This window comes from Peribacillus sedimenti (assembly GCF_046237635.1).
Lineage (GTDB): Bacteria > Bacillota > Bacilli > Bacillales > DSM-1321 > Peribacillus > Peribacillus sedimenti.
In genome coordinates, this window is the sequence record NZ_CP143547.1 from 3,483,014 (window position 1) to 3,540,684 (window position 57,671).

Annotated in this window: 43 protein-coding genes, 1 pseudogene and 1 riboswitch; of the genes and pseudogenes, 15 read left to right on the top strand and 29 right to left on the bottom strand. The window is 41.9% G+C overall.

Going from position 1 to position 57,671, the window contains the following annotated elements:
- Positions 1-56 precede the first annotated feature (56 nt).
- On the bottom strand, positions 57-263 hold the full coding sequence (locus tag V1500_RS17140) for a cold-inducible protein YdjO-related protein (protein ID WP_409301089.1): 207 nt from the start codon (positions 261-263) through the stop codon (positions 57-59).
- A 159-nt stretch (positions 264-422) separates the two neighbouring features.
- Positions 423-2,195 (bottom strand): annotated as a pseudogene (recQ, locus tag V1500_RS17145) (DNA helicase RecQ); the annotation flags it as partial.
- A gap of 411 nt (positions 2,196-2,606) precedes the next feature.
- Here recQ and V1500_RS17150 point away from each other — a divergent pair.
- Positions 2,607-4,766, top strand: a complete 2,160-nt coding sequence (locus tag V1500_RS17150; protein ID WP_409301091.1) for an MMPL family transporter — start codon at positions 2,607-2,609, stop codon at positions 4,764-4,766.
- 191 nt (positions 4,767-4,957) lie between these two features.
- On the opposite strand, the gene V1500_RS17155 is transcribed toward V1500_RS17150, so the two are convergent.
- From V1500_RS17155 to V1500_RS17165, 3 genes are all read right to left on the bottom strand, one after another.
- Positions 4,958-5,749, bottom strand: a complete 792-nt coding sequence (locus V1500_RS17155; RefSeq protein WP_409301092.1) for a LysM peptidoglycan-binding domain-containing protein — start codon at positions 5,747-5,749, stop codon at positions 4,958-4,960.
- 366 nt (positions 5,750-6,115) lie between these two features.
- On the bottom strand, positions 6,116-6,982 hold the full coding sequence (locus V1500_RS17160; RefSeq protein WP_409301093.1) for a S1 RNA-binding domain-containing protein: 867 nt from the start codon (positions 6,980-6,982) through the stop codon (positions 6,116-6,118).
- 434 nt (positions 6,983-7,416) lie between these two features.
- On the bottom strand, positions 7,417-8,499 hold the full coding sequence (locus tag V1500_RS17165; protein WP_409301095.1) for an NAD(P)H-dependent flavin oxidoreductase: 1,083 nt from the start codon (positions 8,497-8,499) through the stop codon (positions 7,417-7,419).
- Positions 8,500-8,627: 128 nt separating this feature from the next.
- Here V1500_RS17165 and V1500_RS17170 point away from each other — a divergent pair, with 128 nt between their 5' ends.
- Positions 8,628-9,824, top strand: a complete 1,197-nt coding sequence (locus V1500_RS17170; RefSeq protein WP_409301097.1) for an alanyl-tRNA editing protein — start codon at positions 8,628-8,630, stop codon at positions 9,822-9,824.
- A 71-nt stretch (positions 9,825-9,895) separates the two neighbouring features.
- Here the strand turns inward: V1500_RS17170 and V1500_RS17175 are convergent, their stop codons facing one another.
- Together V1500_RS17175 and V1500_RS17180 are read right to left on the bottom strand one after the other, a co-directional pair.
- Positions 9,896-10,312, bottom strand: coding sequence for a hypothetical protein (locus tag V1500_RS17175; protein ID WP_409301099.1), 417 nt, complete (start codon positions 10,310-10,312; stop codon positions 9,896-9,898).
- Positions 10,313-10,385: 73 nt separating this feature from the next.
- Complete coding sequence (locus tag V1500_RS17180) at positions 10,386-12,311, bottom strand: endonuclease MutS2 (RefSeq protein ID WP_409301101.1); 1,926 nt, start codon at positions 12,309-12,311, stop codon at positions 10,386-10,388.
- Between the two features lie 702 nt (positions 12,312-13,013).
- Between V1500_RS17180 and V1500_RS17185 the strand changes: the two genes are divergently transcribed.
- Positions 13,014-13,535, top strand: a complete 522-nt coding sequence (locus V1500_RS17185; RefSeq protein ID WP_409301103.1) for a GNAT family N-acetyltransferase — start codon at positions 13,014-13,016, stop codon at positions 13,533-13,535.
- A 104-nt stretch (positions 13,536-13,639) separates the two neighbouring features.
- On the opposite strand, the gene helD is transcribed toward V1500_RS17185, so the two are convergent.
- Both helD and V1500_RS17195 read right to left on the bottom strand, forming a co-directional pair.
- On the bottom strand, positions 13,640-15,889 hold the full coding sequence (gene helD, locus V1500_RS17190; RefSeq protein ID WP_409301105.1) for an RNA polymerase recycling motor HelD: 2,250 nt from the start codon (positions 15,887-15,889) through the stop codon (positions 13,640-13,642).
- Positions 15,890-16,522: 633 nt separating this feature from the next.
- Positions 16,523-17,047 carry a hypothetical protein gene (locus V1500_RS17195; RefSeq protein WP_409301107.1) on the bottom strand — a complete coding sequence of 175 codons (525 nt, stop codon included), beginning with the start codon at positions 17,045-17,047 and terminating at the stop codon, positions 16,523-16,525.
- A gap of 322 nt (positions 17,048-17,369) precedes the next feature.
- Between V1500_RS17195 and V1500_RS17200 the strand changes: the two genes are divergently transcribed.
- The 4 genes from V1500_RS17200 (at position 17,370) to V1500_RS17215 (ending at position 22,281) form a co-directional block, all read left to right on the top strand.
- Positions 17,370-18,893, top strand: a complete 1,524-nt coding sequence (locus V1500_RS17200) for an HD-GYP domain-containing protein (RefSeq protein WP_409301109.1) — start codon at positions 17,370-17,372, stop codon at positions 18,891-18,893.
- Positions 18,894-19,002: 109 nt separating this feature from the next.
- On the top strand, positions 19,003-20,622 hold the full coding sequence (locus V1500_RS17205) for an ABC-F family ATP-binding cassette domain-containing protein (RefSeq protein ID WP_409301111.1): 1,620 nt from the start codon (positions 19,003-19,005) through the stop codon (positions 20,620-20,622).
- A gap of 201 nt (positions 20,623-20,823) precedes the next feature.
- Entirely contained in the window at positions 20,824-21,918 is a 1,095-nt protein-coding gene (locus V1500_RS17210; RefSeq protein ID WP_409301113.1) for an AI-2E family transporter, read from the top strand.
- 135 nt (positions 21,919-22,053) lie between these two features.
- Positions 22,054-22,281, top strand: coding sequence for a hypothetical protein (locus tag V1500_RS17215; RefSeq protein WP_409301115.1), 228 nt, complete (start codon positions 22,054-22,056; stop codon positions 22,279-22,281).
- A 357-nt stretch (positions 22,282-22,638) separates the two neighbouring features.
- Here V1500_RS17215 and V1500_RS17220 read toward each other — a convergent pair whose 3' ends face one another.
- The 3 genes from V1500_RS17220 to V1500_RS17230 form a co-directional block, all read right to left on the bottom strand.
- Complete coding sequence (locus V1500_RS17220) at positions 22,639-22,920, bottom strand: hypothetical protein (protein WP_409301117.1); 282 nt, start codon at positions 22,918-22,920, stop codon at positions 22,639-22,641.
- A 484-nt stretch (positions 22,921-23,404) separates the two neighbouring features.
- Positions 23,405-24,334, bottom strand: coding sequence for a DMT family transporter (locus V1500_RS17225; RefSeq protein ID WP_409301119.1), 930 nt, complete (start codon positions 24,332-24,334; stop codon positions 23,405-23,407).
- Between the two features lie 164 nt (positions 24,335-24,498).
- Positions 24,499-25,488, bottom strand: coding sequence for a phosphotransferase enzyme family protein (locus tag V1500_RS17230; protein WP_409301121.1), 990 nt, complete (start codon positions 25,486-25,488; stop codon positions 24,499-24,501).
- A gap of 705 nt (positions 25,489-26,193) precedes the next feature.
- On the opposite strand from V1500_RS17230, the gene V1500_RS17235 reads away from it, so the two are divergent.
- The gene (locus tag V1500_RS17235) at positions 26,194-26,772 is read left to right on the top strand and encodes a metalloregulator ArsR/SmtB family transcription factor (protein ID WP_409301123.1); all 579 of its coding nucleotides are present in this window, start codon (positions 26,194-26,196) and stop codon (positions 26,770-26,772) included.
- A 93-nt stretch (positions 26,773-26,865) separates the two neighbouring features.
- Here the strand turns inward: V1500_RS17235 and V1500_RS17240 are convergent, their stop codons facing one another.
- From V1500_RS17240 to sucA, 5 genes are all read right to left on the bottom strand, one after another.
- The gene (locus V1500_RS17240; RefSeq protein ID WP_409301125.1) at positions 26,866-27,480 is read right to left on the bottom strand and encodes a GNAT family N-acetyltransferase; all 615 of its coding nucleotides are present in this window, start codon (positions 27,478-27,480) and stop codon (positions 26,866-26,868) included.
- Positions 27,481-27,590: 110 nt separating this feature from the next.
- Entirely contained in the window at positions 27,591-27,992 is a 402-nt protein-coding gene (locus V1500_RS17245) for a secondary thiamine-phosphate synthase enzyme YjbQ (protein ID WP_409301127.1), read from the bottom strand.
- Positions 27,993-28,008: 16 nt separating this feature from the next.
- Positions 28,009-28,908, bottom strand: coding sequence for a VOC family protein (locus tag V1500_RS17250; RefSeq protein ID WP_409301129.1), 900 nt, complete (start codon positions 28,906-28,908; stop codon positions 28,009-28,011).
- 549 nt (positions 28,909-29,457) lie between these two features.
- Positions 29,458-30,717: a 2-oxoglutarate dehydrogenase complex dihydrolipoyllysine-residue succinyltransferase gene (gene odhB / locus V1500_RS17255; RefSeq protein WP_409301131.1), complete on the bottom strand. Its 1,260-nt coding sequence runs from the start codon at positions 30,715-30,717 to the stop codon at positions 29,458-29,460.
- Between the two features lies 1 nt (position 30,718).
- Entirely contained in the window at positions 30,719-33,577 is a 2,859-nt protein-coding gene (gene sucA, locus V1500_RS17260; RefSeq protein ID WP_409301133.1) for a 2-oxoglutarate dehydrogenase E1 component, read from the bottom strand.
- A gap of 795 nt (positions 33,578-34,372) precedes the next feature.
- On the opposite strand from sucA, the gene V1500_RS17265 reads away from it, so the two are divergent.
- Positions 34,373-34,960 carry a GNAT family N-acetyltransferase gene (locus V1500_RS17265; RefSeq protein ID WP_409301135.1) on the top strand — a complete coding sequence of 196 codons (588 nt, stop codon included), beginning with the start codon at positions 34,373-34,375 and terminating at the stop codon, positions 34,958-34,960.
- A 218-nt stretch (positions 34,961-35,178) separates the two neighbouring features.
- Here V1500_RS17265 and mnmH read toward each other — a convergent pair whose 3' ends face one another.
- The 3 genes from mnmH to V1500_RS17280 form a co-directional block, all read right to left on the bottom strand.
- On the bottom strand, positions 35,179-36,255 hold the full coding sequence (gene mnmH, locus V1500_RS17270; protein ID WP_409301137.1) for a tRNA 2-selenouridine(34) synthase MnmH: 1,077 nt from the start codon (positions 36,253-36,255) through the stop codon (positions 35,179-35,181).
- Between the two features lie 343 nt (positions 36,256-36,598).
- Positions 36,599-40,048, bottom strand: coding sequence for a methionine synthase (gene metH, locus V1500_RS17275; protein WP_409301139.1), 3,450 nt, complete (start codon positions 40,046-40,048; stop codon positions 36,599-36,601).
- Positions 40,041-41,900: a bifunctional homocysteine S-methyltransferase/methylenetetrahydrofolate reductase gene (locus V1500_RS17280; protein WP_409306023.1), complete on the bottom strand. Its 1,860-nt coding sequence runs from the start codon at positions 41,898-41,900 to the stop codon at positions 40,041-40,043. The genes metH and V1500_RS17280 overlap by 8 nt, the downstream gene beginning before the upstream one ends.
- A 79-nt stretch (positions 41,901-41,979) precedes the next feature.
- A riboswitch (SAM riboswitch) is annotated at positions 41,980-42,078 on the bottom strand.
- 167 nt (positions 42,079-42,245) lie between these two features.
- On the opposite strand from V1500_RS17280, the gene V1500_RS17285 reads away from it, so the two are divergent.
- The gene (locus V1500_RS17285) at positions 42,246-42,857 is read left to right on the top strand and encodes a class I SAM-dependent methyltransferase (protein WP_409301141.1); all 612 of its coding nucleotides are present in this window, start codon (positions 42,246-42,248) and stop codon (positions 42,855-42,857) included.
- Between the two features lie 38 nt (positions 42,858-42,895).
- On the opposite strand, the gene V1500_RS17290 is transcribed toward V1500_RS17285, so the two are convergent.
- Both V1500_RS17290 and V1500_RS17295 read right to left on the bottom strand, forming a co-directional pair.
- A complete protein-coding gene (locus tag V1500_RS17290) occupies positions 42,896-43,552 on the bottom strand; it encodes an MOSC domain-containing protein (protein ID WP_409301143.1) in 657 nt (218 codons plus the stop codon).
- Positions 43,553-43,912: 360 nt separating this feature from the next.
- Positions 43,913-44,002, bottom strand: a complete 90-nt coding sequence (locus V1500_RS17295) for a putative holin-like toxin (RefSeq protein WP_409301145.1) — start codon at positions 44,000-44,002, stop codon at positions 43,913-43,915.
- 342 nt (positions 44,003-44,344) lie between these two features.
- Between V1500_RS17295 and mscL the strand changes: the two genes are divergently transcribed.
- On the top strand, positions 44,345-44,803 hold the full coding sequence (gene mscL / locus V1500_RS17300) for a large conductance mechanosensitive channel protein MscL (protein WP_409301146.1): 459 nt from the start codon (positions 44,345-44,347) through the stop codon (positions 44,801-44,803).
- A 204-nt stretch (positions 44,804-45,007) separates the two neighbouring features.
- On the opposite strand, the gene V1500_RS17305 is transcribed toward mscL, so the two are convergent.
- Entirely contained in the window at positions 45,008-46,669 is a 1,662-nt protein-coding gene (locus V1500_RS17305) for a glycerol-3-phosphate dehydrogenase/oxidase (RefSeq protein WP_409301147.1), read from the bottom strand.
- Between the two features lie 248 nt (positions 46,670-46,917).
- Positions 46,918-47,781 (bottom strand): Ku protein, encoded by an 864-nt coding sequence (locus V1500_RS17310; protein ID WP_409301149.1) that lies wholly within the window; start codon positions 47,779-47,781, stop codon positions 46,918-46,920.
- A gap of 121 nt (positions 47,782-47,902) precedes the next feature.
- On the opposite strand from V1500_RS17310, the gene ligD reads away from it, so the two are divergent.
- Positions 47,903-49,750, top strand: a complete 1,848-nt coding sequence (ligD, locus tag V1500_RS17315; RefSeq protein ID WP_409301151.1) for a DNA ligase D — start codon at positions 47,903-47,905, stop codon at positions 49,748-49,750.
- A 115-nt stretch (positions 49,751-49,865) separates the two neighbouring features.
- Here ligD and dapF read toward each other — a convergent pair whose 3' ends face one another.
- Complete coding sequence (gene dapF, locus V1500_RS17320) at positions 49,866-50,858, bottom strand: diaminopimelate epimerase (protein WP_409301152.1); 993 nt, start codon at positions 50,856-50,858, stop codon at positions 49,866-49,868.
- A 139-nt stretch (positions 50,859-50,997) separates the two neighbouring features.
- On the opposite strand from dapF, the gene V1500_RS17325 reads away from it, so the two are divergent.
- On the top strand, positions 50,998-51,297 hold the full coding sequence (locus tag V1500_RS17325; RefSeq protein WP_409301154.1) for a hypothetical protein: 300 nt from the start codon (positions 50,998-51,000) through the stop codon (positions 51,295-51,297).
- Positions 51,298-51,429: 132 nt separating this feature from the next.
- Here the strand turns inward: V1500_RS17325 and V1500_RS17330 are convergent, their stop codons facing one another.
- The 4 genes from V1500_RS17330 to V1500_RS17345 form a co-directional block, all read right to left on the bottom strand.
- Entirely contained in the window at positions 51,430-52,731 is a 1,302-nt protein-coding gene (locus V1500_RS17330) for an NCS2 family permease (RefSeq protein WP_409301155.1), read from the bottom strand.
- A gap of 228 nt (positions 52,732-52,959) precedes the next feature.
- Positions 52,960-53,523 carry a beta-class carbonic anhydrase gene (locus tag V1500_RS17335; RefSeq protein ID WP_409301157.1) on the bottom strand — a complete coding sequence of 188 codons (564 nt, stop codon included), beginning with the start codon at positions 53,521-53,523 and terminating at the stop codon, positions 52,960-52,962.
- 260 nt (positions 53,524-53,783) lie between these two features.
- On the bottom strand, positions 53,784-54,584 hold the full coding sequence (locus tag V1500_RS17340; RefSeq protein ID WP_409301159.1) for a hypothetical protein: 801 nt from the start codon (positions 54,582-54,584) through the stop codon (positions 53,784-53,786).
- Between the two features lie 418 nt (positions 54,585-55,002).
- On the bottom strand, positions 55,003-55,323 hold the full coding sequence (locus tag V1500_RS17345; RefSeq protein ID WP_409306024.1) for a DUF4870 domain-containing protein: 321 nt from the start codon (positions 55,321-55,323) through the stop codon (positions 55,003-55,005).
- A gap of 207 nt (positions 55,324-55,530) precedes the next feature.
- On the opposite strand from V1500_RS17345, the gene V1500_RS17350 reads away from it, so the two are divergent.
- Together V1500_RS17350 and V1500_RS17355 are read left to right on the top strand one after the other, a co-directional pair.
- A complete protein-coding gene (locus V1500_RS17350) occupies positions 55,531-56,310 on the top strand; it encodes an undecaprenyl-diphosphate phosphatase (RefSeq protein WP_409306025.1) in 780 nt (259 codons plus the stop codon).
- Between the two features lie 35 nt (positions 56,311-56,345).
- On the top strand, positions 56,346-57,479 hold the full coding sequence (locus tag V1500_RS17355; RefSeq protein WP_409301161.1) for an amidohydrolase: 1,134 nt from the start codon (positions 56,346-56,348) through the stop codon (positions 57,477-57,479).
- Positions 57,480-57,671 lie beyond the last annotated feature (192 nt).

The window sequence follows — 57,671 nt, forward strand, 5'->3', positions numbered from 1 at the left end:
ACAAAATATAAAATAAAAAAAACATCAAGAAGAGCCGTTTCTCGGCTCTTCCCGGGTTACCTATATGAATTATATTCTGTCTGGATTTTTGGAAGCTCCCGAATCTCTTCGACCAGTTTGCCCCCGCACATGGGACATGTTTCATTATCGGCAACAAATTCCTTTCTCATCCATCCATTGCAGGTTTCTGTTTCACAGGCAAATACAATGGTATCCTCGATGATTGTTACCGGTTCCTCTGAATTTTTCTTGCCAAAGTACATTAGGTAACCTCCTTTTCACCCCAAAGAATCTGCCCCTGAGTGTGGGTGAATCCGGGGTGGAATTTCCCTCATATACAGTATATGCAAGGAAACAGACAATTATTTATGGATATTTGCGCTTTTAACCAATGGTTAAACGCCTGCCGCTTTTTCTTTAGTAGGCTCGTCCTTCAAATATTGAATAATTTCATCTATAAATTGGCTCCCATACTTTTCCTGCTTTTGCTTGCCTACTCCTTTCACGTCTAGAAAATCCGCTACAGTTTGTGGCATTCTGGCCGACATATCCCTTAACGCCGCATCTGAGAATACGACGAATGGAGGAACCTTTTCATAGCTTGCAATTTCCCTCCTTAAAGTCCGAAGCCTTTCGAATAATTCATCATCGGCTGCAATCGCCTGGACCTGCATTTGCTCTTTCCTCAGAACTTTTTCATTACCAAGCAATACATTTTTCCCAGATGCCGTGACCTTTAACACAGGATATTGAGATCCAGTCATCTCTATATACTCCCTGGCAGCTAAAAAATCTATGAAATCGGCTATTTCTTTTCCAGAACGATCTTTCATAATCCCGTAGGTGGATAAAGTGTGAAAGCCAAAGGCCTCGATTTTTTTGTTTTTTGAACCTGATAATACCTGGCTGATCATCGTTTTGCCATATCGTTCGCCCATCCTTACCATACAGGACAGGACCTTTTGTGCATCAATAGTTACGTCGGTCGATGACCTTTTATCAAGGCAATTCGAACAATGCCCGCATTCTTTAGCTTCTTCAGTCCCGAAGTATTTTAAAATATATGCCTGAAGACAGCCTTCTGTATGACAATAATCCTTCATGGAAGCCAGTTTTTTCAGCTCCAAGGTCTTCCATTCTTTTGTATAGTGGGATTGATCAATTAGAAAACGCTGCACTTGGAGATCCTGAGGGGAATAAAGCAATATACATTCACTATCCAGACCATCCCTCCCGGCACGTCCAGCCTCCTGGTAGTAACTTTCCATATTTTTAGGCATCTGGTAGTGGATCACAAAGCGGACATTGGATTTATCAATTCCCATGCCAAATGCGGAAGTTGCTACCATTATATTCAATTCATCATTAAGAAACATATCCTGATTTTCTGTTCTGTCCCCCTCACTCATTCCCGCATGATATCTTCCCGCATGGAATCCTGATCTGCGTATTTTTTGATACAATCTGTCCACGTCTTTTCTTGTCGCTGCATAAATGATTCCGGATTCAGAATGATTCTTCTTAAGGTACCTCTCGATAAAGCGATCCCTGTTTTCTTCTTTTGTAACAGTAAAAAATAAATTTTCTCTGGCAAATCCGGTTGTAATTATATTTTCCGTGTCTATACCAAGAGCATTGCAAACATCAGACTGCACCTGAGGAGTTGCAGTTGCAGTCAATGCCAGTATAACTGGTTTGGAAGGCAATGTTTCAAGCAGCGGTTTTATATTTAGGTAGCTTGGCCTGACATCATGGCCCCACTGTGAAATACAGTGGGCCTCATCTATAGCTGCAAGTGAAATATCCATATCCAATAGCTCTTTCATAAAATATTCGTTATCCAATCTTTCAGGTGCAAGGTACAGTAATTTGTATATGCCTGCTTTGGTTTGGTTGATCCTGTTCTGCATTTCTGCATTTGAGATAGTGCTGTTTATATAAGTCGCAGAGATGCCGGCTTGAAGGAGTGTATCAACTTGATCTTTCATAAGCGAAATAAGCGGAGAAATCACAATTGTCACTCCTTGGAACAATAACGCAGGAATTTGATAGCAGATGGATTTACCCCCACCTGTCGGCATGATTCCGGCCGTGTTCTGCCGATTTAATATTTGGCGTATGATCGACTCTTGGCCCTTTCTGAATGAGCCATAACCGAAATATTGTTTTAATAATTCTTCAGCCTGTTCGAACATTTTCCTTCCTCCTGCCTTTCAAACGATTATTCTTCATTTTACCTGCGCAGGCTTGTTTTATCAAAATGTGAATATGTAATAGTGATGTGCTTCTAAGTCCTAAAACTGAATTTCGAATCATGTTGCGCCTCTTTTGATGCAAATACTTTGTACATAAGAAACATATCAGGAATTGTATTATTCAGGATAAAAACAATATGATTAAAGAAACAGAATGTCTACGTATTCCACTTCAGCATTTGTTAGATTCAACGTTCATTTAGCGAGCATAGCCGATAATGGTATGGCTTCAAATATAACGGACAAATTCTTACAATTTCAGGTTAATCGAGCATACTAGGGGAATATAGAAATCATTGAACATATCTTCGAAAATATTGGCACGAGGCCATAAAAGGAGTAGTTGGAAACATGAGTTTTTTTGCAAAACATGTGGTTAAATACTACAAGATTTTTTTGGGGCTATGGCTATTATTCACCATCATCCTTGGCATGTTTGCATTAAAGCTGCCAGACTTATTAGGCGGTGATGGCTTTGAAACGGATGGGGAATTTAAAAAGGTGGAAAAAGAACTAACAGAGACTTTCGGCCGTCCCGAGTCTACTCTATTGGTATTGTTTGAAAAACCAAAAAATCATGATTTATCAGAATTCAATGACAAGATCGAAATGACATTGGATCGTATTAGAGCCTTAGATATGACAACAGCCATTCAGTCACCGCTTCAGCATCAAAACCTGCGCAAAGGTGATATGTCATATGCCATTCTTGCCTTTGATAAAGACATGGAGGATTTAGATAAACAGATTGATGCCGTACGGGATGTCACAGGCAATGACCCTTCGATTAAGCTTACGGGTGTCCCAATCATTAATCAGGATTTTAATACTGCCAGCCAGGAAGATTTAAAGCGTGCCGAACTTATTGGCCTGCCTTTTGCAATTTTGGTTCTGATACTTGCTTTCGGCAGCATGGTGGCATCTTTGGTACCGATTGCAGTGGGTGCCATTACTATCATTGCCTCTTTTGGAATCCTGTCTTTAGCCGGCGGGCAAGTGAACCTGTCTGTTTTCATCCTGAATATTGTCCCGATGATCGGCCTTGCCTTAAGCATTGACTTTTCTCTGTTATTCATCAACCGATACAGGGAGGAAATCCTGCATTCCAGCAATGGGGATGCTATCGTTAAAACGATTCAGACAGCTGGAAGATCCATCATATTCTCTGCTTTTTGTGTATTCATAGGACTGGCAGCCATTATTGTGATTAATGTTGATATTTTTAAAACAATTGCAATTGGCGGCATGGTCGTGGTTGCAATCGCCGTGTTTTCTTCTCTCACCTTGCTGCCATCCATCCTTATGCTGCTTGGCGCTAATATAAATAAATGGAGCATAATCACAGTAAAGGATAAGGATGTTTCCAATTGGAGAAGACTGGCAAAATCCATCATGAGAAGACCGGCAGTTATTTCAGTAGTCTCATTGCTGGTTTTAATCTTTGGCATGCTGCCGGTTAAAAATATGAATCTTGCTATCCCCAAGGCTGATTCATTGCCAAAAGGCTATGAATCCAGGATTGCATTTGAAGCTATACAAGATCGATTTCAAACGGACAAAGAGAGTCAAGTATATGTTGTGGCAGAAAGAAATGGGGATTGGCTTGATACAAATGGACTGGAAGAAATGAAAAGGCTCGAAAATGAATTGCAACAAGATTCCCTTGTATCAGATGTTGAATCATTGTTTGCCGTTACTCAGCTCGAAAATCCTGAAAAGTTTCAAGGTGCCATTTCCAGTCCGGAGATGCAGCGACGTTTGCAGCCTGTCCTCGATCAATATGTAAAAAATAATAAACTGCTCGTGCCTGTCACCATTAAGGCTGAAGATACATCAGAAGCGGCAAAGACCTGGGCCAGGGATTGGAGCAATAAAAAATGGGATTACAAACTTTCCATTGGCGGTCCGGCAAAGTTCAATCAGGAAATATTCGATGAAATCGCAGACAAAATAGGGACAGTCCTTGCTATCATCCTTATTTCCACTTTCATTATATTGACATTTGCTTTCCGTTCAATCGTAATACCGGTCAAAGCCATCTTAATGAACGTTCTTGGTTTAAGCGCGACCTTTGGAATCCTTGTCTGGCTGTTCCAATACGGGCATTTCGGGCTGCCTGAGACAGATATTTCATTAATCATACCTGTATTAGTATTCACTTTGGTCTTTGGCTTGAGTATGGATTATGAAGTATTCTTAATTTCAAGAATCCAGGAAATCTACCTGGAAAGCAGCGATAACGATTACGCAACTGTGGAGGGACTTGCTTCTACCAGTAAAATTATAACCTCAGCGGCCTTGATCATGATCGTTATTACCGGTGCCTTTGCGTTCACTGGAGTAATGCCTGTAAAGCAGATAGGGATCGGGATAGCAATTGCCATTTTTATTGATGCAACCATTATCAGGCTTCTGCTTGTCCCTTCGCTAATGAAACTTTTAGGAGATTGGAACTGGTGGATGCCTTTTTCGAAAAATAAGATAAAAAAACCATACACCGAGTTTAAATAATGAACCTTTAATTGTGCATGCGAATATATCTTGCAACATTCTGAAGCAGCTTCATAAAATTAATTTGCATATAAAGGTTTCAATTGAGCAGCGAACCGGTTTTCTCTATGTCTTATTACAAAAAGCCCAAAAACGCTCTAAAAAGTAAGGCACAGGTGCTTACCTGTGCCTTCTTAGTTGTGATGAATATATCATTTTAATATTTTTACAGTTACTTGTCTTCTGCCCCAGTTAAGAGCATCCTGCTTATCCGCGAAGAATAAATCTATCTTGTTACCTTTGATTGCGCCCCCGGTATCCTGCGCTGTAGCATATCCATAGCCTTCCACATATACTTTAGTGCCTAATGGAATAACCGATGGATCAACTGCAATTACTTTTGCGTCCGGATTGGCTCGTAAATCTACTCCAGTAGCAGTTACTCCGCTGCAACCTTCACAATAAGCAGTATAACCTGTAGCGCTGACAGTCAATTCAGCGTTTGTAACGCCCTTAACCACTTTCTTGGCCGGTTTTGGCGAAGCGGTCACAACAGCAGCTTTCTTTGCAGCAGGTCTAACCTTTGTGACAGCAGCTTTTTTTGCTGCGGCTGGTTTTGCTTTAGCGACAGCCGGAGTGGCTGAACCGCCTGAAGGATGAATGACTAGCTTTTGGCCAGCATGAATTATGTCTGAACGCAGTTGGTTCCATTTCTTCAAATCGCCAACTGCCACATTGAAGCGATCAGCTATGTGCCAAAGAGTATCTCCTTTTTTGATGGTGTAATACTCTTCATTTGAAACTTTAAGTATTTGTTGAGGGTGAATGATATCAGATGATAGATTATTCAATGATTTCATATCATCTACTGATACATTATGTTTTTGAGATAGACCCCATAGAGTATCACCATCTTTTACTTTCACATCTTTAGCAGATGCATGAATTCCAAGACTCCCTGATATTGCAGCAGCTGCTGCGAAAGTCAAGATTGATTTTTTCATAGTAGTTACCTCCCTGTTAGGCTTATGTAAAAGCTAACGAAACCTATATTAGCACAGTTATTTTTCAATAAAAGAACAGGGAGATGAAACTGCCATGACAAACATAACAGAATTGTATCATTATATTAAGAGAGTATAAGGAACTGTAAAATAGTAATATTAAAAATTAGTCTTTTTCTACGAAAGCCTAGTTCGCACCTTACTTTTCGCTGTTGGTAGTCTATTGTAATTTGTAAAAAAATCCTGCTAATATTGCAGAAACATTTCCAAAAATACAGAAATGTCGATTTATACCAAGCACTTTATTATTATGTCGAAAAAGAAAAAACAGCAGAAATCTGCTGCTTTTTGTCAATCCCGGCGTATTTATCTGCGGTCTGAAGAATAGGTCCAGCCTTCTTCCTGATAAATTTTACCCTCTTTCATCAATTTTCCGAGAGCCCTTTTAAAGGCCCCCTTGCTTAAATGGAAATGAAATTCTATATCCTCGGGAGAGCTTTTATCACTATATGGCATGGCTCCGCCTCTGCTGATCAGATAGTTATAAATAACCTCTGAGTCACTTTCCATTTTATCCTGTTTAAAAGGATGAAGAGAAATATTTAAGCTGCCATCATCCTTAATATCAATGACCCTTCCTTCCACAAATTGTCCCAGCCTTGGTTCATTGCTTCGCTCACTTTCATGGATAAAACAACGATAGCCTTCTTCTGAATACATAAAAGAACCCACTAAAAGCAGACGATAGACATTTCCTTTTACCGCGGCATTTCTCATACCCTTTTTCGGGGCTTTCACAGCAATCGATTCAATCACATCCTCTGTCGCCAGTCTGGCAAGCAGCCGGCCGTGCCGGTCTGTCTTTAGGCTTGCAAACAAACGGTCCCCGACAGCTGGCCATAGATGTAGCAGCTTCGGCAGATCATCAAGGGATACAAGGATATCCTTTGAAATGCCGATATTGACAAAAACTCCAAGGTCCCTTTTTACACTTACCACTTCTGCCCAGCCATACTTGCCAATCTGGATGTGCGGAACATTCATCGTTGCAGTCATTCTTCCTTGTTTATCATGGTAAAGAAATACTTCTACTTCCTCTCCAACTTCTACATCTCCCTCTGTTTCATTATGATGCAGTAAAACATCCTCCGTTCCGTTTGTGAGAAAGAAACCAAAATCCGCTTCTCGATCGACCTGAAGTGTAACCGCTGTTCCAGCTTCCATTTGTACCATTTATCTGTATCCTCCTAAAGCTATGCAAAATCTATGTACATAGTTTACCCTTATTAAATTTTTTCCAACATATTCGAATCTATCACTTTTCTTGCCTCATACCAACATTTTTTTGTACAGACTTTAAGATTTCTTTCACGTACGGAAAGAGACAAAAGAGTAATGATGGATTAGGTTGCGAGATCGCTGCACTATCGCTTCAGCGGTAACCGGTCAGAACACGATGCTAGTTTTTGGTTGTACATTCGCCATTTTTTCAAAACGTGTGCACATTATTGTTGTCTGAAATCTCCTGCAAATCCTTCCTATCATCTTTTGCAACCATCACTCGCATGAAGACCCAATCTCCAACGCTTTGTGTGGAAACGGTTCATCACTATTAAGAAGACTAATTTTCAACGTTTTGTGTGGAAATGGCCTTTCTGCCATATCATTTATTGAGAAAGCAATGCATTTGCTTCCTGCATCATCATGCCAATTACCTCTTCTGCTCTCACACCTGCCCTCAGCATCCTCGTTCCCTGGCCTGCCCATAAAGCCATATATTCAGGATTATTCTGTTTCGCCGATTCCTGCCGAATATCCTTCGTTAAATTGTTCTGTAATGGAAACGGAGCAGGATTTATACCTGACCTTTCAAATTCACGGATAAAGGAATTATCGATCCCCCTGGCTGGCCTTCCTGAAAAGACTCTTGTAATTACGGTACTTTCTTCGTTGCTCTCAAGCAATGCGTTCTTATAAGCTGGATGGGCGCCGGATTCCCTGGCAGGAAGGAATGCGGTACCAACCTGGATACCTTGCGCTCCAAGTGCCAGTGCAGCCACAAGCCCTCTTCCGTCCATGATGCCCCCAGCTGCAGCAACCGGAACCCGAACGGCATCGGCAATTTGAGGAACCAATGAAAATGTGCCTATATTGGATCCGTTTGGACTTTGTTCAGTATTGAACGTGCTGCGATGCCCTCCAGCGTCACTGCCCTGGGCAATGATAATATCGCTCCCTGCATTTTCTGCAATCATTGCTTCTTTTACAGTAGTAACCATTGTTGTCACCACACAGTTGTTTCGTTTGGCTTCTTCCATTAGATCGTGCGGCAAAACACCAAATGCTGTACTGATGACAGGAACCCCCTCCTCTATAACTATCTGGAATTGCTGGTGTAATGTATCATCTGTCTGCTTCGGCAATTGATTCACGAAAGGAAGCTGCAGCTGTTCACGGATCACGTTCAACACATTATTCACACCCGTTATATCTCCTGTATCTAGAAATCCATCTTTACTGTTTGGGCTGAACAGATTCACTCCAAACGGCCGGTTTGTCTGCTGCTTAATCTTCCGGATACTTTCTCTTATTTGTTCGGCAGAAAGATAAGCCGCTCCCAATGTACCTAGACCTCCTGCATTCGACACAGCACTCACTAGCTCCGGACCTGCTGGTCCCCCAGCCATCCCAGCCTGGATAATTGGGTATTTAATCTGTAATATTCGACAAAATTCATTATATAACTTCATGGACGTAGCTCCTTCCAGTAACATGATAATGCATACTTATTCAGCAAAAATATTAAATGTCCTTCCCGCTGTGTATAAATCCCCTCATCTTTGCTGTTGATGATATACTGTTAAGTAAAAAAGAGAGGATGAACATCCTGGATAAGCTATATTATACCGACCCCTATCTTAGCAGGTGGGAGACGGACATTAAAGAGATTCTGCATAAAGAAGATCATTATCTAGTTATACTTAAGGAAACTGCCTTTTTCCCAGAAGGCGGCGGACAGCCTGCAGATTCAGGAAGCATCGATGGAATTCCGGTTTTGGACGTATTTGAAGACAATGGCACTATATATCATAAGATAGACTCCCTGCCTGCAGATACAGAACAAATTGCCTGTGAAATTGACTGGAAACGACGTTTTGACCATATGCAGCAACATAGTGGACAGCATTTGCTTTCAGCTGTTTTCAGGGAACTTTATGATGCTGGTACAGTCAGCTTCCATTTAGGGACCGACTACGTTTCGATCGATGTCCAGGCTTCGGACTTAGCGGAGCAGCAATTACATATGGCTGAGCATTTGGCTAATCAATATATTTATGATAATCGCAGAATCATCCCTTATTTTGTCACAGCAGAAGAGTTGAGAGAGATTCCGGTAGTCAAGCAGCCAAAGGTCACTGAACATATCCGGATTGTAGAAATGGAAGGCATTGAATTTAACCCATGCGGAGGAACGCATGTTACTTCAACGGGAAGCATTGGACTGATTAAGCTGTTAAAATCCGAAAAGCAAAAAAACCATACAAGATTTTATTTCCTCTGCGGCTTCCGTGCAATGGCAGACTATCATGAATCACAAGAAATTTTAGCGGTCCTGTCAAAAAAATTCAGTGTCGGAAAATCCGGTATTTTAGACCGGATTTCAAAATGGGAAGAAGAGCAAAAACAACTCGAACGGGAGAGCGAAAGACTGCAGGAAGAGAATTCTTTGCTGCTTGCCAAAACACTAATAAAAGACAGCGATTTTGGAGTGTTATTCAAACAATTTGATCATAAATCCCTTAAGGATCTTCAGAAACTTGCAACTGCCGTCATCAATGATACTGAACTGCTAGTGGTATTTGCTTCATTGCCTGAAAATAAAGTCCTTATCTCTCATAACGGCAAGATAGGTTTTCATTGCGGCCAATTCTTAAAGGAGCACATCAACTCCTACAATGGACGGGGAGGCGGAAGCGAAAAAAGCGCTCAGGCAGGATTCCCGAGCCGCAGCGATCTGTTGTCCTTTTATGATTTTTGCCAGACCAGCATTAGAGAGTATATCAAATCCAAATAGAGAATGATCGATTCCAAGGAAGGAAGATAAAAAGACAGGAGAAGTGTCGATAAAGACTTCTCCTGTCTTTTCTATTCATCAGAAATCTTAAGCTTTGATACTCCATGCTTTTCTAAATGATCGTGGTAAAACTCCTCTAGCTGACTCAAATGTTCCATATGATTAGCCTGGCTTTTTGAAATCCCCTGCTGATAATCCCTCCTGGCAAGATAATACGCCAGTTTATCCCAGAACACTATCTCCTCATAAGTATCAAGGACAGTATTGATCTGGCCAATAAGCTGAGGTCCTGGCTCGTGATAATTTCCTTCGCGATGATGATTTACTCCTGCATATCCATGCTCTGCTGCCTGTGAAAGAATCAGCTGCTCGATTTTACGGAACTCATGATTAGAGTTTTCTGGTTCTGCGGAATCCACCACCCACATTCCATACGATATCAGTTTGACGAGGTTTTCATATTGGTTCGAGGTTAATTTAATATTCATAGGAAGGGCTCCTTTTGTGTTAAGATAATGTAACCATACACTAAAGTGCCCAATGATACAAAATCCTTTAATTTTACTCATGTTCTATTGTGAGGCCTTCTACATGACGTTTATTCATTAACTTTGATTTTTTTCGATTCTCTTTACTATCAAAAATTTGGGCCATATCATAATCCTTGGGATATAGATCGGCCGCCGCAATGTACAGGCTGAGCCTTTTGGTGTTGACCTTCCTCATTTCTCCTTTCACGAGGACTTCATAATTCCCATAATCATCAGGACCTTTAAAAATAATTCCAGTTTCATTATTAGGAGAAAGCTTCACATTATCTCCCTGGGTAAAATGTATCTCACTTTCACCCTTTGCAATTTTCCCTCCTTCCCGACTCATATACCTATTGATCGTGATTTGTTTATCAAGCTTTAGCTTCTGCTGTTGGCCCTCTATTCTGATTGGATACGATCTTTCTTCCTTATAGGTGATCTTATGCGCTTTTTCAATTAAGCCCGGATGCATGCCCAGTTTAAGAGCGATTGAGAAGCCCTGGCTATCGCCCCCCTTGCCAATGATCAATTTGTAGGTAGGCCGTAAAGTTTCCAGATCGAATTCCATTGAGCCGTTCAGAAAGCCTGGTGTTATATCTGCGAAATGTTTAATTTCGCTGTAATGGGTAGTCGCAAGCAATGTTGCCCCCTTTTTATATAACTGCTCCAGAATGACAGTTGCCAGCCCCATCCCCTCTGCAGGGTCTGTGCCCGAACCCAGTTCGTCAAGCAGCACCAGGCTCCGGTCATTGGTTTCCTCAAGTATTGTGATAATATTTTTTATATGCGAGCTGAACGTGCTTAAATTTTGTTCTATACTTTGCCCATCACCTATATCTACCCAAATATTTTGGAATATCGCAATGTGAGTCCCTTCTTCTACCGGGATATGGAAGCCTGATTGTGCCATTAACGTAATGAGCCCAATCGTTTTAATGGCAACGGTCTTTCCGCCTGTATTCGGCCCGGTGATGACCAGGGCATGCTCTCCATTTCCAAGCTCCACGTTCAGCGGCACTGCCCCATTCTCCAGAAGCGGATGTCTCGCACCCTTGATTGAAATGAAATGAGAGGTATTAACTTTGGGAGCTCTTCCGTTTATCGAAATGCTGTATTTCGCTTTAGAAAATAAAACATCATAATGTACCATCGTTTCCACGGCCAGCTTCAACTCCTGCTGGTGTGTTTCCACAAGCCCAGTCAAATAGCTAAGAATTCTTTCCCCTTCCGCCTCTTCCTGCCATGCCAATATATCGATTTCTGCCTGCAGGGCTGCAGACTCTTCCGGCTCCACAAAAATGGTAGAGCCCGATGCTGATGAGTCCAATATTGCCCCCTTTATTTTTCCTTTAAATTCCTTTTTCAAAGGGATGACATATCTTCCACTTCTCTCACTGATAATTGTTTCCTGCAGCATGCTTTTAATTTTCGGGGATTTTATAAGATTTTCCAGTTTTCCCTTCAGCCTTTCTTTATGAATGGCAATTTGTTTTCTAATTTTGCCCAGCTCCCGGCTAGCATTATCATCAATAATACCATTGCGAATACATCTATGGATTTCCGCACTGAGGTCAGGAAGTGAACTGATGCTATGGACATAACTCGTTACCCTGGGAGCAATATATTCCTTGTCTTTCATGTACCGTTTAATTTTTATGCAGCTATCAAGAAACTGATGAAGCCTCATAAAATGTTCCGGTCGGAGTGCAACGCCCTTGTTGAGCAGCTGTAGGATGGATTCAATTCCTTCCAATGCGGAAAGCGGTACGCTCGCACTCTTTTTTAACAGCAGTACAGCTTCATCCAGCTCTGATTGAAGTGCCTGGATCTGCCCGGGGTTTATGCTCGGCTCTATCGCTAAAATTCTTTGCCTTCCAGTTTCAGTTAATGAAAAAGAGCCAATTATTTCTTTGATCTTAGTAAATTGTAATGTGTGTAAAGCCTTTTGATTCATTGTTACTTCCTCCTATATTTGAAGTGATTTGACGCGGCGGCCGGCATATATCTGTCTGGCCGCTGCCAGCGCAGGTCGGCTTTCCAGCTGACAGACCTAGTTCTTCAAAACAAAAAAGCCGCAATGAACAAAATGTCCATTGCGGCAATCATCTCCATTTGTTGCTTGGAATTTGATTATTATCCCTTCAGATAATAAAAAAAACTGTGTAAAAAACACAGCAGCTTCAAATGGAAACTTTTTTATGCCATGATTTTGTTCTTAACTTCATTGCGTGCATCACAAATAAACAGGCCATGTTTTTTCAAAAATAAAAAACATGCTGCGGCACAGCAATGACCGTATGAAATTACGGATTAGTTAAGAACGGCACCTAACATAAAATTTTCCCCTTTATTGGAAAGGATCATAATCAAATTCACTTACTTATAAAATATTCCATATATATGCCAAATGTCAATAACAGCCGGAAAATATTTTTTTTGGCCCTCTCCGTGCCGCTTTATTCCTCCATTTTATTTCACGAAAAACATTTATATACAGTTTTTATAACCATCTTTCAGACAGGCTACATAGAAGGGTCTGCATAGTGAGTAATTCTATAAAGAGTTCCAGTTGGTAATGATTTGTTCAAAGGCTGCGTCGTTTTGAAAAGATGAGGAATTAGGCTAATATTAGGAGTGATTCAAAGGAGGCAGTAATTTGTTAATACGCAGAGCAATGCAGGGAGACGAAGCAGCCATTGCAAAAGTCTATGTGAATTCGTGGAAAACCACCTATCAAAATATCATCCCTGAAACTTACTTGAATGGTTTAGAAGCTGGGTTATATTCGAATATATGGTCATTTATACTTAATGAAGAAAAGACCATTGTGTATGTTGCCGAAAACGCAGAAGGAGAAATCGTCGGTTTTGCGAGCGGCGGAAATGAACAGACGGAGGACCCACATTATACAGGAGAGGTTTATGCGATATACATTTTGCAGAACTATCAGCGAAAAGGAATTGGAAAATCGTTAATCAAACGGTTGCTCAAAGAGCTAAGAAGCCAGGGCTATGTAAATTTGATAATATGGGCCTTAAAAGATAATCATAATCGTTCCTTTTACGAATCTTTTGGTGGTACGATCAAAAAAACTAAACCGTTCCTTGTGAGCGGTGCGAGCCTCACGGAAGTGGGTTATGTCTGGGAAAACATAGACGAGGTCCTGAATGAATTGTAATCTATATGCTTCATGTCGATCATTTTTGTAAAAGAAATTGCCCCTGCTTTCTGCAGGGGCAGTATGCCTTATTGAAAATTTTCCTGAGTTTATCGATGTTACTCCTATAACAAGAAATTTTGTTTTTGTTTTCCAAGTAAATAAAGCCGATGCAATGGACGCGTCATCGTTACATATAAGAGCTTAATATCGAGCTCGTTTTCTTTTTGGTATTTTTCCTCAAGGGAGATGGCAAACACTACGTCAAACTCCAGCCCCTTTGCTAAATAGGATGGAACGATTACCAGTGCATTCTTGGGTATGCTTGCCTGTTCCTTTAACAGAAAAACCGGCATTCCAAGTGAATGAAGCAGCTCGTAAGCCTTGCTGCAATCTGCCTTGGTCTTTCCAATGATCGCATAGGTTTGGAAACCCTCATTTTTCACGTTCTTATATATCCTCTGAAGTACGCTGCCCCAGCCATCCTCCGCTATTTTAATAAACTCTGGCTTTTCACCGTGGCGGACCACGGGTTCCACTTTCGGGAACTCATACGGGAGGAGTGCAAGAAGTTTATTTGCCTCATTCATAATTTCCACTGTTGTCCGGTAGCTTTTTTGCAATTCTGTGTAAGTCGCTCTCGGGAAGATTTTATCATGTACCTCTTGCCATGAATCCAATCCCCTATATGAGTGGATTCCCTGAGCCAGATCCCCGACAAGCGTAAACATATCTGTATCAGCTGCTGTCTTAAGAGATTGAAGCTGCATGAAGCTATAATCTTGTGCCTCATCGATGACAATGTTTTTGGCCCGTTTTTCTTTATCGACTCCAAAAATGTGGGCATACAGATATAAAATAGGACCAAGGTCTTCAAGCTCAAACTTCTTGGAGTTGAAATTCCGATTGGAATAACGGCATATATCGATTGCCTGCTCTTTTGTCAGGCTCCCCTCACTATAGGAGTATAGAAGAGCGGGATCTTCAAAAAGCTCCATATAATATTGTGTAATGCTTTTCTTATCAAATTGATTTATATATTCCCGGACCGATGTGCCGATTGCTTTTTTGATTTCATTCATACGCTCTGCCTTTTTGTCGAGGCATTTCGTTATGTACTCTTTTCTGATTTCAGGATTTATATTTCTATATAGAGCCTTTTCAATTTTAGCGTCATAAAAATCATTGATTTTGTCAATCATTGCTTTCTTATTTGTTTTAACATGGTTCCGCAGTATGTTTTTTAACTTTTCGATCCTTCCGTATAAAGGCAAGTACCAATATTCTTCCTGAAATAATTTAATGAATTTCCTTGCAGAAAAAAGGCGGTATTTATCAACAAAAAAATCACGTTTCGGGTAAAACCTTCTAAATATGTCCATTAGAAAACGGTCAAGGATTTGTTTAAACTGGTACGATCCCTTAAATCCTGATACCCAAACTGCAAGCTTTGTTTCTTCATCCTGCTTTTCCAGCAGGCTCACCAATTTATGATCTTCCAATAGTTTGAAATTGTATCCAACAGCAGACTGTACATACTCTGCAAACGTATGCTGTTTTACCTTTTCAACCCCTAGCTCCGGCAATGCTTCTGATATATAGTCGATGAACAGCCTGCTCGGTGCCAGAATCATCAATTCCCTTGGATCGAACAGATCTTTATAGTGGTAAATGAAATAGGAAATGCGGTGGAGCGCAATGGTCGTTTTTCCGCTTCCTGCTGCACCCTGTACAATAATAGGCTTATTAAGGTCAGCGCGAATAATTCTGTTTTGTTCTTCCTGAATTGTCGAGACGATTTCTGTGAGACGGTTGCTGGAACTTTTGGAGAGGGATTCCTGGAGTAATTCATCTGTTGTAGTCAAATCAATGTCCCTGACTTCAGTCAACTGTCCCTGTTCAATCATAAGCTGCCGTTTTAAGGAGATATTCCCATTGAAGGATTCACCTTCAGCATCATACTGGACGTCACCGATCCTTCCCTCGTAGTACAGGTTTGCAATGGGGGACCGCCAGTCAACAATGATCTGTTCTTGATTTTCTCTTTGATAGAGGGAAGTCTTACCGAAATAGAGTATTTCCTTGTTTTGCCCGCCTTCCCTTGAAAAATCTACCCGGGCAAAATAAGGCTTTCCCATGGCCTTCCGAAGGCTTTCAAGCTCGGACTTGCTCATTTCAAAAAAACCTGCATTGGTCAGCAGCTCTGAGTAACCTCCTGATTCGAGCCAATCAGCATCTCCAAAGGCTTCCTGCATATTTTTCCTGAATTGATCCTTGCTTGTTTCAGAAGTTTTGATTACAACATCCATATACCTTTTCGTGAATTCCAAACGCTGAAGTTCATTTTCAAAATCGGGGTGCTGCGCTGTCATCATGCTCTCCTTTCAAATCAAAGAATTAGTCCCGGAGGAGAAAAAAGTCTAGCGTAGCGATGAAATGGAAATTTATATTATCAGAAAAATTCATAATTTGCAATACCTGCTATCCCTCTTGAACTCACTAAAAAGATAAAAGAGAAGGTGAATTATTATTCTATCGAGGTTTTTATAAAATAAATTATTAGGAATGCCCGATCTGGACGGATATCCATAAGGCTGAAGAATAAAAATTATGTTTTTTTGCTCCATGGGTTATTCTATCAGGTTTTCTGTGCTGAAAGCTCCCCGTTGATAACCAATAGGCCAGATAACAGCTTACTGTTTTATCGTATTTTTCGATTTTTAATTTATTCTAACGAGCTGTTTTCTAGTAGAATAGGTTGCACTTGCTACCCAGTTCATACTTTCTGTTCCCCTGCTACATCCATTACCGCTTACTTTTTCCTAATATCTTGCTTGTCTCAATAATCTCGAACAAAAGAAAACCGGGCACAAATAGCCCGGTCTATGACAGGTACTCATTCAAATACCTGCTCTTTCTGACATTTCTCCGTAATCTTCAACCCAGTTTCATTTGTTACGATCAATTCAATGATGATGTAAACAGGAGTTATCGAAAGTGCATTGATCTCATGATCTAAAACCACATCGGGCTATTTTCCATCCCTCCGGCTGCTGCACTACCTCCACAGCCACAATGCCCGCTTCCGATTCCTGGTTCGGTGAAAGGATTTCGTAAGTCAGCTTGGCATGTTTGTCGTTTAATTCGTGCCCGATTAGCTTAACGGATCTCAATCGTTCTGTAAGCACGGGACTTCCAAAATTTAATTCGTTGCCTTTATCGAAATAAATTCCTGTTTCCCGCACTCGAACATCCTTGGAAACAAGACCGTTAATAACCGAAATATTTCGCGTTTCCACCGCTGCAAAGAATTGTTGTATATCCTGATCAATCACCGCTACAATTTCTTGATTTTCCTCAAGCTTCGCTATTCTTGCTTCCAGTGAAGAAACTTTAGCCTTTAAATCCAGGTTTTCATCTAAAATGGCGATTTCCCGTTTTGTATCCTCCAGACTGTCACCTGACAATATATCGCAAGAGACCAGCGGAAGAACAGACAGGCATAAAACAAGCAATAACAAGTATCTGGACATCTCCCGCCAGCCTCCTTTTCTCCTTATCTACAATAATTAAACGAAAGGGGTGCACAAAAAGTTTCAATTTTTGGATAAAAATTGAAAATTATTCTAGTTGTTTTTATCTTTTAGAAAAATAACTTGCTAAAGTTCCTTTGAGTTTGTGATTATTGGCTGAGTTCATGATAGATTGATCGTCTGCTAACCGTGTTTGTTATGCATGCCGGTGCCAAAAATAATTTCCACCTTTTAATCACAAAGCTAAAAAATCATATATATCATGATATTTTTGTTATATTATGGGTTTATGTAGTACTTACAGCATTATGAGGTGGACAAATTGACTGTTTTCAGATCCTTTCAATTGAATCTATTAAAAAATTATCTTATCGGAACAGCAATAGCCGTTTTTGGTGTGGGAAGCCTATCCATCGTTCAAACTATTAATCTTTCTGGTTATGAAAGCATGCTTCTTCTGGCCTTGATGACCGTTTCTGCGATAATCATGGTTAGTCTTGAATATTATGTTTATAAAAGAGATGTCAACCCAATCAGGCAGGTTTATTCCATAGTAAACCGAATCCCGACTGAAAGTGAGCTAAAGGCTGCATTGGACAGGGTTCAGCGTTTCCCCGTCCTGGCTGTCAGACGGACTCTGCTTCATCATTATCTCGGTATTAGCATTCCTGCTGTTTCGATTACTTTAATATTGTTGTTCACCGGCCAATTGAGCATGCCGTACACTTATTTGCTGCTGGCAATATGCGGAGCCTTCCTGATGTCGGCTATGCATGCATTGATAGAGTTCTTTCTTACAATACAGGCTATTCAGCCGTTAATGACTGACCTATTTGGAAGACTGAATCACCCCTTCCCTCATCAAACTTTAAACAATCCTGGAACGATGGCAGGAATAAAGAAAAAGCTGCTGATCAGCTCTTTATTCCTGGCTGTGTTTCCCATTTTTCTTTTTTCTCTTATGTCGATGGCCAAGGTAAGGGAACAGAAGCTGGAGGTTCTTTTAGATTTTGCAAAATGGTCAGGACTGTTCGTAATTATCCTTGTTGTGCTTGCATGCGCAGGAGCAATATTGGTTTCGGGGAGCATCCAGCAGCCTATTGTAGAGTTGAAGGAAGGCATGCTGAGAGTCAAACAAGGCAGACTTGCTTCACTGGAAAATAAATATACGGACGAGTTCTCGGAGCTCATTTACGGTTTTAATCATATGGTGGCTGCAATTGAAAAACGTGATCAACAGAATAAAACTATGCTCGATAGCATTTACGCCTTGATGGCTGGAACCCTGGATGCAAGGGACCCTTATACCGCCGGCCATTCGATGAGGGTTGCTGATTATGCAGCCGGAATTGGCGACAAGATGGGGCTTCCTCCGAAAGAGCTGGACCTTTTAAAAAAATCAGCCATTTTACATGACATTGGAAAGATAGGTATCCGGGATAATGTACTGCTAAAAGAAGGTAAATTGACTGATGAAGAATTCAAACAAGTAAAACAGCACCCTGTGATCGGCGCGCGTATCCTTGAACAATACAATATGACAGAAGAGCTTCTATTATTAGTGCCGGGAGTGAAATATCACCATGAAAGATATGACGGCAAGGGTTATCCTGAAGGACTGGCAAGGGACAATATCCCTCTTTTCGGTAGGATCATCGCTGTCGCTGATGCCTATGATGCCATGACGTCCGACCGTACTTACCGCAAAGGCATGGACATCCAGAGAGCTATCGATATATTAAATGACGGTAAAGGAACACAATGGGATCCGTATTGCACGGACCTGTTCATTCAGTACATTTCTGAGAAAATGGAGAATGGAGAAGCTATAACTTATGCTGGCTGAAAAGCCGGAGAATGCGATTTTATTATCGCTTTTTTTAAAAGCATTTTCCCAGTACCAGTCTTCCATGATATACTGGAAAGGATATTGCTTTATGGAGGTATGCAATTAAATGATTACTGTCAATAATGTCGGCTTGCGTTATGGTGACCGCAAGCTGTTTGAAGATGTAAATATAAAATTCACACCAGGCAATTGCTATGGTTTAATAGGTGCAAACGGAGCGGGCAAGTCTACATTCTTAAAGATTCTCTCAGGCGAGATTGAAGCACAGACAGGCGACGTTCACATGGGCCCTGGCGAAAGGCTGGCTGTCCTGAAACAGAACCACTTCGAATATGAAGAACATGAAGTACTGAGCGTCGTGATCATGGGACATGAAAGGCTTTATGAGGTTATGCAGGAGAAGGATGCCATTTATATGAAGGCTGACTTCACAGATGAAGATGGAATGAAGGCTGCGGAGCTTGAGGGTGAATTTGCTGAACTTAACGGATGGGAAGCAGAATCGGAGGCTGCCATTCTGTTAAAGGGCCTTGGCATAGGTGAAGAGCTTCACAATAAAAAAATGGCAGAATTACAAGGCGGAGACAAAGTTAAGGTACTGCTTGCCCAGGCTCTATTTGGCAAGCCGGATGTCCTACTGCTGGATGAGCCTACTAACCACCTTGATATCAAGGCAATCCAGTGGCTGGAGGAGTTTTTAATAAACTTCGAAAATACAGTCATTGTTGTATCGCATGACCGTCATTTCCTTAATAAGGTTTGTACGCATATTGCTGACCTGGACTTTGGGAAAATCAAAATTTATGTCGGAAACTATGATTTCTGGTATGAGTCCAGTCAATTGGCAACTAGGTTGATGCAGGATGCGAACAAGAAGAAGGAAGAAAAAATTAAGGAGCTTCAAGGCTTCATTGCACGATTCAGTGCGAATGCTTCGAAGTCAAAACAGGCTACTTCCCGTAAGAAGCTTCTGGATAAAATCTCCCTTGATGACATCCAGCCTTCATCCAGGCGTTATCCATATGTCAATTTCACGCCTGAACGGGAAATAGGAAATGACCTTCTTCGTGTGGAAGGAATATCAAAGACAATCGATGGCGAAAAAGTACTGGACAATGTAAGCTTCATTATGAATAAAGGCGATAAGATTGCTCTTGTGGGCCGCGATGAAATTGCAAAGACCACATTATTCAAAATACTCGCAGGTGAAATGGAGCCTGACAGCGGCACATACAAATGGGGTGTAACCACCTCTCAGGCATACTTCCCTAAAGATAATGCGGAGTATTTTGACGGCAAAGAAGCCACTCTTGTTGAATGGCTGCGCCAATATTCGCCGAACGACCAAAGTGAAAGCTTCCTGCGCGGATTCCTCGGCAGAATGCTTTTCTCAGGTGAGGAAGTGTTGAAAAAGGCAAGCGTCCTTTCCGGCGGCGAAAAAGTACGCTGTATGCTTTCTAAAATGATGCTTTCCGGTTCAAACGTGCTGATGCTGGACGAACCGACAAACCACCTGGACCTTGAGTCAATAACCGCTTTAAACAATGGCTTGATAAACTTTAAAGGGTCACTGATATTCTCTTCTCACGACCACCAGTTTATTCAGACGGTTGCTAACCGGATCATCGAGATCACACCAAATGGCTTGGTCGACAAACAGCTGACATATGATGAATACCTGGAAAATGGCGAGCTGCAAAAACAGGTTGCTGAAATGTATAGCTGATTCGGCTGTTAAACGGCGCACTTCTTTCAGAAGCTGTGCCGTTTTACTATTGTAAAATGGTTCATCTTATATCTCATTTTACCTTCAAACCATATAGAAGATATCTACTTTTCAGCAGTGAAAAAGGTAATTTAGATTTCATTTTTCTATTTGGATAAGGTATCATGAAGCTAAATTGCTTGTTGTATTGGAGTTGGTGTAATGCCTCAAACGAAAATGTTCCGCCTTGGCTATGGAATCGCGCTAATCTTGTTAATCATATTGCTGGCATCGAAGGTAAACTTTATATTTACCCCCATTGCCGTAATGATTACAACCTTGTTCACTCCCATTATACTGGCTGGAGTGCTTTATTATCTGATGCGCCCGCTTGTAAATTTCCTGGCCAAATACATACCGCGGTCCCTTTCCATCATAATGATATACTTAATTGGGATCGGCTTCATTGTATCCATGATCTTTATCGCAGGTCCTCCCCTTCAAAGACAGGTAAGCAGCCTGGTAGAAAATACTCCAACTTATGCTGTAATTGTAAAGGAAGAATTGACCAAGCTCAGCACGAATGAATACGTAAGCCGCTTCCAGAACAACGAAAATTTCTCCTTGGATGACCTGTCGGGAAAACTGACGGAAAATATCAACCGGTTTGCTACTGCAATAGGAAATAACATCCTTAAATTAGTTTCTGCTGTGACAGGAGTAATCCTGCTCGCGGTTTTGATTCCGTTTATCGTTTTTTATATGCTGAAGGATGGGGAAAAATTGCCTGACCAAATATTGAAGCTTGTTCCGGGCCAGCATAAGGATGAAGGCAGAAAAGTTCTGGGTGATATGGATGAGGCATTAAGCTCCTATATTCAGGGGCAAATCCTTGTAAGCGTATTTGTAGGGGTTTTTATCCTGATCGGCTATTTGATCATTGGCCTGGATTATCCGTTAATCCTTGCGCTTGTATCCATGCTTACGAATGTCATACCCTTTGTCGGTCCTTTCATAGGTCTATTGCCAGCTGTAATAGTTGGGTTTATTGACTCTCCATTGACAGCATTATGGGTGGTAATTGTTGTCCTGATTGTTCAGCAATTGGAAAGCAACTTCATTTCCCCGCAGGTTATGGGCAAAAAGCTGGATATACATCCACTGACAATCATCCTTTTGCTTATGGTAGCTGGGAGCCTCGCCGGAGTGGCAGGACTTCTTCTGGCGGTGCCAACCTATGCAGTTTCAAAGGTAGTCGTGCTCCACACCTACCGATTTATCAATCTTAGAAAAAACGGCGACATTTTAAGGCCATGACTAGTAACCCCGGAAGTAGGACAGTCTATCTCCGGGGTTTTTTATGTCTATTGCTATGGGCTGCCGCTGCCCATTCATTGAATACGTTTGAAAACTTCTTCTTCACGAAATACTTTATGTGAAAGGGGAGTTAGCATGGACTTGGGAACGGTTCGCAAGCTGTTTGAATGGTATGACGCAGAAAGACTATTTGAACGATTAGAATATAAATTTTATGTATCCGGTTTATTTGATGATATGGATGATCCCGATGTATTGTGTTATTTCCTTGAGCAGTACTCCTTTAACGAAGAAACCTGTTTATTCGATGAATTTTCCTTTCATTTTAAAATATTTCAATATATGCATCGGAACAATGATTAATTATAAAATGTTGTGATTCCTTAAAGCTGCCCTTTATGATAAAAGTATGAATGCGGAACGCGAAATTAAGAGGGAGGGGAATGCGCGGTGTCCTTTAGAGAACGAAGAGAGCGAAGAGAGCGAAGAAAACAAAAACGGAAATTACAAGGAACTTACCGATATACGTTTGGTGAATTTATGTTCGATGTACTTTTCTTTATCCCAGAGCTGCTGTTTCTTCCTTTTAGAATACTATGGTGGTTGGGAAAAGGTGTGACAAGGCTTTTTGATTGATTGTTGCATTCTTGGCAATCATAAATTCGTGACACTTTTGCATATGGAAAGAAGCCGGGTTTTTGTCCCCGGCTTGAATCATATTCAGATAAAATACGGGTATCCGCCAAAGCCATACCCGTATCCTGGATAACCATATCCCGGATAACCATAGCCGGGATAACCATAGCCTCCATACAGCCACGGGCTAACCAGCGCACCGGCGGCAAGTCCCCCAAGCAATCCGCCAACGAAAGGACCGCCAAAGCCAAAACCGCCCCAGCCCCATGGTCGCCGGCCCCAGCCAAAGCCCCATGGCCTCCGACCCCAGCCCCAGCGCCTTGTATCATTCGGATCAATTTGATAATTTGGAATTTGTGGATTCATTCTGCTCCTCCTCAAAAAATTCTTTCTTTCATGTTTCTCTATAGAAATATGTGAGTTCAGAGCAAATTGATTAGGCTGTTATCCATAAATCATCGAATGTTTTAGGTAATTGACCATGAGCAACATTTAGAAGCAATTTTAGTATTCTATGCCAAAGTGTATCTATTAAATTCTTCATTTTGAAAACAATATAAGTTGAACTAAATATTTTCCCTTTCATTAGATGCCATCTAAATTAAGCAACCTGTTGATTTGAATGGAAGATGGGAGACTCATCGAAAATTGGCCGTTTTCTTCGTGCGTGGTCATATTCAAGGAAGCCATTCCAAAGTCCTGCGGGACACGCAGCCATAGGGAACTACTTGGCCAAACGCGCCGAGGAGGCTCCCTGACACCTCTCAGAAAACGAGCGCCTGCAACAAAAAAATCAACAGCCTTATCATGAAGGAAACCTTTAGTTCAATATATCGAAACTGCAAATTTGTTAAGTTTCAGCGGAATGCTGCGCCGGCGCCCCCTTTTTTATATTTGGCTTGAGCGTCAATAAAATGACCATGCCGATTATACTGAGGGCGCCTGCTCCCTGAAAGATCCCAAAAGGCACCCCGAGCCAAATGATCGAAGTAATAACAGATGAGAGCGGCTCTGCGCAAGAAAGCAAACTCCCTTCTTTCGGTGTAATATAGTGCAGGCTATCAATAAATAAATAAAAGGGTATCAATGTACCAAAAATAATGACAAATACAATCAGAAGATACACACTTACATTCCACTCAGACGCATCAAACTCATAAGGTTTATATACTGGAATCAGGGAAATTCCTCCAAACAGCATCCCCCAGCCCACAACAATAACAGAATTAAATTTTTGCACCAATTTATTGGAGTAAAGAGTATAAAAGGCCAAAGCGAACGCCGACAACAGACCCCATCCAACTGCTGACCAGGGTACAGCAAGGGTTTCCGGCTTCCCATTGGTTAAAAGCAGCACCGTTCCCCATAACGCTAAAATCACAGCAATTATTTCAAGCCTGTTTGGAATGCTGCGCTGCCTTAACAAATAATAAGCCAGGATAATTACAGGAGCGATGTACTGAAGGAGGGTCGCCACTGCCGCATTGCCAGTATCGATTGCTGCGAAATATGTATATTGGACCCCCATCATTCCCGCTATTCCAAAAAACACAAAATGTGATATTGATGCTGTATTCCGCCAGACCGTAAATACCTCCCGGCTTTTTCCGCCTAATGCTGCCATAATTAAAAACAGCAGCCCTGAGGCCAGCAGCCTGACCGTTACCAGCCAGCCCATTGTAACTGTACTTTTATCAAAAAGATGCTGTGCGGCCGTACCGGAAATTCCCCATAAAGCAGCAGCCGTCAGCACCATGACATATCCTTTATTTTTTGCCATTTAAATTGCCTCCACTCACCAGATGATGTAAAAGTCATCTAACCCGCCTTGTATGTCTAGAATCCTCTCAATATCCACAAATTAGTATAAACAAATATATGCAGGTTCTTTATCTCTAAAAAAAGTAGCTCAGTTGTTCTCTGAGCCATGAATCAATTGATATATTAAAAGCTAATGATTACTTCCTGGTTTTCCACGCGTTTTTTAACAGCTTCAAAAAAAGCCTGTTCGTGTTGGCTCAGGTTTTCAAAGTCAAACTTTTTATACAGAACCGAAAGCAATACAATGTCCCGAAGCCGTAAAAACAGAGGGATAGAGTCTAATGTTTGTTCGGGCAGCTCATTTTGGCTCCTATATCCTGAAACGAATTGGTTAAAGAAGCTTTCTGCAAATTCCTGGCGGCCTTGTTGCGTATGAAAGTCACGCGAAAAAAGAATATAATAGAGCGGAATTGCGATATCACTGGCAAAAAAATGATAAGAACAATCATCAAAATCAAAAAGATATATTTCCCCTTCATGTACATGAAAATTGCCAGAATGAAGGTCTGAATGGATCAAACCGTAAGTATGTTCATTTCTTGGCAGATTTGATATGTCTTTCAACACTTTATTCCTGTACTCCAGTACCTCATTGCCTATATCATGTTTGTAATTTTCAATATGGAATAATTCCTCTTCATCCCACTCGGGCCGTGGTACGGAATGATCAGGAATAGAATAATTCCGCGTTATTTTATGGAGCTTGCCGATTACAGCTCCCCATTCATAAGCATAATGAGGGTCATTCTCTATATCCCGCCAACTAATCTGTTTTCCGGGAAGCTTTTCAATGCATACTGCATAAAATTCTGTTCGATCAGATGCCCTGAGGCTTTCAATATAACTGTTATTGGAAGACGAAAAATGGCGATATACGTTGACACCTTCCTCCTTCAAAAATTTCACCCATGACACTTCTGCAAACATTTGCTCATAAGACCTGTGTGAAGAATGCGTAAAACGGAGAATAATCTGTTCCCCATCCTTCAATCCACTGTACAGATAGCTCTCAAAATCACCAATCTTTTCCAAAGCTTCGGGTGCTACGCCAAACAATGTCGCTCCCTTAGCCAGAATCTCGTTTGTAAAAACCTGTTCCACTGCCTTTTCCATAAAAGCCTCTTTCCGCCAACATAATTGGCTAACTAATGAGATTTATATTTTCATATTTTACAAAATAATCAGTTTAGTCAAGCTGTATTATGATTAAAAAAATCGGAAGCGCCCTGATTGAATGGACCTCTGCTGATTACTGCCACATGTTGAAGGTCAGCCAAGACCGCCCACAAGTGAAAAGTTAGCTAAGAACGCCACGTCGTGGGCCAACGCTGACGTTCCATCCTATGGGCCTGTCAACGCTGACGAACCGCAGGATGGGGACCTGATAACGCTGACTGACCGCACATCCTGTTAATCCTGATAATTCTGACTGACCACATATCTTGGGCCTTGAGAACTTGTACATCGTGTACGTCGAAGCTAGACATCAGTCTAGGTTAAAAAGTTATACTTGCTTATCTGATAAAAAAAAATCCTTTCTAAACGAAAGGATCTTTTTTTTTATGTTCGGAACTTATCCCCATAAGTTCGTACTGAAAGGAACTCTATAAAGTTAACCCCTTTGTTAACGGTTTCATTATATTACAAAACTTAAACATTTACAATTTAATTTTTTAAAATATACAATATTTAACTCCTAAGCTTATTGTCCAAAACAGTAATTCGCAGCATTGTTAAATATTTGAAAACCATCTTGTGTTAACCATCTTTTTAGATTATCATCTAATTAGATAATAATCTAAAGGAATGGATGAACTTATGCAATTAGATAAACTTGTTTCGTTTCATAAAACAATGGGTGACCCGACTAGAATTCGAATCCTGTCCCTGCTGGCCTCCGGCCCGAAACACGGCCAGGCTTTAGCCGGCATCTTAAGCCTGACACCGCCAACCATTTCTCACCATCTTGCAAAACTGAAGGAAAGTAACCTGGTCTATGACAGGCGCGATAAAAACACGATTTATTACCATTTGAACCTGAAAGTGGTGGAGCACTTTTCACAAGCATTACCAAATATGCTAATAGGACAGGAGGAAGATAAAATGACAGACGCCTTGGAGCTGGAATACCAAAAAATTCTCCAAAATTTCCTTACTAAGGATGGCAGGCTAAAAACCATCCCAGCGCAAAGAAGGAAAAAAATGATTGTGTTATATCACCTGGCGAACCGTTTGGATGCAGGCAGGAAGTATCCGGAAAAAGAACTCAATGAATATATAAAAAAATTCCACGAGGACTATGCGACAATTCGCAGGGAGTTTATTATTATGGGGATTATGTATCGCGATAAAGGGATTTATGAACTCAACCCTAAAGAAATGTGGGAAAAGATCTAAATCAAAATACAAGGGTGCAAGCCAAAAGTGCTTGTACCCTTTGTTCTGTGTAAACGGATGAGTCGGTCTCACATGCATTTCGTTTTTGTGGAACTAGGATATAAACCCAGAATGAACTCGGCTGTCCTTCTCCGTCTCGGCTCTCATGCTTTCCCATTCCTCCCGTATCATTCCCATCCTGATGGAATCATAATAGACACCATTGTAATAGCGGCATTTTCTCATTCGGCCTTCCATAATCATGCCAACTTTCTTTGAAGCAGCAATCATTCTTTCGTTTCCGGACCAGGTTGTCAATCCTACTCTTTCAACATCCAAATTATTAAATAAATAGTCTATGTATAAAGTAAGTGCTTCTGTGCCAAACCCGCCATTCCAATACTCCGGATTATAAATGGTGATTCCAATCTCAAGCCAACGGGAGCCTTTATGTTCCCAATAAAAACCTATCGTACCAATAAGTTCACCTTTTGCCTCGATTACAAGCTGAGAATATAAATTCTCCCTTTCGTTCAAAGCCTCGCGTTCATTTTGGGAGATTATATATTCTTCAAGTGTCAAAGGCTCTAAACGAAAATAAGGCGCATCCCATTTTTTCCACTCAGGGTCTTTTTCCCCATAGGCAAGCTGCCAAACCTTTATCCAATCATCTTTCACTGGATTTCTTAGCACAAGCTTGCTGCCGTGCAAAGTAACATTTCCCCGCATATTCAGCCTCCACTAGAACATGAATCGAACTTCAATTATTTTACTATCTTTCTGCTTCCTGAATGTATTCTAATGTTATTATGCAAAAATGAGGGACAGCGCTGCAATCCCTATCCCTCGATAATCTTTACAAAGAAATGCCGGTTTCTGGGCCCGTCAAACTCGCAGAAATATATGCCTTGCCATGTACCAAGCACAAGGTTGCCGTTTTCGATAATCACATGCTGTGAAGCACCCACTGTACTCGCTTTCATATGTGCTGCAGTATTGCCTTCATCATGCAGGTCAAGTGTGTGGTTCCAGGGGTAGATTTCATCAAAGCGGCGCAGCATGTCGCGCTTTACATCAGGGTCAGCATTTTCGTTGATGGTAATCCCAGCAGTTGTATGGGGACAATACACCAGCGCAAGCCCATTGACGATTCCGGTTTCATTCACAAATTTCTGAACCTCTGAAGTTATGTCAACCATTTTGTCTCTTTGATCTGTTTTGAGATTCAGTCGTCTAATCATGTATTTATCTCCCTTCTTAAAATCTGTACAAAGCTCCATAAATCTCTTCGGATTCCTTATTGTCTCCAAGAACAACCAAGTATGGCCTCTCACCCTTAAGCTTCAGCATGTTGCTTACATAACCCTCACTGATTGGCTGTCTAAAAACAAGCTCCGTGGAGCGAAGGCTAATGGAACAGCAGCGGCAGTTATTGTGGATGTATATTTCACCAGCCGGCTTGCCCAGAAGGACTTCCCATTCCTTTATCGTGCTTTCGATATCATTTACCCCAAAATGGACAGCCGCAATCTTTCTGCGTGACTGCCCTGCAGTCAAAATTCCTGACCCTTTCAGGTCCTTAAGCCTTTCTTCATCCCGTTGGCCCCATTGGATAAAGAATGGATATGGCAAGCCCGATTCCTTCTTGATAAAAAGCATTTTCCATTGTAGTACTTTTCCGTCTTCCCTTATTCTTTGTGCATCCAGGATCTCTCCTGTCTCAAAGCCTTCCTTGGCGAGTTGCCTTTTTAGGGCGGATATGTCAGCTGTCCTGAGGCAAATCTGGCCAAGGCCCTCTTGATCCTTTAACAGAAGCTGAATAAGAGGATTATCGGAGGCCCTTGCGATTGCGGTATCTTCAACGGACAGAAACTCTATATAGCTAAGGCCCGCATACATTAAACTATTATATGTTCCCCATTTTTCATGCCTTCCTCCGTGTACTGCATGCCAGCCCCTGTCTTCCATTTCTTTTATTGCAAATGAAGGGTCATTTTTGACAAAATGGACTACGTGGTCGAGTGAAATCCTCAAACAATCACTTCCTTTTTGTATTTCGGTGCCATTTGGTGATACAGCATTGTATAAAAAAATCCAGTCTGCCTTGACATACTGACCGGGATGGCTTATTGCCTTATTCTCTTTTTGAACCACCATTGTTTGCCTGGCAAATACGTTGAAATTCTTCTCTTTAAGATGTTCGATTTCTTCATTAGTCAGTTCCCCCGGTCCTTATCGCACCTCCTGATAATTTCTGGCCAGTTTCACAAAAGCACCTATCCCTTTTTGAACTAAATATTTTCACTTTATAATAACATAATATTCTGAATCGAGTATCCGAAGGATATGAGACTTTAAAATTGGTTTTACAAGTTGGGCGATAGTAGCTATCAAATAATGTTGTGTTTTAATATACAGGGCAGACCCTGCATACAGAAAGGTCTCTTTTTCAAGCTGTCGGAAATCGGAAAATGCTGCCAAGTACTTTCATATATAAATAGTTCAGTATTTACGTGACAGCCATAAAGAATATAAAGTCATATAGTCATATTTACCTATCTCTTAGACTGGAATTCACAGGAAGCAGTTGTCTTTTGAGATTCTACTAAAAATGGTTCATAAACAGGAGCCCTTATCTATGATTCTAAAAACAGAAAAAAGCCCCCTGCCAATCGGCAAGGGGTTTCGTCTTCACTTAATCATTAATCAGCCTTCTAATAACAGCTGTTCCGGATCCTCTAACAATTGTTTCACTGTGACAAGGAATCCAACCGCTTCTTTTCCGTCGACTATGCGGTGGTCATAAGACAATGCAAGGTACATCATCGGTCGGTTTTCCATTCTTTCGTTGTCAATTGCTACAGGCCTTACCTGAATTTTATGCATTCCTAAAATTCCAACCTGAGGAGCGTTTAAGATTGGAGTGGATAATAGAGACCCGAACGTTCCGCCGTTTGTAATGGTAAAGGTTCCACCCTGAAGGTCAGATAATGCCAATTTATTATTTCTTGCTTTAACTGCAAGATCACCAATGGTACGCTCGATGTCAGCAAATCCTTTACGGTCAGCGTCTCTGACAACAGGAACTACAAGCCCTTCGTCTGTAGAAACAGCGACACCGATGTCATAGTAGTTTTTCTTGATAATTTCATTCCCTAGAATTTCTGCATTCAATAGCGGATATTTCTTTAATGCTCCAATGACTGCCTTTGTGAAGAAGGACATGAATCCAAGCTTGACATCATTCTGTTTAAAGAAAGCATCCTTGCGGCGATTACGCAGTTCCATAATTGCTGTCATATCAACCTCATTGAAAGTTGTCAGCATGGCTGCTGTCTGCTGTACTTCTACAAGGCGCTTCGCAATCGTTTGGCGGCGGCGGGACATTTTAATTACTTCCACACGGTCATCTGCTTGAGCCTGTGGTGCAGCGGCTGGCGAAGGTTTTACAGCAGGAGTTGACTGGACTGGGGCCTTTCCTGCAGCTTCAACATCCTGTACTCTCACTCTGCCAAGAGGATCTCTTACCGGAACGTCGTTAAGATCGATGCCTTTTTCACGTGCAAGCTTTCTGGCAGCTGGCGAGGCAATGGTACGCTGAGATGATTCCTGCTGAACCGGTGTGGCTGCCTGAATTGGAGCAGTGTCCTTTGGCTGCTCAGCCTTAGGTGCTTCTGTTTGCGCTTCTGCCTTTGGTGCTTCGGGAGCTTGAGACTGTCCGCCTGCAGAGCCTCCCTCTTCCACAACTGCGATGGCCTGGCCTACCTGAACAGTATCCCCTTCTTCAGCGAGCAGGTCCTTAATTGTCCCTGTATAGTCAGAAATAATTTCAACATTTACTTTATCTGTTTCAAGTTCGACAATGTAGTCTCCCTTTTCTACAAAATCGCCTGGCTGCTTCAACCATTGTGCGACCGTTCCTTCTGAGATAGATTCTGCTAATTCTGGTACCTTTACTTCAGCCATGTTACTTTTCCTCCCCTTGAATACGCGTCAATGCTTGATTCATGATTCGTTGCTGTTCCTTCTTATGAACTAAAGGATCCCCCTCAGCCGGGCTCGATCTGCGTTTTCTTCCAATGTAGGAAACCGATATGCCATTAGGAGCCGCAGCATTGATCCTTGGTTCAATAAATGTCCACGCACCCATGTTTTTCGGCTCTTCCTGTACCCAAATGATTTCTTTCAAATTAGGATAGAATGTAAGCAGTTTTTGGATTCCCAGGAATGGGAATGGATACAGTTCTTCAATGCTGACGATTTTAACCCAGTCAAGATTGTCTTCAGCAGCTGCTTTTTCCCTGAGCTCCACAGCTATTTTACCAGTACAGAAAACAACCCGTTCCACTGTTTCCCTGTCTCCTCCAACGGTTTCAATGAACGGCTGGAATTCTCCCTGCACAAACTCCGATGCCTCGGAAGCCATGGTCTGGTTTCTGAGCATGCTCTTTGGTGTCATTAGAACAAGCGGGCGTACTTCATCCATTTCAAGAATCTTTGCCTGTCTTCTTAAAATATGGAAATATTGTGCCGCAGAACTTAGGTTTGCAACTGTCCAGTTGTTTTCAGCAGCAAGTGATAAATATCTTTCCAGGCGAGCACTGGAGTGTTCCGGTCCCTGACCTTCGTAGCCATGAGGCAGAAGCATTACAAGCCCGGATTTTTGTCCCCATTTTGCACGGCCAGCCGCAATGAACTGATCAAAAATAACCTGTGCTGTATTTGCGAAATCACCGAATTGGCCTTCCCAAAGAACCAATGTTTCAGGAGCAAATACGTTATATCCATATTCAAATGCCAGCACCGCAGTTTCAGTCAGCGGACTGTTATGAACTGCAAACGACGCCTTTACAGAATCCAAAGTATGAAGAGGTGAATACTTCTTACCTGTTTCGCTATCATGGAGCACAATGTTCCTTTGAGCGAAAGTTCCCCTCTCTGAGTCCTGCCCTGTCAGCCTGATTGGTGTTCCATCACTCAGAATTGTGGCAAATGCCAATGTTTCTGCATGGGCCCAATCAATCTTTCCATTATCGCCGAAAGAGTCTAGACGGCGGGAAAGTATACGGCCAAGCTTCTTATTCACCTTAAAGCCTTCAGGCCATTTAACAAGCTTTTCATTTATACTGGAAAGCTCTTCTGCCGGGACAAATGTTTCGACTCTTGGCAATCCGTGTTCCACCGTTTCAGGAGGATTCAGCTCGGAAGGTTCTTCCGGCTTGTTTCCGGAAACTCTGTCATAAGCATTTGACAGCCGGCTCTCTACTTGGGTTTCAATGGAAGCGATTTCTTCTTTCGTAATTTCTCCTGCAGAAATAAGTTTTTCAGCGTACATTTCTTTTACGGTAGGATGCTTGTGAATCAACGCGTACATTTGTGGCTGCGTTACCAGCGGCTCGTCCATTTCGTTATGACCGAATCTCCTGTAGCCAATTAAATCAATCAAGAAATCCTTTTTATATTTCTTTCTATATAAATGTGCGAGAGAAACCGCGGCAAGACACGCTTCTACATCATCCGCATTTACATGCACGATTGGAATTTCAAAGCCTTTAGCCGGATCGCTCGCATATTTGGTTGAGCGCGAATCTTCACTCTCGGTTGTGAACCCTATCATATTATTTGCAATAATATGGATGGACCCTCCCGTTTGATATCCCCTTAAACGGCTTAAATTCAAAGTCTCAGGAACAATTCCCTCTCCTGGAAACGCTGCATCCCCGTGTATAAGGATCGCAAGAGACTTTTCGATATCCTGGCCAGGGTATCCAGCAGCTGTTCTGTCTTCCTGTGCTGCACGGGTATATCCCTCTACAATCGGAGCAACTACTTCAAGGTGACTCGGGTTATTCGCAAGGGTTAATCTGGCCGTTTGTGTATTTTCATTTTTAATTTGCTTATCAAGCCCTAAATGGTATTTAACGTCACCTGTCCAGCCGTAATTAATCCCTATTGAACCTTCAGATGGCACAAGATCCTTGTTCGGGGAATGCTGGAATTCAGAAAAAACGATTTCGTATGGCTTTCCAAGTACATGAGCCAGAACATTCAGACGTCCACGGTGCGCCATTGCTATATTGACATTGGACGTACCGCTTTGTACCGTTTCCGAAATAAGCTTATCCAGCATAGGAACCATAGCATCAAGGCCTTCTATGGAGAATCTTTTCTGTCCGACATAAGTACGGTGAAGGAATTTCTCAAAGCCTTCAACTTCGTTAAGGCGCTTTAACAACCATGCTTTTTTTTCCTTGGTAATCTTCGGGAAGATTTTGCCGGATTCAACCATATCATTCAGCCATTTCTTTTCCTCAAGGTCATTCACATGTGCGAATTCGAAAGCGATGGTTTTGGTATACAATTCCTTTAAGTATTTGATTGCTTCATAACCGTTTGTTACGCTGCCTGGAGCTTCGGAACAAATCAGGTCGGCGGGGATGGTTTTTAAATCGTCCGGCGTCAGACCATAGTTATCCAGATGGAGCAGCTCATTATCAAGAGGCACCTCATTTAACGGATAAATATTAGCCGCAAGATGCCCATATGTACGAATATTTTCAGCAAGCTTGACCGCAGAAATAATCTTCTTCATAGAAGGAACATTGCTTGGTACTTCTGCCAGCTGCTGTGCTGGAGCAGCCGTTTCCACGTAGCGAGAGACGCTATCCTCGGAAGGAGGACCATATGTTTCGAAAAAGTTTTTCAGCTCCGGATCGACTTCTTCCGGGTTTCTTTGGAATAAATCAAATTGTTCCATGACGTATCCAAGGTTTGGCCCACTGAAAGCTTTCCAAGGGTCAAATGCCTTAGCATCCTGGTTGGTCATTTTGTTAACCCCCAAATGTTCGTATATTTGATAGACGATTAATATATCGTTTTACCCACAGTATCTTTAATACCCCTATAAATTATATTCTAACTATTTTGGTTAAGCTATATAAAGATAGTTAATTTTTTAAAAGATTATTAAAATTCCAAGGATAAAACGGTTACAAATGTTATTTTATCATGTTTCCAATCAAATTTCCAAAGGTTAAAACTAAGAAAATAGCAGGAAATGATAGATTTTATCGGTATTTCTCGATAATTTGGTGAATACTGAAATATTTCCTTAATAATCGAAGGTTGAATAATAATTAACAGGCTAATTGTTCACATTTAGCCTGCGTAAGAATCGGTGAGGAACCAGCGGGATTGCTTAAAGTTACATCTTTTTATTATCCCAGAAAAGTTGTTTGCGCAAAAAAAGCACCTTGCTAAAAGTAAGCAGTTCATTTTTTGTGGAGAAACATTTTAAATGGCATATGATTTAGCGGGCCTTTTAACACACTAAGTCTCAGGACTGTTTTCCTTGATTTATCAACGTTTAATAAGATAAAACCAGTAAAATAGCATAGCAAATAGCACCCAAAATAGCATCATGGCAATGCATATTGTCATCGTGCGAATTAGGGTATTTTATTATGTTTCAAGAAAACTCAAGGATTTATAACGCTATGTGGTAAATTTTTATTATAGCTAAAGATTATGAAAATTCAGTTCTTCATCCAAGGGACAGATTAATGGGATATGGTCGCTTTATAAGGATGTAATAAAAATATGACTTACAAGGGGAAAAGCTATGAAACATCATACTTCAGAAGGATTATTTAGAATAGATTGCGATGAAATTTTTCTTCAAGAGTTTTCAGTTGAAGATGCAATTAATATATACAGAATATCAAATCAACCAGAAATATATAATTTCTTGCCTGACTGGAAATCAACCAAAGAACAAAGGGTAGATTGGGTCACCAATTACGAGATACCAGCAAATAAAATGTTTCTTGAAGCAGCGACCAAAAATACCAACATAGAAAGTCATTTTTTAAAACTAGGGGTATTTATTAAAGAAACGAATGAATTTATTGGGTGGTGTTGTACGGGTATTAAGGAAGAACTTCCAACACCCAATAGAGAAATTATGTATGCCATTTCAAATGAATATCAAAGGAAAGGTTACGCTACTAAAGCGTCTAGGGGTTTGAATGACTATTTGTTTACAAATACCAATGTAGAAAACCTTAACGCAGTTGCTTTAATTAACAATATCTCATCAAACAAAGTAATTGAGAAATGTGGGTTTACCTATCGAGGTCAACAAATAATAGAAAATGAACATTATAACCATTATATTTTGAGTAAGTCAGAGTGGAAGAAAAAACATTAAGTTGGTGTTTGGTGTTCCTTTATAGGGGGCTTTATTGAAATAAGAACAATACATCAATGACAAAAAGCTTGGTATATCCCAAGCTTTTTTTGGTGTGTTAATTGTATTGTTAGTTCGCTTGCTATTTACACTGCGAAAACGTTTGTCATTCGGGCTGCGATTTAAACTTTTCTCCACGTTATCTGAACTACTTGTGCTAAAAGGCAGCGCTTTTTCAGTTACATCGCCACTTGCTCTCCTGGTTTTCTATAGCCTGAGCGGGATATTATACTTTCTATTGCCGATACAGCCTCAGGAAGCGAGTCGGCATTGACATGGAAAAATTCCCCCTTATATGAATTTTCCATATGTGAATAACGCGGGTCATAGTATTCTTCAAAAAGAATTTTAATGAAAGTCTTATAGTCCTCAGACTCAATAGCTCTATATATGGCATCGAGTGTTTCAGGATTTTTAATCCTTTTTTCGATCTTATGGATGCTTTCCCAAATCTTGTCCTTAAACCATTCCTGGTCCCTATAAGGAGTGACATATTCATCAAACGTACGTTCAATCCTTTTCTCAATTGAGGCTGCCACACTAATGTGTATGCCCTCCTCTTTACGCTCCAACAGGAAATCCGGCTGTGTCGCACGTCCAACGCGCTTGCTCTCTGCCTCCATGATAAAATATTCACTATTTCTTATGGATAGTAGATCATCGAACAACAAGGCATCGAAGGTTTTCTGGTTTGATGGCTTTTCCTCGCCGAAGGAACCAAACACTGAACCTCTATGCTTTGCGTACGCCTCAAGGTCCAGCACCGGATAACCCTTTGCCTTCATTTCATTGAGAATCAATGTTTTTCCTACGCCAGTCATACCATGAAGGACAATTGCTTTCTTCGGCATGACTTTCTCTGTCAATTCAAGTATACGCTCACGATAGGCACGGTAGCCTCCCACAATGCGTGAAACAGACAGTCCGGAAAGGTCTGCGAACGCAGCTACCGACTGGCTTCTGTTTCCGCCGCGCCAGCAGTATATCACTGGTTCCCTCCCTGTTTCCTGGATGCTCCTGATTTCACCCAGGATGTCGGGTAGTTTTGGAGCTACAATTTCCATGGCCCTCCACTTTGCAGCTTCTTTGCCTTTTTGTTTATATAGGGTGCCTATTTCACTTCTTTCATCATTTGAAAAAAGGGGCACATTTCTTGCGTTGGGGATGGAGCCTTCTTCAAATTCCACGGGAGAGCGAACATCAACAGCCACTGCATCCTCATTTTCTATAAACTCATCAACTGAAAGTTCTTTCAATTATATTGCCTCCTTTTATCTCAAATTTATTATAGTCAAAAATTCCACGAAAACAAATTGAATTGTATAGGAAGGCAAAACTCTCACCGCCAGCGGAAACCCCCGTTGTTTTGGCTAATTGCTTCCTAAAGCCGGAGGTGTTACTTAGATTTTATACATAAACAAACCCTCCTGGGGGACCAGGAAGGCAAATTGATTCGGCGCTGTCTTGCCTAAACTGTTTTGATCCGTAAAAGGGCTCTGTTTTAATGAAGAAGGCCAAAACGGATCGCTATTTTGACGGAAGGAGGCACCCGGTACATGCCCTAAAAAATCGAGTCGCGGGAAACCGCCGCTCTTTTGGTTATGTGTTCACGTTGAAATATCTTGCCTCGGGGTGGGCAAATACGATGGCTGATACGGAGGCTTCCGGTTCCATCATATAGGCTTCCGTTAACGAAATGCCAATCACTTCGGGCTTTAATAGTTTAAATAATTTGGCTTGGTCTTCTAAGTTGGGGCAAGCAGGATAGCCGAAAGAATATCTTTGCCCGATATATTTAGCCGCAAACCGTTCTTTCATGGACATATCAACGCTGTCACCGATACCCCATGAATCCCTTATCATATGGTGGAGTCGTTCAGCAAATCCTTCGGCCGTTTCCAGCGCAAGCGCTTGTATGGCATGGCTCTTCAAAAAATCTCCTTTTGCCTTCCATTCATCAGCGCGTTGACGTATACCTTTTCCCGCTGTAACCACAAAGAATCCCACAAAATCCATTTCCCCCGAAGAAACAGATTTCAAGTAATCCGCAAGGCAAAGCCGGGGCTCCTCCGGCTGACGAGGAAACTCAAATACCTCAAGAACCTCAGAATGATCTTTTGGATTATATATAATCACCTTGTTTCCTTCTCCCTGAGCCGGGAAAAACTGATAGATGGCATTTAAGGAATACTCGGCATTATGTTTCAAATCGTTTTCCAATTCTAGTATCAGTTCATTCAGGCCAATTGCTCTTTCATCACCGCTCTTTATCAATTCGTCCACCTTTCCTTTTAAGCCTAAATGGTGTCCGATAAGCATTTGTTTGTTCACATAAGGAGTAACTGCTGCCAGCGGATAATTCCGGAGCACATGTTTTTCAAAGTCAGCAGGCAGCTGGACTGGATGGTCAGCAAGCTCCTTCCGAACTTTTGATTTCGGCAACGGCCTCTCTATCGTTGCGGCAACTGCAGCATTTGCACCAGCCAGTTTTCGTTTTTCACTAAGTTCCATCAAATGGCTATCCCGCTTTGCCTTGTCATGGAGAATGTTTGCAGCCGAAAGGCCATCCATTGCATCCTTGGAATATAGCACAGGGCCACCATATTCAGGAGCAATCTTGAAATCAGTGAACTTCCTGGATAACGCCGCCCCTCCAACCAATATCGGGATGTCGATTCCCGCTTGTTTCAAATCCTGGGCGGTCAGCACCATCTGCTGTGCTGACTTAACCAGCAGCCCCGATAAACCGATTACAGTGGGGTTATGCTTCCTGACGGCTTCAATGATTTGTGCAGAAGCGACTTTTATTCCAAGGTCCACTACCTCATAACCATTATTGGATAATATGATATCAACCAGATTTTTTCCAATATCATGTACATCGCCCTTTACTGTTGCCAATAGCACCTTTCCCTTTTTTACACTTTCCGTTGTATTCGCCATCAAGGGTTCGAGATACGACACTGCAGCCTTCATGGCTTCTGCACTTTGGAGCACCTCGGCTACAATCAGCTGATTATCATTAAACAATCTCCCGACTTCACTCATGCCATTCATTAGAGGTCCATTAATAATATCCAGCGGTGCATCCCCTCGGCGAAGTGCTTCCTCCAAGTCTGCTATTAATCCTTCTTTGGTACCTTCAATGATATATCCCGGGAGCCGCTCTTCGAGAGGAAGCTTGGCAATATTGTCACTCTTTTCCACCTTTTTATCCCGGTAATAATCGGTGAAAATTTGCAATGTCTCGTTCGAAGTATCAAAGAGCAGCGCTTCAGCAAGCCTTACCTCGTCCTCGGGAATCGACGCAAATCTCTCCAGTTTTTCCGTGTTTACTATTGCATAATCAAGGCCTCCCTTTGTACAGTGATAGAGAAACACTGCATTCAATATTTCCCGCCCCCTTGGCGGAAGGCCGAAGGAAACATTGGAAATACCAAGGATGGTCAGACAAGAAGGAAACTTTTCCTTAATTCTCCCGATTCCTTTCACGGTTTCAAGAGCCGAACCGATGTATTGTTCATCCCCGGTGCCCACCGGGAACACAAGCGGGTCAAATATGATATCATTCTCATTGACTTTATATTTATTTACAAGCAGGTCCACGGACCTTTCTGCAACTTTCAACTTCGTCTCGGCATTAACTGCCATGCCAGTCTCGTCTATCGTACCGACGACTACCGCAGCTCCATATTGATGGATGAGCGGGACAATTTTCTCAAAACGCTCCTCCCCCTCCTCCAGATTGATGGAATTAATGATAGCTTTTCCCTGTGAACGCTTGAGTGCCTCCTCAAGGACGATTTCATCAGTAGTATCAATTACCAAAGGCACTTTAACTTTTTTTACTACCTCCTGGACAAATTGTCTCATATCCTCCAGTTCATCCCCATCAGGGTCTGCCAGGCAAATGTCGATCACATGTGCCCCTTTTTTTACTTGTGCGCGGGCAATTTCTGAAGCCTCTTCATATTTCTTGTCACGTATCAGCTGCTTAAATTTCCTGGAGCCGATCACATTCGTGCGCTCCCCCACAAAAAGGGGACGCATGGATTCATCATAAAGCAATGGCTCAATGCCTGATACCGCATGTTCATGAATAGTTTCAGGAAGCACGCGGGGCTTAACCTGCTGCAGGACCTGCGCCAATTCTCTGATATGATCTGGTGTCGTGCCGCAGCAGCCACCAACGATGTTGACCCAGCCCTTTTCAGCAAATTGATGTATTTTTGCGGCGAGCGAAAACGGGGATTCATGATATTGCCCTTCTTCATCGGGCAGCCCTGCGTTAGGATAACAGCTAATGGCGGCAGAACTAAGAGCAGCAAGACTTCTGATATGTTCTGTCATAAACTCTGGCCCTGTCGCACAATTCAAACCAACTGCCAAGGGATTCATATGCTCGCAGGAAAGATAAAACGCTTCTATGGACTGCCCAGCTAATGTAGTACCCATCGGCTCGATGGTCCCCGAAATAATCAGCGGCAATTCCTTTGCTTTTTTTATGAAAGCATTTTTTATTCCGATAAAGGCCGCTTTAACGTTCAGCATATCCTGGGATGTTTCAATAAGGAGGATATCACATCCTCCGTCAATCAGGCCGTTCGCCTGTTCTTCATAACTTGCTGCCAATGCCTCGAATGTAGTGCCTCCTGTAACCGATAATGTTTTCGTGGTCGGGCCCATTGAGCCTGCAACGAACCTCGGCCAGTCAGAGGTCGAAAATTTTTCGCAGGCACGTTTTGCAAGCTGTGCCGATGCTTTATTAAGCTCGTACGCAACAGTGCTGAGATTATACTCGGCAAGTACCATGCTGGTAGCTCCGAAGCTATTGGTTTCAATAATATCTGCGCCTGCCTCCAGATACTGCTCGTGTATTGCCTGTATGGTTTCAGGCGAGGTGATTGATAAGTATTCATTGCAGCCTTCGTATTCCTCGCCTCCAAAATCGGCAGCTGAAAGAGCTGCTGACTGGATCATCGTTCCCATTGCCCCGTCAAGGATCAATATCCTCTTTCGCAATTGTTCATGAATTATTTTGCTACTCATATGCTGTTACCTCCAACTTGAGTTCACTGTCCTTTTTTCGGATATAACCGATTAGCTCGGCAGTCATTTCATACCGTAAGAAAGGAGTGATCAAATAGATGCCCTTGAATGTGTCCAATACTGCGTCCACCAGATTTTTCGCTATGGCGACTCCCTCACGCGCCGCCTTTACGGGATCACTCCCAGCAAGTGCCATCGCCCTCCGAATGTCTTCGGGTAGCTTGATTCCAGGCACCTCATTATGGATGAACTCTGCATTCCTTGTACTCGTCAGCGGCATGATGCCTATAAAAACAGGAGTATGCAGATGTTTCGTCGCTTCATATACTTCCGTAATCTGTTCAACCGAATATATCGGCTGCGTCAAAAAAGAATCCGCGCCGCAGCTAATTTTCTTTTCCATCCTCTGAACAGCTTTATGCAAATAACGTACATTCGGATTAAACGCTGCGGCTATGTTAAAATTAGTCCTCTGCCCCAGACTCTGCCCGGAATATGAGAGACCTGCATTAAATTGTTTAACAAGGCTTATTAAATCAAACGAGGATAGATCATAGACGGAGGTAGCCCCTGGAAAGTCTCCTATCTTGGAGGGGTCTCCTGTAACTATTAGAATTTCATGTAAACCGAGCGTTTGCAGGCCCATCAGGTGGGACTGCAGTCCAATCAAATTGCGGTCACGACAGGTAATATGGATCAAAGGATTGGTTCCCACCTGGTTCTTCAGCAGCGTTCCCAGCGCCACATTGCTGATGCGTGGAGAGGCCAGCGAATTATCCGCAAGCGTGATTGAATCGGCCCCTGATTCATGAAGGACCTTGGCACCAGCCATAAATGTCCCAATGCCCAGCTTTTTAGGGGGATCCAATTCCACTAAAATCGTCCTATTGCTCTTCGCTTTTTCGTACAATGGCTTCGGCAGCTTTTCCAGCCGGCTCCCTTCCATGACTTCAATCTTCCTGCCTTTGATCTTTTTTTCCTTAACAGGTGCAAGTTGCGACACAGCCTCCTTTACTGCCTTGATATGCATCGGTGTCGTCCCGCAGCAGCCGCCAATAATATGGGCCCCCTGTTTACGAAGGTTTAAGGCACTTGTTCCGAAATAATCGGGCAGTGCAGAGTATACCAGCCTTCCATCTACATAATCAGGCAGACTTGCATTGGGATATGCAGCTATCACAGCATGTTTCGGCAGTGCGACCTCCTCAAGGGACCTGATCATATGATGGGGACCTAACCGGCAATTGATGCCGACAACATCTGCCCCCAGCTGCTCCAGTCTCGTAAACGCCTCCTGTAAATGAATCCCGCTTTGCAAATATCCAATCTCATGCAAGGAAACATTCGCAATCAGGGGTAAGTGCGTCTCTTTGCGGGCAATTTGCAGGACTGTCTCCAGTTCTTCCAGGTCATAATAAGTTTCAAGCAGAATACCGTCCGGTCCTTCCATAAGCTGACTGTATAACTGCTCGCGAAAGCTTCTCTTAATCTCTTCCAAACTTAAATCTGATTTACGGATGCTTCTCAATGCTCCGATTGTCCCAAATACAAAAGTGGACCCATTGGATGCCTTTTTCGCAATTGCAATACCTTTTCTATTAATATTGCTCACTTCATCTTCAAGACCATAACGCTTTAATTTATAATAATTTGCACCATATGTATTTGACTGAAGGATATCAGCTCCTGATTCTTTATAGGCTGAATGGATAGTCAGAATCTTCCCAGGTTCCCTGCAATTCAATTCCTCGTAGCAGTGGTCGATACCGTTTGAATAAAGCAAAGTTCCCATGGCTCCATCGGCAACCAGTATCCTCTTCTTCACTTCCTGCCGAAAATCCATTATGCCCATCTCCTTACTGTTCAGTTTTCTGTTTCCAGGTAAAAAAAATAAAAAGCCTTCTGAGAAAGAAGGCTTAATTATTCCATTCTTCTCATCTATCAAGCATAGCTTGCTGGATTTAGCACCTTGGCTTCTGCCGGTTGCTGAGGCTTCACAGGGCCAGTCCCTCCACCTCTCTCGATAAGAGCATATAAAATTTTCAGATAATTCTTATATTTTATTTTATAATTTACATGAATCATAGATTTTTTTCAATAAGTTTTTAAAATTATTAAATGGACTAAAAAGGTTTTGGCAGGTATCACATGGTGAATCATAACTATAGACATTCTGCACCGCCAGGAGGGAATCCTTATGCTAGAAATCTTTGCAAAACAATTCTGGAAACCAGATGGTGTCCTGGGCAGATTAACAGGGAAAAAGTTGTTGCACACAAATAAAAAGGTTAATAGATGGACAATCGATCAGCTCGAAGTCAAACCAGGCGACAAGATCTTGGAAATTGGATACATTGGGAGCTTTGCCGCCAGCCAGTTGCTAAAAGAAAATAGCAGCATACAAATACATGGTATTGAACCTGCTCATACAGATGGGAAGATTGATGACAGACAGAACCAACAAACAATACCCGACTATAATTTCAGGATATATAAAGGGGATATTTTTTCTTTAGAGGTTGCCCTGAACCACTATGATAAAGTGATGTCTATAGATAACTACCTTTTTTGGCATCAAAAAAGAAAGAGTCTTGTCCGACTTCATCACTTAATGAAAGAAAAGGGGAAGATCGCAATAGCCGTGCACCCATCTGAAAAGGATGCCTCGAATAAAAAAATCTTTTCACACGCCCTTCAAATTGAACAGGATCTTTTTTACGCTGGATTTCGCGAAATAGCAGTGGCATTCAAAAAAATCAAAACAGAGATTACGGTTTGTGTCACAGGAGTCTGCACAAAGAAGCACTAGAATACTTCAGGTCATAAATTCGATAAGATTTCGCCCTGTTAACTCGTGAAATACGATTCCCTTTTATTCAAGAGCTTCTTTTGCCATTCAGCCGCAAGCTCTTTTATAGATAGGATCTTTTCGATGCCGGCAAGACCGCCTTTCCCATGCAAATATATTTGATTTCCATATAACACACTGACTTCTGCCTGGATACGTTCCGTCAAAATTATGTCATCCCCGATTCCTATTCTGCCGGGTTTTATTACCCTTGCAAAGTACCCAGTCAGGCCAGTTTCCATCACCTTTTTAAGAAAGTATGGTTCATAATTGAAATAGGATATTTTCGCACAGGGAACCCTTCCCTGTGTGATTTGAAGGAGACAATCGCCAATCTGATAAATGTCCCCGATGTATACGTTTTCCTCAGTCATCCCGCTTACAGTCACATTTTCGCCAAACGCCGGCAAACGCAGTTTCCGGCCCCATTCAGCTTTCCATTTTTCATAATGTTCATAAGGATAAAAACATACTGCCCGATCAGAGCCTCCATGATGCTTGGTGTCTGCCACAGAATCACCCATTATGCTATCCTCCATAACCATGATTTCTTCTTTTGGAGATTTATCAATCGCACTCTGATATTCTATGCCTAAAAACCGTTCTTCCTTGGCAGCTCCTATATTTAAGGATACAATTCGGCCGATTGCGTTCATACGTCTGCCTCCTATAATGAAATTGTCTGAGTTCAGGCCGCAGGGATCGACCAGATTTCGTTCCTTTATATCGTACCTGTTTACACACATCCTGTTTTTGGCAATTATACTAAAAATGAAAAGAATCGAAAACAATAAACTTTATCAGCATTTTGGAAATAACGAATTCCCATCAAAACTGCAAGCTCAGGCAATGATGACATATAAATCATCTTATGGTATGCTAATGCTAGCAAACAAATAGAATGTATTAAGCCCGCAACTGTGGCAGCAATTGCGGGCTTGCGATAGTCGTTCCCAGCTAAGGGGCCGGCCTGCAATGCTGTAATAGACCTCTTCGCACTAACAGGCATTGGAGGTCTATTTTTTATTTTGGAACGACAAAATGGCAATGACTAAAGTTGCAAACGAAAACATAGCCATCAGGCTCTCAAAAATCGTCATAGGCATCACCCCCTGAAGACGGCAGCCGACCGACCGAAGCGGGCTACCGCATCCCCATTATATCACAAAACGACACATATAAAGAACGTACGTTCTATTTTTGTGGAAAAAATTACTTTTGCCCTACTTTTGTCTCAAATATTTCATTCCGGTTTCTGGAACTGCAGCATGAAATGTGAATTGGGGCAACATAACCATCTATAAAGGAGTATTGGATCGACCTTCCGTTTATGCAGCATAAACGATATGATACAATATCTAACGTAAGCAAAGCTCCCGAATTAAGATGATTGGTGCCAATCCTCAAACAACGGGATTTGAATTTGAAAATTAAGGTAGGTAAGTGCCATGCTTTCGGAATTTAAAAAATTCATTAAGCGGGGAAATGTGCTGGACCTTGCAGTCGGGGTAGTCATCGGCGCAGCATTCAGTAAAATCGTCGATTCATTGGTCAATGATATTTTAATGCCTCCCATTGGCCTTCTGGTGGGAAAGGTAGACTTCAGCGAACTGTATCTCAATCTGTCCGGAAAAGAGTTCGATACCCTTGCAGAAGCAAAAAAAGCCGGTGCCGCGACAATAAACTATGGTTCATTTATTAATAATGCAATTAATTTCCTGATCGTGTCCTTTGCCATTTTTATCTTGGTAAAGCAAGTCAACCGCTTTTATCGAAAGGAGCAGCCGACAGCACCGACCACAAAAAAATGCGGTGACTGCCTCTCTGACATTCCTGCAGAAGCGCGCCGCTGTCCAAATTGTACCAGCTATCTGTCTGACACATTACCATCCGGTAATCCACAGTAACAGATCTATTTACAGGATGTTGAAAGTGAGCAATAGGGGCAAAGGTATGTAATCGAGCTTTAATATACTTTCCAAGCCCTTACGATTATCTTGCTGTACATAGCGCAGAAACAGAAAGCAAAATATGTGCGTGGCGGTTTGAATCAGGAAAAATAAAGGCCTTTCTCCGAATGGAGCAAGGCCTTTATTTTTCATATTTCTAGTTCATACAGTTCCGACAGGGTTTTTGGCATTATAAAATTCGGTATCAAGTTCACGCAAAAATCTTTCCTTCTGGCTTTCTTCCCACTCGAATGCCTTATTCATGTAGTTCACAACCCCATCTTTCCATTGTTCGGCATTCTTTATATCAAACAGGATTGCCCCTGTTCTTCTGAGCAAAAAGTCCACCGGGGTTGCGGCATTTTCTTGTTCTATGGAATATACGAGCATGGAAAAGACATGTATAGGCAGCTTTGATTCCGAAACTTGGTCCTTGCGGTCTTTGATTATTTCGAAGATTTTTGAAACATTTGCACCGTACATATGGGCCAGGCTCTCGGCGACAGCTGGTTCTAAGCCAAGCTTTGTTCCAATATCTTTCTGGGCTCTTACGAACGCCTCCAGATTGTCTGAACCGCCTATTTCGCCACCGGAAATAGGGAGGTGTTTTGTTTGGCAGCTATCAAATTTAATGGAATACTCATCCTCAAATTGCCCGGCCACTTTGTCCAAAACCGTTTCAGCCATTTTCCTGTATCCCGTCAACTTTCCTCCCGCAATGGTGATGAGGCCTGATTCTGATACCCATATTTCGTCCTTTCTGGAAATTTCCGAAGGGTCCTTTCCCTCTTCCAGAATGAGCGGCCGTACACCTGCCCAGCTAGACTCAATATCCTCTTCGGTTAGGTTAACTGCCGGGAACATATAATTAGCCGCTTCAAGAATGTAGGTCCGGTCCGCGTCTGTTATCTTCGGGGAAAGAGGGTCATCGCCATAGAATGTATCTGTAGTCCCTACATATACCTTTTCTCCTCTGGGAATCGCAAAAATCATCCGGCCATCCGGCGTATCAAAATAGACAGCTTGCTTGAGCGGGAATCTTGATTGGTCGATCACAACATGGACTCCTTTTGTAAGCTGGAGTTGCTTTCCCTTCTTAGAATGATCCTTCTCTCTTAAAGTATCTACCCATGGTCCGGATGCATTGATGATTTTCTTCGCTTTTATTGTGAACCTTTCGTTCGTTAAACGGTCTTCCACTACTGCTCCTGCAATCTTGCCGCCCTCATATACAAATTCAACTACCTTTGCATAATTCATCAGATTAGCGCCCATTTCAAAAGCTTTTTTTGCAACTTCAATGGTAAGGCGAGCATCATCCGTACGATACTCAACATAGTGGCCACCGCCTTTTAATCCCTCTCTTTTTATGAGCGGCTCCCTCTCGATGGTTTCCTCTACGGAGAGCATTCCCCGCCATTCGTTTCTTTTGACTCCAGCGAGCAGATCATATACACGCAACCCTAAAGACGTTGATAATTTCCCGAATGTTCCTCCTTCATGAAATGGCAGCAGCATCCGTACTGGTGTCGTAACATGGGGACCGTTTTCGTAAACAATCGTCCTTTCACGGCCGACTTCTGCTACCATGGCAACCTCAAACTGCTTCAAATAGCGCAGGCCGCCATGCACCAGCTTGGTGGAGCGGCTTGAAGTTCCTGCCGCAAAATCCTGCATTTCCACCAACGCTGTCTTCATTCCCCTGGTTGCAGCGTCAAGGGCAATCCCTGTCCCCGTAATGCCTCCCCCAATTATTAATAAATCAAATGAATCATTCTCTAATTTGCTACGCAAGTCCGGACGCGATAAATATGAAAATTTCATAAATCATTTCCTCCTTAATAGGTAGATTTACATATATTTCTATACCCATTTCTATAAACGGCATTCTGAATGCGCAAAAAGACCACAAGCACACATATGCCAACAGCAACGTGTCCTTGTGGTCTCTCCAAATCTCCAACCATTTATTAACTTAATTTAATTATACTACTTACTATGATTTTTTCAAACGAAATGCTTAAATATTTCACAATAAAATATTGAACGGAAACCTGACAGGCTGGGCCCCATCAGGCTTCCTTTTTTCTGACAGCAGGCTTTCGCCTGGTGGCCTTCCTTACCGCTTTCTTTTCCCCCGCCTCTGCGGCCTTTCCATCAGGTTTGGTCTTGTCTATAGACGCCTGCAAAGCGGCCATCAAGTCTGTTACATTTGTCGCGGCAGGCTCTCTTTCTTTAGCTGATACAACATCTTCCCCAGTCTTTTTCGCTTCTATTAGTTCCATAAGAGCCGATCGATAATCGTCACGGTATTTGCCTGGCTCAAATGTGGTTGTCAGCTGTTCAATCAGCAGCATGGCTGTTTCTACCTCTCTGGCTGTTACGTTTTCTTCCGCCGGCACATTTGGCACATCCGCAGCCGGACGAACTTCATCCGGATAATGTATCGTTTCCATCAGCAGCGTGTTTTCGACGACACGAATGACTGCCATTTGTTCTTTTGCTCGAATGATAATCTTTGCAAGCCCCACCTTATTTGATTCGTCGAGGGCTTTTCTCAATAATGAATATGCCTTTACTCCTCCTTCATTAGGAGACATATAATAGCTTCGGTCAAAATAGATGGGATCGATTTCCTCGATTTTGACAAAATCAATAATTTCCACTGCCTTATCTTGATTATCTTTTCTTAAGTTTTCCAGGTCTTCTTCATCGAGCACGACAAACTTTCCCTTGGTATATTCATATGCCCGGACAATTTCTTCTTTCTCGACCGTTTTTTCACATACGGGGCACACCTTTTCATATCTTATTGGAGAATGGCACTCCTTATGGAGACTTCTTAAAGATATATCCTTATTTTCCGTAGCAGCATGCAGCTTGATGGGTATATTTACAAGGCCGAAGCTGATGCTTCCTTTCCAAATTGTATGCATACAATCACCTCATTTTTATTGTGGCACCAGAGCGAAAAATAACACGAAAAAATTATGGAAATGTAATTTTTTTCTCATTGGAATGCGAACAATATATGAAAAACAAAAAGGTGAAAATCAGATGAAGCCAATGCTCCCTATATATAATGATTCTGCTCCACAAGGCAGCCAATGGGTTTATGAACCTAAATATGATGGATTTCGTGCGATTCTTACAATAAATGAAAACAATATTGAAATGGCGAGCCGCAATGGAAGTGAGCTTATCACTATTTTTCCTGAAATTAAGGATTATTTAGAATCCATAAAAGAAGATTTGAAACCGTATTTACCCCTTGGATTAGACGGGGAATTAGTATGGCTCGAAAATCCCTACAAATCAAATTTTCAGCATGTACAATGGCGGGGAAGGCTTAGAACCGGAAAGACCATTTCAGAACAGGCTGTCTTATCGCCAGCTTGCTTTATGGCATTTGATTTGTTGTTATGTAAGGGTGCCGATTACACAAAAAAACCATATAAAGACAGGAGGGAAGCCTTACAGAAGCTGTTCCGTTCATTATCTATACCTTTGGAGCCTTCTCCAGTAAATTCAGCAAGGCTACAGTGCGTACCTGCAAGCAGTGATTACTCCAAAATGGCCCATGATATCGTTCTTTTTGATGGAGAAGGGATCGTTGCAAAATCGGTTAATAGTATATGGGAACAAGGAAGCAGAACTCCTCAATGGCAAAAGATCAAGAATTGGCATACCGTCCACTGCTTTATTACGGCATTGAATAAAGAAAATGGATACCTTTCACTTGGCGTTTTCGAAAATGGAAGTGTGGTTTCAATAGGTCAGGTTAAAAATGGCATTAATGCCCACATCCGGAATGCATTGACCGAGATTATAAAACAAAACGCCGTATCTGAGGATGCCCAGTATCTATATATTCATCCCTCCATCTGCATCGCAGTCAACTTTCTTCATGTTTACGAAGAAAAAGAATTAAGGGAGCCACAGTTTAAAGAACTCCTAATGAATACAAGGGTGGATGAATGCACCTATATGCGTTTCCTGGAAAGCCAGTTTACCTTTCCGGAAAAAATTAAAATCACCTCTCCTGACAAGCCAATCTGGGAGCTGGATGGGAGTAGGATTACCAAAATTGAATATCTTCAGTACTTAAGACAGGTTTCATCAAGATTCTTGCTCTATTTAAAAGACCATACCCTGACCACAATCCGCTATCCCCATGGAACGTTTGAGAATGACCGATTCTATCAGAAGCAATGTCCGGATTATGCACCGTCCTTCGTTCAGACATTCCTCGAAGATGATATTAACTATATACTCTGCAATGATATGGAAACGTTAATATGGCTTGGAAACCAGCTGGCATTGGAATTTCATATCCCTTTTCAAAAAGCAGGGATAACTAAACCCGATGAAATTGTGCTGGATTTAGATCCTCCTTCTACAGATAAGTTCTATCTAGCTGTCAAGGCCGCGATTGAGATAAAAAAGATACTGGACTCCATTCAAATGACCGCTTTTCTCAAAACCTCCGGAAATCGCGGCCTACAGATCCATATCCCTCTGCCTTATGATATGTACAGCTATCATGAAACACGAATATTTACCGATTTTCTTGCTAATTACATTTTGAATAATAACAGCGAGGATTTTACAATCGAAAGAATGAAGAAAAATCGTGGAGGCCGCCTCTATCTTGATTTTGTTCAGCATAGTGAGGGAAAAACAATTATTGCTCCATATGCGGCACGCGGCAACAGCTTCGCTGGGATAGCTGCTCCTCTTTATTGGGATGAATTGGACCAAAACCTGGATATAAGAGATTTCAATGTCATTACGACTCCTCGGCGGTTGCTTCGTTTGGGCTGTCCTTTCCAGCAGTATGAAGCATCAAGAAACAGCCAGCCATTCCAGGAGGTAATTGATTTCCTGAAAAAAAAAGGAAAATAAAAAGATAATTGAAACTTTTTCCATCTCAATAAAGGGGACTGTTAGTTCATTACAGTCATTTTCACCGGGAAAGAAAAGGCTGGCCCTAGTCAGAAGGCCAGCCTCAGGCTCATGATTATAAATGGCGTTCCAGATAGGATTTTACTTGTACTTGGAACTCTTCGTACAGTTGGTTTTCCCTATCAAAAGGTTCTGATGTTAATAATGTATAATGATCAGGCTCTTCTGGATCGACCTCTACGGAAGCCTTATATACATAGGTCGCATTGCCGATCAAGTCAATGAAATATCGATCTCCATCGCTGTGTAATCTGTGAACGATACATCTTACTTTTCCGCCGTTATTATACACATCGATTGCTTTCTCTTCTTTATTCATGCCATATATGCATGTTACAAGGCTTGAAGCCGACATTGCCGTTCCGCAGGCATTGGTAAAGCCAACCCCCCGCTCAAAAGTACGCACATATATTTCATCCTGCCCCAAAGCTTTAACAAAGCTTACGTTTACTCCATCCGGAAATAAATCATTTGGGCTATTCACCTTACGTGATATCCTCTCCTGAATATCTGAATGAATATTTTCCGTTTCCACAATGGCGATCAAATGCGGATTCGGGACGGCCACGGCTGTAAACGCGAGGCTTCCTGACAACTCCGGAAGCTTTTCATTGACCAGGGTTTTCGCCGCAATATTTAAAGGCAGGTCGGCTACATCGAATGATACTGGAGAAATTTCCACTTTGAATGTAGGAATGCCTATATATATATCTTCAACGTGTTCCACTGAAAGGTCCACCTTCATTGTCTCTATCTTCATTTGTTCTTTTCCTGTAACCTCGTAAACATATCTAGCCACACAACGAAGGCCATTGCCACACATGGATGCCTCTGAACCATCTGCATTAAAGACCCTCATCCTTGCGTCACAGCTGTCACTTTTTAAAACGAACAATATTCCGTCCGCACCTAAAGCTCCATTTCTGTTGCATAAAGATTGGGCTAAATCCGCACGCTGCTGGTCAGAGAAGGAAATGTCCTTCGTAAGTTCGTCGATGATCAAGAAATCATTTCCTGAACCATGGCATTTCAATATTTCCAGATTCATTTCTTCACTTCCTCATTCAACTATGTATTTACAATTTTGGTTAAAGGGTATGTAATGCTATTATACTCCTCAATTTTTTATATGGAACAGGCAACTAAATACAATACTCCCATAATAGCACCACAAAAAAGGAAGTGCCATGATGAAAAAACGATCCACCTTTAAGAAATATACTTACTTGTTTCAATTTTTCATTGAAGGTGTCTCCCAAGTGAAAGGGGAGGATGGCGATTCTAAAATCGCTGCTGTAAAAGTGTCAGTGATGAGCACTGACAAAACCATTACATACTGGAACGGTATCATCCGGGTCAGACTTAATGAGTTTGGAATTTATCCGATTCCTGAAGATTTAAAAAATATAACAGGCCCCAACACAATGAAAAAAATGCTCTTGACGGAAATAAGGAGATATATTAAACCACAGAAGCCATTTTTGTAGTCCATCTTACATTATTATACCGAATATTTGATAAAGAAGGGACCTTTACCAGTGCAGTAATTATAATACAGACGCCTTTTGACAGCCCAAACGGTAAAAGAGACGGCCATTTGACAGGCCGCCTCCAGCTGGTTAGCCGATTACCTGAAATACAAAGTACCCAAGAAACAATGCCGCAATAACATAAAGCGGCCATGAAACATCTCTTGACTTCCCTGTGAAGATCTTAAGGAACGGATAAGCAATAAACCCAACAGCCATGCCATCTGCTATGCTGTATGTGAAAGGAATCAATGAAATGATCAAAATGGCCGGTATGCTTTCTGATAGCTCATTGAATTTTAAATGCTTAATATTTTCGAGCATCAGCATGCCAATAATAATCAAAATGGGGGCAATCGCACTGTCAGGTATCACCTTGATGACTGGAATGAAAAAAACAGAAAGAATGAAAAGGATACCAGTGAATATAGCTGTCAGTCCTGTTCGGCCGCCTGATGCTACCCCGGCTGCCGTCTCAACAGTGGCAACTGTAGGACTGGATCCAAGTAACCCAGAGAGCAGGACAGACACTCCAGTAGCTCGATAAGCCTTTTGATATCTTTCAGGAGCATCTATGCTATTCACATGGCCATGGACAAGGCCGATATTTTCAAAGATGATCACCATGGACATAGAAAAAACAGCAACCCAAAATTCAAACTTGTCCATTTCCAAGAAGGACATTGAAAAGAAAACATCCTTATAAGAACCAGCGCTGACACCTTCAAATGAAAAACCGGATAGATTCAAGGTCCCAAATAACAACGCTAGGATACAGCCTGCAATTATGGTGATCAGAAAGCTGCCCGGAACATTTTTAATAAACAAGACCAGGCCAATTAACAGTGTCAGAACTGAAACAATCACTTCAGGGTCACCCAAATTGCCTAGAGCCAGCAAAGTGGAAGCGCCGCTCCGGACCAATCCGCCTTTTTCCAATCCAAGAAAAATAAGAAACAATCCCAAACCTACCGTGATGGCTTCCTTAAGAGAATTAGGTATCGATTCACTCAGCACATTTGAAAACCTGCTGAATGCAACCAGGACGAAAATCACTCCAGTGATAAAAACAGCACCTAAAGCTGATTGCCAGGAAAGCCCCATGCTCCCTACCATCGTGTAAGCAAACAGGGCATTGATTCCCATGCCAGGGACTAGGATAATGGGTGTGTTAGACCATATCCCTATCATGATACAGCTGACAGCGGACAATGCGATCGTCGCAATGATAGCCGCGTCCAGCGGTATGCCTGCTTCGGACAGAATCACCGAATTTACGACAATGATATAGACAATTGTAAAATAACTGACGACTCCAGCAAGAAATTCACGCCTGATATTTGTTCCTGCAGACCGAAGCTTAAAATGTGCTTCAAATAATGAATTTTTCATAATGTATCCTTACTAAATTATGTCCCTCTCCCGCCCGTTTGCCTTAACTGCAAACCACACTATGTGATTGTAGCAGATTTTTAATGTGAATCAAGCATAACGTCACAGAGAGTTTTTTATAGTATGTGTGAATTGTTCCTGTTCCATTCTTCACCAGGGACCTTTTATGAGCAGCTGTTCGGGTTATTCCAGGCCATAAAAAAACTGCAGCAGCTGCTGCAGTCATGATCACTTTTGATATCCATCTACCACTAGATCCAGTTTGCCTGTGTCAGGTGAAATAACCAGTCCGTGGACAGCAATTTCCTTAGGCAGCAGCGGATGGTTTTTAATAATTTTAACACTTTCTTTCACACTGTCCGTGACATCGTCAAACCCGGTAAGCCATCTTTTCAAATCAATGCCGGAATTCTCAATTGTATTCACGGTTTCCTGATTGATGCCCCTGTTAACCATTTTATCGATCATGGCATCAGCGTTAATCGATGACATGCCGCAATCATAATGTCCAATCACAAAGACCTCATCAGCCTGAAGCTCATACACCGCCACAAGTATGCTTCGCAATGCGCTTCCAAACGGGTGTGAAACGACAGCACCTGCTGTTTTGATAAATTTGATATCCCCATTCCTGATATTCATGGATTTGGGCAGGAGCTCAACTAGACGGGTATCCATACAACTGACTACGACCATCCTTTTATCCGGGAATTTATCTGTTTCGTATTGCACATATTCTTTTTCTTGTACAAACTTTTCGTTGAACTTAAGAATTTCATTCAGTATAGCCATTTCCATCATCACTCACTTTTTCTATGTACTTGTTATTTATGAATTATATCGAATAATCAAAGTAAATGCTTTGAAAAAGCTTTTACATGGGCAGCGTTGATTATTTTTTCCTATTTGCGAAAGAAAAATGCAGGAAATTTCATCATTCCAAATACACAGATGTCAAACAAGCTAAGGCACATTGAAATATGGATATGATTCTTCATGAATGAATGTAAATCGCAAGCCTGCCTAGAAAAATGCTATACCCATGTCGAGCATCAATTGGAACGATGGTTGAATAGAGCGGCACATACGGCAAAAACTGCCAGCTTCTCTTTGGAATCTGCGTTTTCATGGAAGGTTAAGATGGGTGTATTAGGATCTTTAAATCTTTGCTGCCAATCCTGGGGCATCCATCCTTTTTGATAGACTGCCAGCTGCTTCTGCGTGGCTGTTGCGAGGGAAAATTCACTTAGCCGCTTTATTTGAACAGGAATCCATGGCTCCCCTCTCCGATCAAATACCATTCCTTTAATCTTCATCAATGAATCCTTCAGAATTTCCTCATAGTGACCCACCGTTTCTCCATCACCATTTTTTATATGGATAACTGCTTGTAATCCCCTCTTCATATAATATTCGCCTAACTTTTCTCCCGACGCATTCAGCAACAGATAGTGTTTTCGCAGAAAAAAAGACAGGCTGTTTGGAATCATCCACTTGAACCACTTCATATTTTTATCCCGTATCTCCCCTAGAAAGGTTCCATCCGGGTTAAATAACAGAAGGCGAAGCGTAGGGGCAGGCATAAATGCCAGTAGTATATCTTTTTGCTCAAATAGCTGAATCCCGGTATTGTCCTCCTTGACTATCACCTCAACCGATCTATTTGAATAAATTCTTGAACCTATCATATTTATGATACTTAAGAGGATAAAAGGCGCCGTTATTGCAATGATATTGCCTGGTAAAAGATCCGCAGCATGCAACACAAAAAATAGTACTGCCAGCATCAAAGCTATCCAGGATACTTGAAAGAAAGCTGCGGCTGTTTTTTGGTAGTATTGATTGATATCCATATCCTGCCCCTTTACATATTCGGTTTTATTAAAAGGTTCTTTTCCCGTTATCCTGCTACGTCTGCTTTCACTCTCATTATATGAACAGGCAACTTGTAAAATCACAGAAATCTATGTTTTGGATAAAATGAATAGGGTCAAAAAACCTTAGTAAACCTAAGAGGTGCAGCTTTTAGCACATTTCTAAAAAAGGACTGGCTTCGAGGAAGTGTCACCGATTGTTTCATCCTGCCACTCATAAATTTGCAAATATGTGTTTACTGAAACTATCATTCATTCTAGTAACTCTTTGAAAGACGGAATTAACTTATCCCTTAAGCCAGTTTCTTGTTTATGTCCTCTATAACGGCTTCTCCAGCTTATAAATTGATGACTGTGCAAAATAAAAATGCCCCCAGCTCCGGGGGCATCTATCATACTACAAAATTCTAAAAACAAATGGTATTCTATATGTCTTTCCCTCATAAGCCCTTATGGCGGCAATGATTGTAAAAATGAACATTGCAAGCGCGAGAACCGGTACAATCAAAAATCCTATTAAAACCACACAAAGAACTGCCGTAATTATTCCATAGACGGTGTATGAAATAAGGAAATTCAAGTATTCCCGCCCATGGCTGTCAACGAATTTCGAATCATCCTTTTTTAACAGCCATATTACAATTGGCCCTATGAAGGCCGTAAAAAAACTTATGCCGTATATTAACGCAGCAAGAATCCTTTCCTCATTGGTCGGCATCATCATTCCCCCTGTTTTTCCTTACTTAAACTTAAACGCGATTTAACCCTTGTCGCTTTGCCTGTTTTTTCGCTTCTGGTTTATATACGTCTTTTGGAATACAATGGTTTCAATTTGAGAACCCTTTTTTAACATTTTACTAAGCAGGCTGCATACATATGAGTTAGTAGGTTGTCCTTTATTACAAACGAGAGGAGTGTAAGATTGCTGAATGAGCTGCAAGCCTTCATTCTGGGACTGATTCAGGGGTTGACAGAGTTTTTGCCGATATCGAGTACAGGTCACTTGTATTTGGGGAGGCATCTTTTTCATTTGGACGAAGCAGGAATTTTTCTCGATACAATGCTCCATATCGGTACATTGCTTGCTTTGTTCATGGTTTATAAGAAGGACATTTTGTCTTTGATCAAGAATCCCTTTTCCAAACAGGCATTGCTCCTTATTGTCGGGACAATTCCGGCTGTGATTGCCGGTGTTCTTTTCGATGATTGGTTTGATCAAATTTCAAAAACCGGCGTTACGATTGGTTGGGAATTCCTCCTTACCGGCATGATCCTCTGGTATGCAGACACCAGCAAAAACGGCGAAAAAAATATGGAAGACATCTCCATCAAGGATGCATTAATCATAGGCACATTTCAGGCAGCTGCCATCATGCCCGCCCTGTCGCGGTCGGGACTAACGATCGGAGCGGGCCTGCTTTGCAAATTGAACCGGGCGACGGCGGCCTATTTCTCATTCCTGCTGTCCATGCCTGCCATATTCGGCGGAATCGTATTCCAGTTAAAACCTGTATTGTCGGGGAGTGCCGGTTCTCTGCCCTTCACCTCCCTTCTTGTTGGCACACTTACCGCTGCAATTTCTGGTTATATTGCTGTGGTTTGGATGATAGACTTTTTAAAAAGGAGATCTCTCAAGATTTTTTCGGTATATGTATGGGTCCTGGGGGGGTTAATATTGTTGCTGCAATTCTCAGGGACCTTTTGATACATACATCTTTGCGGACAACGGGGGGGACTTAAATGAACGGTATGCTTCTTAGAAATGCTTTTGTTTACCCAATAACTGCCCATCCGGTACAAGGTGCGGATGTCCTAGTACAGTCAGGCAAGATAACGGATACAGGTTTTGACCTAAGAAAAAAATATAGGGATTGTCATGTGCAGGAGATTGATTGCAATGGAAGTTTCCTTTTTCCCGGGTTCATCGATGTGCACACACATTTAGGCCTATATGATGAAGGGACCGGCTGGGCCGGAAACGACGCCAATGAAACAATCGAGCCGATGACACCTCATATCAGGGCGATTGATGGAGTCTACCCTTTTGATGCAGCCTTTACCGATGCGGTACAGAGCGGCATCACAACCGTCCAGGTGCTTCCGGGAAGTGCCAATGTGATCGGAGGCACTGCTTCGGTCATCAAAACCCATGGACGAAATGTATCTGAAATGTTAGTAAAGGAATGTTCCGCACTAAAAGTCGCACTCGGCGAAAATCCGAAAAGGATTCACAGTTCCTCAACTAATGATTCGATTACCCGAATGGGCATCATGGGAATGCTTCGTGAAGCGTTCACTTCTGCGCGCAACAGTAATACCAGCTCGTTTCGGCTCCAACCAATCAAGAAAGCATTAAACCGTGAGATCCCTGTAAGGGTGCATGCACATCGTGCTGATGATATTTTCTCAGCCATTCGTCTTGCCGAGGAGTTCGACCTGGATTTACGGATCGAACATTGCACCGAAGGGCATCTCATTGTGGATGAACTGGAGAAAAGAAAGCTTAAGGTATGTGTGGGCCCCACTCTCACAAGAAAATCGAAGGTAGAATTAAAAAACAAAACCTGGAAGACCTATAGTGAATTGACCGAAAGAAACGTGGAAGTCTCCATCACGACAGACCATCCCTATACACCCATCCAGTATTTAAATGTATGTGCATCCCTTGCTGTCCGTGAGGGGCTTCCTGTCGAAAAGGCATTGGAAGGCATTACAATTCTTCCTGCACGGAATCTCGGTTTAGAGAAGCAGATGGGCAGTATAGAGCCCGGCAAAGACGCGGATTTAGTTCTCTGGACCCATCATCCCTTTGACTATCGAGCCAAGCCATGGCTGACGATGATTAATGGCAGGATTGTTTACCGTTCTGCGTAGAATTTTGACGAAAAAAAGGATAAAAAAACCTATTTTCTTTTTTTACTCAATCTTGTATGATACGATTTATAGAGTATTTTTTTCTATCACCTATATTGCTAAAAAATAAAAATAGGGAAGGCAAATGGTGCGCCACCGGTTTCCGGTTCTAGTGGGTTCGATTCCCACCCCGAAATTTTTTGATGCATTACT

Excerpts from the sequence above, each read along its gene's own strand:
- V1500_RS17310 (WP_409301149.1), bottom strand. The coding sequence starts at position 47,781 with ATGCATACAATTTGGAAAGGAAGCATCAGCTTCGGCCTTGTAAATATA.
- V1500_RS17150 (WP_409301091.1), top strand. The coding sequence starts at position 2,607 with ATGAGTTTTTTTGCAAAACATGTGGTTAAATACTACAAGATTTTTTTG.
- ligD (WP_409301151.1), top strand. The coding sequence starts at position 47,903 with ATGAAGCCAATGCTCCCTATATATAATGATTCTGCTCCACAAGGCAGC.
- V1500_RS17250 (WP_409301129.1), bottom strand. The coding sequence starts at position 28,908 with ATGGTGGTTCAAAAAGAGAATAAGGCAATAAGCCATCCCGGTCAGTAT.
- sucA (WP_409301133.1), bottom strand. The coding sequence starts at position 33,577 with ATGACCAACCAGGATGCTAAGGCATTTGACCCTTGGAAAGCTTTCAGT.
- V1500_RS17170 (WP_409301097.1), top strand. The coding sequence starts at position 8,628 with ATGAACATCCTGGATAAGCTATATTATACCGACCCCTATCTTAGCAGG.
- V1500_RS17210 (WP_409301113.1), top strand. The coding sequence starts at position 20,824 with ATGCCTCAAACGAAAATGTTCCGCCTTGGCTATGGAATCGCGCTAATC.
- V1500_RS17240 (WP_409301125.1), bottom strand. The coding sequence starts at position 27,480 with ATGCGGGGAAATGTTACTTTGCACGGCAGCAAGCTTGTGCTAAGAAAT.
- V1500_RS17330 (WP_409301155.1), bottom strand. The coding sequence starts at position 52,731 with ATGAAAAATTCATTATTTGAAGCACATTTTAAGCTTCGGTCTGCAGGA.
- V1500_RS17305 (WP_409301147.1), bottom strand. The coding sequence starts at position 46,669 with ATGAAATTTTCATATTTATCGCGTCCGGACTTGCGTAGCAAATTAGAG.
- V1500_RS17230 (WP_409301121.1), bottom strand. The coding sequence starts at position 25,488 with ATGGAAAAGGCAGTGGAACAGGTTTTTACAAACGAGATTCTGGCTAAG.
- V1500_RS17220 (WP_409301117.1), bottom strand. The coding sequence starts at position 22,920 with ATGAATCCACAAATTCCAAATTATCAAATTGATCCGAATGATACAAGG.
- V1500_RS17325 (WP_409301154.1), top strand. The coding sequence starts at position 50,998 with ATGATGAAAAAACGATCCACCTTTAAGAAATATACTTACTTGTTTCAA.
- V1500_RS17155 (WP_409301092.1), bottom strand. The coding sequence starts at position 5,749 with ATGAAAAAATCAATCTTGACTTTCGCAGCAGCTGCTGCAATATCAGGG.
- V1500_RS17295 (WP_409301145.1), bottom strand. The coding sequence starts at position 44,002 with ATGCCTATGACGATTTTTGAGAGCCTGATGGCTATGTTTTCGTTTGCA.
- dapF (WP_409301152.1), bottom strand. The coding sequence starts at position 50,858 with ATGAATCTGGAAATATTGAAATGCCATGGTTCAGGAAATGATTTCTTG.
- metH (WP_409301139.1), bottom strand. The coding sequence starts at position 40,048 with ATGAGTAGCAAAATAATTCATGAACAATTGCGAAAGAGGATATTGATC.
- V1500_RS17195 (WP_409301107.1), bottom strand. The coding sequence starts at position 17,047 with ATGTCCAGATACTTGTTATTGCTTGTTTTATGCCTGTCTGTTCTTCCG.
- V1500_RS17175 (WP_409301099.1), bottom strand. The coding sequence starts at position 10,312 with ATGAATATTAAATTAACCTCGAACCAATATGAAAACCTCGTCAAACTG.
- V1500_RS17165 (WP_409301095.1), bottom strand. The coding sequence starts at position 8,499 with ATGAAGTTATATAATGAATTTTGTCGAATATTACAGATTAAATACCCA.
- V1500_RS17290 (WP_409301143.1), bottom strand. The coding sequence starts at position 43,552 with ATGAACGCAATCGGCCGAATTGTATCCTTAAATATAGGAGCTGCCAAG.
- V1500_RS17245 (WP_409301127.1), bottom strand. The coding sequence starts at position 27,992 with ATGATTAGACGACTGAATCTCAAAACAGATCAAAGAGACAAAATGGTT.
- V1500_RS17265 (WP_409301135.1), top strand. The coding sequence starts at position 34,373 with ATGAAACATCATACTTCAGAAGGATTATTTAGAATAGATTGCGATGAA.
- V1500_RS17180 (WP_409301101.1), bottom strand. The coding sequence starts at position 12,311 with ATGAATCAAAAGGCTTTACACACATTACAATTTACTAAGATCAAAGAA.
- V1500_RS17280 (WP_409306023.1), bottom strand. The coding sequence starts at position 41,900 with ATGGGCATAATGGATTTTCGGCAGGAAGTGAAGAAGAGGATACTGGTT.
- V1500_RS17345 (WP_409306024.1), bottom strand. The coding sequence starts at position 55,323 with ATGCCGACCAATGAGGAAAGGATTCTTGCTGCGTTAATATACGGCATA.
- odhB (WP_409301131.1), bottom strand. The coding sequence starts at position 30,717 with ATGGCTGAAGTAAAGGTACCAGAATTAGCAGAATCTATCTCAGAAGGA.
- V1500_RS17340 (WP_409301159.1), bottom strand. The coding sequence starts at position 54,584 with ATGGATATCAATCAATACTACCAAAAAACAGCCGCAGCTTTCTTTCAA.
- V1500_RS17355 (WP_409301161.1), top strand. The coding sequence starts at position 56,346 with ATGAACGGTATGCTTCTTAGAAATGCTTTTGTTTACCCAATAACTGCC.
- V1500_RS17205 (WP_409301111.1), top strand. The coding sequence starts at position 19,003 with ATGATTACTGTCAATAATGTCGGCTTGCGTTATGGTGACCGCAAGCTG.
- V1500_RS17335 (WP_409301157.1), bottom strand. The coding sequence starts at position 53,523 with ATGGCTATACTGAATGAAATTCTTAAGTTCAACGAAAAGTTTGTACAA.
- helD (WP_409301105.1), bottom strand. The coding sequence starts at position 15,889 with ATGATGACAGCGCAGCACCCCGATTTTGAAAATGAACTTCAGCGTTTG.
- V1500_RS17225 (WP_409301119.1), bottom strand. The coding sequence starts at position 24,334 with ATGGCAAAAAATAAAGGATATGTCATGGTGCTGACGGCTGCTGCTTTA.
- V1500_RS17285 (WP_409301141.1), top strand. The coding sequence starts at position 42,246 with ATGCTAGAAATCTTTGCAAAACAATTCTGGAAACCAGATGGTGTCCTG.
- V1500_RS17235 (WP_409301123.1), top strand. The coding sequence starts at position 26,194 with ATGCAATTAGATAAACTTGTTTCGTTTCATAAAACAATGGGTGACCCG.
- mscL (WP_409301146.1), top strand. The coding sequence starts at position 44,345 with ATGCTTTCGGAATTTAAAAAATTCATTAAGCGGGGAAATGTGCTGGAC.
- V1500_RS17215 (WP_409301115.1), top strand. The coding sequence starts at position 22,054 with ATGGACTTGGGAACGGTTCGCAAGCTGTTTGAATGGTATGACGCAGAA.
- V1500_RS17160 (WP_409301093.1), bottom strand. The coding sequence starts at position 6,982 with ATGGTACAAATGGAAGCTGGAACAGCGGTTACACTTCAGGTCGATCGA.
- V1500_RS17140 (WP_409301089.1), bottom strand. The coding sequence starts at position 263 with ATGTACTTTGGCAAGAAAAATTCAGAGGAACCGGTAACAATCATCGAG.